The sequence below is a fragment of the Acidobacteriota bacterium genome (genome assembly GCA_028875575.1).
Taxonomy (GTDB): Bacteria; Acidobacteriota; Terriglobia; order Versatilivoradales; family Versatilivoraceae; genus Versatilivorator.
In genome coordinates this window covers 1-57,671 of the sequence record JAPPDF010000013.1, presented here as the reverse complement: position 1 = coordinate 57,671, position 57,671 = coordinate 1, and the positions used below count along the sequence as shown (strand labels likewise).

The following is a 57,671-nucleotide window of genomic DNA, read 5'->3' as shown; positions in this document are numbered from 1 at the left end:
CACCTGTCCGAAGCCGCCCGGCACCATCCCGAAGATGATGGGCAGGCAGATGAGTCCGCCCAGGATCAAGGCAAACCCCTGGATCAGGTCGGTCCAGATGACTGCCTCCAGACCTCCGGCAATGGTATAGGTGGCCACCAGAACCCCGAAGATCACGATCACCCAGGGCAGCGAAAACCCGGTCATGGCCTTGATGGGCAGGCAGACCGCGTAAAGGATCACCCCCAGCCGAAACATCTGGAACAGGATGAAGGCTCCGCCGGCGTAAAGCCGCGCCCAAGTGCCGAAACGCTTCTCCAGGTATTCGTAGGCGGACCGGAACCCGCCCCGCCTGAAGAGCGGCATGAACAGCAAGAGCCCGGGAATGGCGGCCAGCAGGTAGGTGAAGTTGGCCGGCATGTAGCGCCAGTTTTCGGAATAGGTAAACCCCGGCGTGGCTAGAAAGGTCATGGAGCTGACGATGGTGGCCATCATCGACATCCCCACCACCCAGCCGGCCATGTTGCGCCCGGCCAGGAAATAGGCGTCCGAGGACTTGCTCTTGCGGGCGCAATAGACGCCGATCCAGACCATCACCGCCAGATTGAGCCCGATCACCGCCAGGTCCGGTCCTCGCCACATGAAGATCCACCTCCCGTCCGTTTGAGCTGATAGCTCCGGTTATCCGTGTGAGACCCGAAAGGGTAGTCCCGTCCCCGCGGCGAACCCTTCCGCTCAGGGGATCTCGACCACCACGTATTGCTGCCGAACCGATACCGGAAAGGTTTCCGCCCGGTAGGGTCCCAGCCGGTGTCCGGCTTCCTCCCCACACCCGCCGCCTTCGCCTTCCCGGGTCTCCACCCGCACGCGGTAGCTGCGAACCCGGGTCCTGACCGGATCGAACCAGGAGCGCCCCGTCTTGAGATCGAACTCCCAACCGTGCCAGGGACAGCGAACGATCTCGCCGATACGGGTATAGCGATACTCCCCCGGGACGCGGGCCTGCAGCAAGCCGGACTGCTGGCCCAGGCAAAGCGGGCCTCCCTGGTGGGGACACCGATTCAAGAGGGCGAAGAACTCACCATCCAGGTTGAAGACGCCGATGGATCGGCCTTCGACCTCGGCAATTTTGCGGCCGCCGGGCGGTATCTCGCCGAGGGTGGCCACCACGTGTTCAGCCATTGGGCTCTTCCGGTTTCAGGGGGGTGCCCCGGGAGCTCCGGCACCGGCTGCGGCCGGCGGGTCGGGGAGGGAGGTTAGTCCAGCCCATAGAGCCTGCGCGCATTTACCGACATGATTTTCTTCCTCAACTCGCGGGAGAGACCGGCCGGCAGAGCGCTCTCCGGGGAATCGAAGTCCCAGTGCGGATAATCGGTGGCAAACATCATCCGGTCATCGACGTCGATCTGCTTCAGCAACTGCCGGAAGTAGCGCGGCTGGGGAGGCTCTTCCATGGGCTGGGTGGTGAACCAGAAATGCCTTCGAACATAGGTGGAAGGAGGATGTCGGAGCGTAGCGACCTCCTCGGAGAGCTTGCGCCAACAGTGGTCCAACCGCCACATCAGCGGAGCCATCCAGGCGAAGCCCCCTTCAATCAGGGCCACCTTCAACGAGGGGAACCGCTCGAACACGCCTTCGCAAACGAGACTGATGACCTGGGACTGAAAGGCCTGGGGCATGCCCCCATGGTCTTCAATGTAGTGGGAGGGCCAGCCGGCGCCTGTAATGGGTCCTGCTCCGGCGCCGCCGAAATGAATGCCCACCGGCAATTGGTGGCGCAGTGCGGCCTGATAGATCTTTCGATACTTGGGCCGGCCCAGGGGCTCGTTGGTCCGAACCAGCAAGAGAACCTGAACAAACCCGGGATGATCTCCCACCCGATCGATCTCGTCCGCCGCCAGGTCCCCATCCTCGTAGGGAACGATAATGGAAGCGCGCAGCCTGGGTTCCGGTTCCAGCCAATCGGCGATCTGCCAGTCGTTGATGGCCCGGGCCAGCGCGGCTCCGTACTCCAGGTTGAGCTGCCCGCCGGCCCCGTAAAGGCAGTTGAGGATGCCGTACCGGATATCGTAGGCGTCCAGCAACTGTTTCCGCATGAAATCCAGATCCGAGCCCGCCGGCAGTCCCGATGGCGGCCAGGCATCGTGGCGGGCGGCATTCATCAACGCCCGCGGGTAGTATCCCCCCAGATGGCCGCGAAGTCCGAACCTTCGATGGTGTCGGCGCCACCGCTCCGGAAGGTACTTGTAGAGGGTTTCATTGGAAGGGATGATGTTGTGGATGTCGCAGTCGATGACTTCCAGCCGCGACTTTTTGCCGCCCGCCAGGGCCTGCCTTGAAGTTACCGCTGTTGCCATGGCCGTGAGTTTCCTCGAATCGGACTGCAAGCCTCGCCCAATGATACCGGGGCTTTCCGACCGAACGCCATCCTGACTTGTCCAGGCCCCGCCCGGTGTTGTCCCCGGGCGTTCTCATCTTAACACGGGGGCTGGCCGGAAGTCCTAGCCCGCATTTCTCACCAGGCCGCTGGAGGCATTACAAGAAGTAGATTATCTTCAGCACCTTGATCGGCACCATGTCAAGGGCTTGCGCATAACAGACGGCGCTGGGCATGCCCTGGCTTGTCCTTTTCCCTTCAGCGCGCACAGGCTCCCTCGACCGTAGAAACCGCTACGCTCTTCGGTCGCGAGCACGCGCTGACGGGAAAATTCCTGCGCCATGATCATGCCCCCTGGTGAGAAATGCGGGCTAGAGCCGATAAAAGGAGCGGGCGTTCTCGGCCAGCACACGGCGGGCCAGGGAATCGGACAAGCCCGCCGGAAAGGACTCTTCCAGGCGATCGAAGTGCCAGTGGGGATGGTCGGTGGCGAACATCAGCATCTCGTCGGAATCCAGTTGGCCGATGACCTCCAGGAGCTGCCCGGGAGACGGGGGAGCATCCATGGGCTGCAGGGTGAGCCGGATGTGCCGGCGGATGTATTCGGAAGGGGGACGCTTGACCCAGGGGATGTCTCGGCGCAGGCCCCGCCACTCCTTGTCGAGCCGCCACATCAGCGATGGCATCCAGGAACAGCCAGCCTCGATCAGAGCCACTCTCAGGTGGGGAAAGCGATCGAACACGCCTTCCACGATCAGGCTGGTCACCTGGGACTGAAAGACCTGTGCCATGGCCGCGTACTCCTCCAGATAAGTGGAGAGCCAGCCGCTGGGGGTGGGGGGATGACCGGGGGCTCCACCGAACTGAATTCCCACCACCAGATCGTGGCGGGTGGCCGCCTCATAGATGGGGTCGTAAATCCGGTTCCCGTAAGGGATCAGCGACCGGACCGGCATGACCGCCTGGACGAAACGGGGGTCCGCGCCCCAGCGGTCGATTTCCCTTGCCGCCAGCACGGGGTTCTGGGTGGGAGCCACAAGGGAGGCTCGCAGCCTGGGGTCCCGGTCCAACCAGTGCTCGGCCTGCCACCGGTTGATGGCCGAGGCCAGGGCGGCAGCCAGTTCCGGGTCGTGCACCCCCTGAACCCGATAGGCGCAGTCGAGCACGCCAAATTCGACCTGTAGCGGGTCGAGCACCTGCTTCCGCATGAGTGCAAGCTGCCGCTCCTCCTCTCCCTCCCATTCCAGCCCCGGCCGAATGGAGGTCGGGGCTCCCTTGGGATAGTCATCCGCATCCGGCCCCCGGAAGGCCGACTCCTCGATATAGGCGCACCAGTGGTCGGCCAGATAGGGCTTCAGCGCCTCCAGCGAAGGAACTTCGTTGTGCAGGTCGCAGTCAATGACCGGGCGCCCCGACCAGAAGTGTTGCTGCGCCTCTTCCCCGGAAACCCGAACCACTCTTCCCTCCCCAATCGGTCTTGCTTCCGTGAGAGACTATCCAGAGCCAAAGCGCCTTGTCAATGGTGTCGAGGGCGTCCAGATGGGGGTTGCTGGCCGCCGGTCAACCAAGTATGATGGCGCCCAAATAGGTTTCAAGTAACCGGATACGTCCTATGAGAAAACGGAGCAGAAGAGGATTTGTTCAGGACCTGGCGCTGGCCGCCGGAACCCTGGCCCTGGGGCCCATGGCTGCCTGCCAGGCGGCGCCGCGGCCGCGAATGGCTCGAAACCGCAAGGAACTGATTCAATCCCTGCAGGGCGTGCATAACTTCATGGTCACTACCTTTCACCCCGACTTCGAGCTGGATTCGGAGGGGCTCCGCCGCAACGTGGCCGACCACGCCCGCGGTTTCTACCAGAACATGACCATCGTGGTTGCCGGAGGCCTGGGCGAGCTCTACAGCTTGGACATCGAAGAACATCGTGCGCTGGTCACGGCGGCTGTGGCCGGGGCCGACGGCAAGATGCCGGTGGTGGCCGGGGTGGGCGGCGGTTACCGCAACGCTGTGAGCATGGCCCGCAACGCCGAACAGTCGGGTGCCGACGCCGTGCTGGTCTTTCCACCGGGCTCCCGCTGGGGCCTGGAGGAGGGAACCTACCGCTGCTGCCTGGACGTAGCCAAGGCGGTCGACATCGGAGTGCTCATCTATCCCCGGGCCGAGGAATACTGGCCTGGTCTGTTGAAGAGATTGTCCCGGATCGAGAACATCATCGGTTTCAAGGACCCCAGTGGCGACACCCGGGTAGGTCTGGCCCTGGGCGACCTGGTGCCGGAAGACTTCCTGTGGGTGGCCGAAGGCGAGGGCCACGCCGCCAAGACGCTGCCGCTGGGCGGCCGGGCCTACACCACCGCGGTGGCCACCTTCGTTCCCCAGGCCAGCCACGCCTTCTGGAAGCACGGCGTGGCCGGAGAGAAGGAACGGATGAACCGGGTTCTCAAGGACAAGATCGAGCCGGTGGTCAAACTTCGCGGCGTTCAGCCCGGGTATGGCATCAGCGCCATCAAGGTGGCCCTGGAATCGCTGGGCCGGGCCGGCGGGCCGGTCAGGCCGCCCGGGACCCAGGTGGCCGAGAAGGACAAGGCCGTCATCGCCGAAATTGCCCGCTCCCATTCCGAGGTGAGACGGGAAGGTTGAAGGAGGTCATTCATGGACAGCATGAGCCGGCGCGATTGGCTGCTGGCCGCCGGAGGGGCGGGACTGATGGCGGCGGCTTGCAGCAGCAAGGAACCCACCAAGCCGAAGTCGGACGACCACCGCATCGTTGATGCCCACGTTCACATCTGGACTTCCGACCACAAGCGCTTTCCGCTGGCTGACGGCTTCACGCCGGAAGACCTCTGGGTGCCGAGCTTTTCGGCCGAGAGGCTCCTTGAGGAGGCTCATCGGTCCGGCGTGGGCAAAATCAACCTGATCCAGATGACCTGGTATGGCCTGGACCACTCCTACATCCTGGATGTCATTGCCAACGACCCCGAACACTTCGTGGGAACCGGCATCATTCCGGCAGTCACCGACGTTTCCCTGGCCAGTCCGGACCGGACCATGGTGTCCCTTTCCAAGCAGGGAGTCTACGCCTTTCGCGTGCGCGGCGGCAGCACCCGTCCTCCCTTGGGCGGGGGCCCGCAGTGGATGGACCACCCCGGATTCGACAAGATGTTCAAGGCGGGGGCCGATCACAACCTGGCCCTGAGCTTCCTGATGGGCCCCCGGGATCTACCCGAAGTCGACCGCATGTGCGGCCGCTACCCGGAAACTCCCATCATCCTGGACCACTTTGCCGGAGTTTACGAGGGATCCCCTGAGGATGAAATCACCGCCCTGTTGCGCATGGCCGACCACAAGCGGGTCATGTTGAAAGTGGGGGCCTTCTACAGTAGAGGCAGAGTTCCTCCCTACACCAGCCTGCTGCCCTTGATCAAGCGGGTGGTGGCGGCCTTCGGTCCGGAGCGATGCATGTGGGAGAGCGATGCGCCCTTCCCCCCCGACCGACCCGCCAGGCATCCCTTGCCCGACCCTCCGCACGGGATCGAGCCGGCCGTGGCCCTCATTCGGGACCATGCCGACTTTCTCAGCCCGGCGGACAAGGAGCAGATCCTGATCAAGACCGCCGACGATTTCTTTTTCAAGCGCAGCTAGCCCTCGATTATCCTCGAACCGGTGCCTGACGGCGCCTGCTCCCGCGGCTTTCACGCAGAAAGGAGAATGTCCGATGCAAGCCGGGTTCTCTCGTCGAAGGTTCCTGCAATCCCTGGGCACCGCCGGGGCCGCCGGGTCCATCCTGGGGACCCCCACCTCTTCGTCGGCCGCGGCCCCCGATTCCCGCTCCGCTCCCCTGATCTCCTCCTCCATGGCAGCTTCCACGGGCTTTGTCCATCCCCAGAAGGTTCTGCTGTGGGAACGAACCCGCAAGGAAGTTCGGGAAGACCTCCGGAGCGGAAACCTCAAGGCCGCCATCGTGCCCACCGGCTCCACCGAGCAGCACAACGAACACCTGGCGCTGATCACCGATGCCGCCACCGCCACCCTTTTCGCGCAACAGGCCGCCCTCCGGCTCTACCCCCAGGTGACAGTTTCCACTCCCTGCCCGGTCGGCTACGCTCCTTATCACATGGCCCGCAAGGGAACCCTTACCTTGCGTAAGGAAACCTTTCTGGCTTACGTCTTCGACGTGATCGAGAGCCTCACCGCTCACGGGTTCGGCACCATCCTGGTGGTCAATGGCCACGGCGGGAACCATGGCCTGCTGAAAGGGGCGGTCCCCGAGTGGCGCCGGAAACTGGGAGTCACCCTGGACGCCGTCTCCTACGGGGAAGGTTACACGGACGAGGAGCTGGCCACCTTCCTGACCTCCTACCGGCAGAAGCTGGACGGAAAGCTGGACACGCTGGCCCGCCAAACCGCGCACAGCCACGCCTCCGAAAACGAAACCTCGATCCTCATGGCCGCCTATCCGGACCGGGTCCGTTTCGTCACCCTGGAGGAATACGACCAGGCAGGTCTGAACTACGAATCGGACATGCCGCCCAAGGTCTGGGAGTATATGGAGCCCTTCGAAGCCCAGCGGACCACCAACCCGGAAAACCCCAGAGACCGCGCCCGCCAGGAGCAGGCGCTGCTGGCAACCCCGGAAAAGGGGGAAAGACTGATTGCCATGGGTACCCGCTTCATTGTCGACAGGCTGCAGCGGATGATCCGGGCCACCGAGGCCGGACGCCCCTGGCCGTAGCAACCCATCACCCGGCGCTTCCGTTTTGCTTCAAGTCATAGATTTCACCAACTTTGTCCGAGCCACTACCAAGGGCTTGCTGTGGATCGCATTGACCCTTCCGGTGCTCGCCATTCCCAGCGACGGCGGAACCCAGCCGGTGTGCCTGGAGGTCGCTCCGCGATTCGGCAGTTTTCACCACCCGGTCCCCTCCCCGGCCCCCAGCTTGACGGCCACCAGCCTGAACCTGGCTACCGAGACTTCCTTCCGGACAATTCTGCGGCACCTGGAACGGGTCCGGCTCCTCCAGTCCGATCTGTTCTTTTTCCAGGAAGTGGAGCACTATCCCGATCGGGACTCCCTCTTGATCCCCCGACTGGCCAAGCACCTGGGCTACGACTATGTCTTCGCCCCGGCTCAGCGAGTCGGCAGGAACGGCGCTCAAGGGCTGGCGATTCTCAGCCGTTATCCCCTGCGGAACCCCAAGGTCGTCCGTCTGCCCCGGTTCATCCTGAAGGTCAACAACCGCTGCCGCATCGCCTTGACAGCCACCGCGGCCACACCCCTGGGCGCCGTCGGCCTCGTCAACCTCCATCTGGACACCCGCATCAACCTGAGTCAGCGCTACCGGCAGCTTCAGCCGGTGCTCGAGGCCGCCTCAAGACTCCCCCAAGCCTCTCTGATCGCCGGAGACTTCAACACGCAAAACTTTCTCTGGATCGAAAACCTGCTTCCCCTGCCCTTCCTCCATCGCCAGGTCCGCCCGGTCTTGGCCAGGTTGGAGGCTTCCGGATACTCCACACCCTTCACCGGAACCGGGCGCACCCATGCCTGGGCTCCACTCAAACTGGACTGGATTTTTCTGAGGAATTTAAATGCTCGGGCCCGACGCGTGCAAAGGATCGGGTTCTCCGATCACCGCGCCCTCTGGGTGCAGTTGGTACCCGACGGGTAACCCGCATTTCTCACCGGGGGGCGTGATCATGGCGCCGCAATTTTCCCCTCAGCACGTGCTCGTGAGCGAAGAGCGTAGCGGTTTCTACGGTCGAGCGAGCATGTGCGCGCTGAGGGGAAAAGGGCAAGCCAGGGCACGCCCAGCGCCGTCCATTTCCACAAGCCGTCACAATCAGTCCGATAAGGTACTGAATACAAAAGGCCTTTCATAGTGTTGGCAGCGACCCGGTGAGAAGTGCGGGGTCTCGCCCGCATTTCTCACCGAGCCTCGGCCCGCTGTCGAATGGGAATGATCCGACCGGGAAAGGGAGGAAACTCAGGACCCGAGGGGTGGTCCGGATCGGGAACGATCCGCTGGCTGCCGCGGTCGAGCCTTCCGATGGCATCCATGAGTGTGGGAGCGATGTCCAGGGTGAGGAAGGCTCCGCGAAGTCTCCGGCCCCGCTTGAGGCCCAGCTCGTCTCCTCCCCAGACCATGAAGGTGGTCTGCGTCTCCAACGGCAGGAACCCACCGTGGCTCCCGGCCGGCTGCTGGCCCATGGTGTTTACGTTCCAACCGTGCCGCATCCAGACGCGGAAGTCGGGGGTAGCCTGTCGGAAGCGGAACCGGAGTGCTCTTTTCAAGTCCTCTCTCCGTCCGACCCCATCCAGAGTCAACAAGACGCCGGCACGACTCTTGCCGCTCAAGTAGTCCTCAAAGTTGGGCCGGAACAGGTCGGCCAGAATGACCGGAGCCAGGCTCGTTTCCAGCCTGGCCGTCTCCGAGACCCACCGGCGAGGATCGAGCCAGCGCGCCCACAACCGGTCGGGGTATCCAAGAGGATCCCTCGATCCCGCGGCCCCTGCCCCATCGAGCCTTGCCAACTCTCCGCGATTCTTCAGGGGTCCATACCAGAGGGTTCCATCGGTCGCTTCCAGAAGGGCCGCCTGACCGCGATTTTCCGAGGCCATCAGCCACAGCGCCTGCCGGAGCGGCTGGCCCTTCCAGCCGGTCAGGACCTCCGGCGGGATCGGGGCTACAAAGAAGTTGAAGGGGTAGCGGTTCCCAAAGGCATCCGGATTGAGCGCCCGATAGCCGGTTATCAGATCGGGGTAGCTCAGGGTGAGAAAGGGCGCTTCACCCGACTGTGACCAGCGCTCGGAGGCCGGCTTGGCCCAGCCCACGGTGTAGTTGGCGAGTTGCTCCAGGCTGTTTGGGGGGCCGAAATACCCTTTGGGGACCAACCCGTCGATTTCGAAACCCGACCGGATGAAACGGCGCCACTCCTCCTCTTCCGACGGCAGCGCCAACAATCGCCGCAGGATGGCGGCCTGGTTTCGATAGAGTCTCGACTCCGAAGCCAGTCGTGCGCCCGCATCCCTGGCCGACGGCATTCCGGCTGCCAGATGGCGCTCCGACCACGCCTCGAACACCTCCGCGGCTTGTTGCAGAGAGTAGGCATCCGCTTCGAGCCAGGGACGAACCCTTCGGAAGACAGGCTGGAAGATCTCAAACACCCGATCCAGCTTTTCCACGTCATTCTGCAGGCGCAGAGAATCCAGCAGGAGCAGGTGCAGTCGGTTCAGATCGGAATGGCGCAGAAACAGGTCGAATCTCGGATTCCCCATATTGGCGGCAAAGGCCGTGAAGTAACCCTTGGCTCCGAAGGGCACCGTCTCGCCGTAGGGAGAGGTGGGGCTTTCGTACACCCTGGCGAAGTCCACCCCCGGAATCGGTCGCGTCAAGGCATGATCGGAATCCTCCACCTCCGGCGACAACACGGTGTGTCCACCGAACTCCGGCCGGCGCAGCCAGGGGTTGATGGGAAACCCGTAGTTGATATGGACCGGGTAGAGGTTCATCCCGTGGTCGGAGACCATGGCGACCAGGGTCCGGTTCCGGCGAGCCGTCTGCTCCACCGCCCCCATGATCTCGCCAAACCAGTCATCCAGCTTGACCAGCAGGTGCAGCACCGACCGGTAGGAGCTGTCCAGATGAAAACGGTGGTCGAGCGTCACGAACAGCGCGGTGATGAAGTCGAGAGTCTCGGAGGGGTCTCCCTCGGCCCGCCACTTGAGCCACTTGGCCAGGGTCAGGGCCAGACTCTGGTCCAGGCGCTCGACATGGTCGGGATAGGCCACCAGATGGGATAGATGCTGGTGCAGTACCGCTCCCGGACTGAACTCCCGCCGGCCAGCCCGGACCAGGAATTTGCCCATGGCCCCCAGTTGTATGGCCGACCGCTTGCGGCTCAAGGTCTGTAGGGAACTCCAGACCCTCTCGGGTGGAAACGCGTCCGGTAGAATCGGGATCCTCAGCAGATCCAGTTCCCAGAGAGCGTGGGTCCGTCCACTGCCTCTGATCAGCTTGCCCGCCGAATCGAGCAGGCCGTTCAGGAAAACCTTGGAGGCCCCGCTGGCGCGGTTGAAGTAATAGTTCCTCTTGACGATGCTGGGCTGGCCCGAATCGATTTGAGCCCAAACCGGAGCCGAGAGCGGCAGTGTCCCGGTGAAGATGGTTTCGGCACGCACTCCCTGACGGACAAAATACTCCCTTATGTTGGGTAGCAGCTCTTCCCTGCCCACCAGCTTCTGAGTGGCCCGGTAGTCTTCGCGGAAGCGCTCCGGAAAGGGCAGTCGCAGGACGGCGTCCGATTGCGGGGCCAGAGCCGCCTCGATCAGGAGACCCGGCAGCCCGTCGACCTTGAGCAGAATGATCCTGGCCCGCTGCGCCCGGGAGGCAGGCTTGGCCGCGACTTGTTCGGAAACGAAGCAGATGCCCAGAACAATGGCGGCCAGCAGACCGGCAATCCTTTGCGGGGCAAATGTCCTCGGAGTTCCTGATTTTGAAATCGAATGGTTAATCAAGGAGTTGATTTGGCAGGGAAGGCCGAGGACTGGGAGGCGGGTCCTGAGGGGAAAATCCAGCCCGCCACCTGGTTCCGGTATCCCTCCGGCACAGAGCGTGGGTAAAGCCGTTTGAGATTCTGCAGGAAGCGGCGCGACTCGGGTCGGCTGCGCTGCGGATCGGCGGCGGATAGCCGGTCCCAGGCCTGGAACAGGCGGGGCCAGGTTATCCCGTTCAGGTGGGGTTGCCGATTGAACCCGCGGATCACCTCCAGTGCCCGGTCCAGCACCCGCTGTTGCCGGAAGCGGGCGATGTCCTCGGTGGAGATCGACCGCCGGCCCAGGTCAAGCCTCTGCCGAATTCCGTCCTCGTAGACCCTTCGTATGAAGAGACCCAGCCGACCGGATGCGTTTCGGGTGATCGCCTGGTGCCGGGCCCTGGCGTTCTCGACCTGACGAGCGAAGGAATCGGCCAGAGGATTGGAGGTGCGCCGATCCAGCATCCTGAGCAGCAGTCCATTGGTGTCCTTGTCGAAATGCCATCCCATTCGAGCAAAGAGCTTGGCGGACTCGATTCCCGAGGAGGTCGACCGGGTGCTGAAAAAGGTCACATCCTTCCTGTCGAGGCTCCAGCGACCGATGTAGCGCAGTGCTTGCAGGTGAAGCGGCAAACCGTAGACCGATAGCAGATTCTCGGCCGTATTGCGCAGCACGGCCGTGTCCTGCCTGCGGCCGGGATTGCCGGGTTTGAAGAAGTTCAGCACGATCACCGGACGCAACCTGAAATCGCTGATGAGCACGTAGTAGGCCAGCGGGATCTCTTCTTCGGGATTTTTGTCCATGCTCGCCCGGACTCGTGGATGCTCGAAGGGGTCGTAGCCCAGGTCGAAAGGATTGTTCTTGGGCCAGGGCCGAGGTCGTTCAGCCAGATCCGCCTTGCAGATCGACAGGACCGCGGTCCGATAGAGCGGCCAACGACCGTCCAGTCCATAGTGAACTTCCTGGAAACGCAAGCCCTGAAGAGTGGCCCGGCTGTGCAGATAGGCGGCTGCTTTGCCCATCTTTTCCCGCATGCGGGTCTCGAAGTTGTCCACCACCCAGTATTCGGAACGACCACTGACCACGATGCCCAGAGCCTCGCGGTTGATCAGGGCCGTATATTTCAAGTCCATGATGGCCGGCAACCCCAGGTTTCGGTCGGAGGGCTGCAGGGCCGCCGCCTCTTCGTAGAGCAGCAGGAGAGCGTAGAGTTGATGGAATTGTCGTTCGTCCAGATCGTTGCGGTAATCCCGGTAGGTCTCCAACGCAAAACGGCCGGGACTGAAGAAACTGGCGAAGTCCGACACTGTCCTGGCGGCGGCCCAGGCGAAACGGCCCTTGGCGCCGGACTTGCGGCCGCGAGCCGTCAAGACCGGCTTGGGCAGGCTTCGAATCGGCCCGGCGGTTGCACCCGCGGTGCCCCGAGGCGACCACCAGGGGAACGGCAGCGCCGCCTTCACTCGCTGGACGAACCCTGGAGAGCTGCTGCTCAGGTTCCAGACCGCAATCCACTGGCGGCGTGTGGTGTCCTGGGGATCCAGAACGACCGCCAGCAGAGGGATGAACTCCGTCCCATTCGCTCCCAGGACGGAAAGCACAAAGCGGTAGGGACGGTCGGAGTTGTTCTCGACTTCCAGCGGATGGTTGCGGATTTCCAGGGGTTGTGGCTGGTACCGCTGAAAAACAGTTTCCGCCGACAACCACCCGACCGTCAAACAACCCGCCAAACACCCGCTTATGAACCACCGCAACCACATGAAAGAACCCTGCCTCAGCGATCCGAACCCTTTCTTAAGACGCAACATCCCGGGCGCGGGTTTCCGGAAAACCCGGCCGTTTTTTCGCCAGCGAATTTCCGTTCACCAGTCGCCACCGTCAACCGGCGAACCGGTCGCCCCCGGCTCCTGCCTTCAGGTCTGAACCGAGACCACAACCGCTGTCAAGCCGTGCCGTCAAAAAATCGAATGGCGCCGTGCAAGGCCTCGGCCTGGCGCCGGGCCCGCTCCTCATCGAAGTAGTTGGTCTTGAACTGAAACAGCCGCGGCTGCACGCTTTCAGCCACCGGACAGAGGGATCGACGGTAGTCCTGACGCTGGTCGGAGGAGAACTTCCGCCCCAGGAAGGCCGGCTCCAGGTAGGTCACCTGCCAGCACCCGTACATGGGGTCTCCGCCCAGCTCCAGATACTTTTCGCGAAAGGCTTCCCAGCTGAAGGCGCCGCCGTTGTCCAGACGCAGCACGTAGGTCCAGTAGGCGTGCCTGTACCCGGAAGGGACCTTCTGAGGCGTCAGCCACTCGCAACCATCCATGGCCTGCCGGTAGAGCTCGGCGACCCGGACTCGACGATCCACCAGTTCCTCCAGGCGCTCCACCTGGGCCAGGGCCACGGCCGCGCACAACTCCGACATGCGGTAGTTCCAGCCCACCTGCTGATGCCGCAGGTAAGCGGGGTTCTGGATCACCTCCTTGGAGATCACCCCGGCGCCCGGCTTGGCGCCCACGGTGCCGTACCCAAGGTTGCTGAACTGGCGAATCCGCTCCGCCAGCCTCTCGTCGTCGGTGGTGACCATACCCCCCTCGCCGCAGGTCATGTGCTTGGTGCTTTGAAAGCTGAAGCTGCTGGCGTGGGCGATGCCGCCCACCAGCGTTCCATGGATGGATCCCAGGAAACACTGGGCATCGTCTTCCAATACCTGCAGCCCGTGACGCTCGGCGATCCGCATGAGCGCCGGCATATCCGGCGGAAGCCCGTAGAGCGCCACCGGCAGTATGGCCTTGGTCCTGGGGCCGATGCAGGCTTCCACCGACCGGGGATCGATGTTCCAGGTATCGGAATCCACGTCGGCGAAGACCGCGGAAGCCTGGCAGTGCACCACCGCCATGGAGGTGGAGGCCATGGTCAACGGAGGGACGATAACCTCGTCTCCGGGTCCCACCCCCATGGCCGCCAGCGCGCTGTGCATGGTGGCGGTGCCGTTGACGAAGCCGATGGCGAAACGCACGCCGATGGTATCGGCAAAAACCTGCTCCAGGCGCGTGCTGGCCGCGCTGTCCGACTTTCGGAACTGGCCCTGCAGGACCTCCAGAACGTACTGCCGTTCCTTCTCTCCGATGCGCTGCTGCAGACCCATTCAGCCGTCCTCCTTCTCTCCCTTGCCACTGTCTTGTCGGCGCCGGCCCGGCTGTCAGGCCAGGTATTTCCCAAACGTCTCACGGGCCTTGCGCCACATCTTCTCCGACAAGACGTGGCCGGCTCCGGGCTCGATGAACCAGGTGAAGCGGCCGGCGGCCCCGGCCCGGGCGTAGGCCCGGCCGATGCTCTCCATCCCCCGGCGAACCTCCCCGATGGGCGAACTGGCATCCTTCTCGCCAAAGTTCAGATGCAGCGCCCTGGGCGCAATCAGGCCGGCGATGTCGGGCGTATCCCCATATTGGTGAAAACCCGGGATGAAGTTGGGAAAACAGTGGAGCAGCTTGTGGCGGTGAATCGCCCGGTAGGTGGGCAGGCAACAGTTGCCCACCAGGCATTTCAAGCGCGGCTCCCAGGGACCCACCAACCAGGTGTGTGTCGACCCCATTGAGTGGCCGTAACATCCCAGACGCCCGGGGTCCACCTCCGGACGAGCGCTCAGATAGTCGACGGCCCGCTGCATATCCAGAATATTTTTCCAGGCCATGCAGCGTCCCTGGACGACCTGACGCAGAAACTCGTACCGCTCGTAGTCGCCGCCCTTCAACCTGCCCTCCGGGTCCCGGCGCTGTTCAAAGCAAAGAGCGTCGGGACAAAGCACCACGTATCCCAGTCGGACCAGGGCCACTCCGGTATGGTGCATTCGATCGCCGGCCAGACCGGCGGGCTCGGTCTTGCCCAGATGCCACTTTCCCGCATGCTGGTGCCAGAGGGCCACCCCGGCCGCCGGGGTCGCGGGCGTGACACCGTCCGGGATCAGCAGGATGGCCGGCACCCGATCGCCGGGTTCCACGGCGTAATCGACCCACAGCAAACGGTAACCCTTGCGCTGCTCTTCCCGCATGACCCTGGGCTCCAGCTCGCAGGGCTCGGGCCAGTCTCCACCCAGGCACTCCAGCAGCCTGGCTCTCAGCTCGGCCGCGTCGGAAGGCTCGTCAGGGGGTTCCAGGGACATGGCCATCGAACTGGAAGTCACTGCTGAAGCTCCTGCAATCAGGGCCGAGGATTTCAGAAAGGCACGGCGATCGGTCGGCAGTGTCACGACTGGCACCGGTGTTTTCGAAAATTGGCAGGCTGGGCTGCCCGAGCCTCAATCATAAACTCGAAAGATAGCCGGGCGCAATTGAACACCGAACCACGAACGGACACCAATCGCTTATTTGAAACAAAAGAAAAATGAGTGATCCACGAAGGACGACGAAGGGCCACTAAGCGAGACGGATCTGCTTCAACGGCGCGCACTGCCACTAAGATTATCAACATCGATGCACAGGATAGACAGGATACACAGGATATGGTCTTGGGAGTCCGGTGTCCTGTAATCCTGGGCATCCGCAATCCCGGACCGGATCATCACGCGAGCCGGCTTTTGGTGCAGTAAGCTCTCGTCCTGTGAATCCTGTGCATCGATGTTAATTACGAAAAAATCGATTCCCGGCCCGGCGTCATGGGACAAATCTTGTGCAGGCACTAATTGCTGCAGGCATCGCTCGCCGGCGCTACAGGAGGCCCTTGTCGGCCAGGAACTGCCGAAGTTGTTTTTTCGGCTCGGGTCCGTGGGAGGGAGCGGGCGGCCGCCACAGATTGGTGTGGAAGAGTCCCTTGATCTGCAGAATGCTCTTGATGGATTGGCCCCAGCCCAGGCCCCCGGCAACTTTCATGAGCGGGTCTTCGTATTCGAACATGACCCGGCGGGCTTCATCCAGGTCGTTGCGTTCCAGGGCGCGATAGAAACGGAAGGCGATTGCCGGGGCAAAGGGAGCATAGGCACAGAGGTAGCCCTGGGAACCGATCAGGTAACCATAGAGGAAATTGCGCATCTGGCCCCCGCCAACGATCACGAACTTCTTGCCCTCAACCGCCCGGATGAAATCGTGATAGCGGTAGAGCGCATCGTGGCTCTTCAGTCCGCACACCCCGGGGATGGTGGACAGGCGTGCCACCAGGTCTGCGGGATAATTCTCGTCGTACCCCAGGAGGGGCAGCCGCGTGCGGCCGGCAACCTCGGCAAATGCGGCGTAGACCTCCTCCGGCTTGGTGGTAAACAGGTGCAGGTTGACACCGTCCACTCCCGAGTCCTCCAGGCGCCGGATGAAGTCGATGCTCTTGCCGGTCCACCACTTCCCGGTCCCCCCGATCACCAGAGCCCGGCCGCGAGCCTGCTCGGCCGCGGTCCGGCACAGCTTCTCGATCTCAGGCTCACTCATGCTCCTGAACTCACTGCTGCCGTGAGTGAAGAAGATGACCGGCGCCTGGTTCTCGCAGAGGAAGTCCACGTAGTCCCTCAGATTGCCGTAGTCCACCGAGTAGTCCTTGGCCAGGGGGATGTTGATGGGCACCACCGGGCCCCGGAGCTTGCGGTAGATCCGCTCGGCGGCAGTCTCGGATTCGGCCCCCCGGAGAACCGGGGCGGCGGCTACCCGGCTCCGACCTTGAAGCGCCAGAACGGTCGCCGCCACCGACCCGGCCAAGAAACCGCGCCGGCTTACTCTTGTGTTGGGAAATCGTATGGATGCCATCGAATGACTCCTTGAGATGCGTCAACGTTGCAGGATGAGTCCTGCATTGTAGACTTTGGATTGTAGCTTTTTGATTGTGGTCCTATGGGAATAACTCGTTTGGATGCCTGTCGGTCCGAGGCATGACCGGGCTACGCCCTGGGGACGGTCATGTCGGCGAGCATCTCGTCGGTGATGGTGCGCCCCAGCACGAATAACTTTCGATCGGCGTACCAGAGGATGCGCTTCCCCCGATGCTCGGTGAAGCTGGCGTACATGGACAACCACTTCCAGTACTTGGGGAAGACACCGGTGGCGTGAGTATCGAAGATCATCTTGGGCTGGCTGAACCAGACAGGCTGATGGGCCTTGGGACGATATTCGCCGACCACGAAAAACTGGGGGCGACGGGCATTGAGGTCCAAGGGTCCCTTGCCTCCGTAACCCGTGCCGTCGTGGTTCTGCATGAAGAGCAGAAAGCGTCCGTCGGAAAGCCGGAACATGGGGGTGGGCGAGACCGGATTCTCGACCGGTTTTCCGCCGTCGCGGTACCTCAACATCTCGGCCTTCCGCCAGGTCCGGGCCTCGGCATCGTCCGACACCGTGTACCACACCTGCCCGTTGGCGGTTCGCATGGCCGCGAACAGGCGTCCGTCCGGCAGGAGAACGGTCCCGGGCTCCTGACAGAAGGTGTATCCCTCGGATTTTTCAGGCTCGAAGGTGCAGGGAACCCAGATCAAATCTTCGTCTTCGGGAAGATAGGTCAGCTTGAGATCCCTCGGATGGGGCCCCTCGTCGATGTTCTCGTAGCGGATGAATTCACAACGGCATTCCCCCAGGTTCTTGTCCTTGGAAAACGGTTTGACGTAGGCCGCCGTCGACCGGGTCAAGGGCACCACCGGACGGTCCTTGGCATCCCGGATGGGCTTCTGCCAGACGATGCAGCGGCTGAGCACATCCGGACCGGGATGATCGTACTTCCGGTTCCTCTTGTAGGGCATGTCGATCCCGGCGTCCTGCCAGGTGTAGCCGTCATCGTCGGAAAACTTGCAGCGCATGATGGCATTGATGAACCCCTCGCCGATACCCGGGGCGAAGTTGTAGAAGACGTAGATGCGGCCCGACTTGCTGACCACCGGCCAGCCGAAGTTGCAGTAGGTCCCCAGTTTCTCCGGGGCGGCGATGGGCTGGGGCCGGGTCCAGGTTACCCCGTTGTCCTTGCTGCGCGCGTACACTACCGAGTAGTCGTGAGCCCCTTCCTTGGTGGCCAGGGTCCAGATGGCCAGCAGGTCTCCTCCGGGAGTGACCTCGACCAGCACGTGGTCGCTGGCCTCGGAGGCGTAGGGGGGCTCCTCGGGCAGGTAGAGCACCAGGTCAGGCTGGGTCCGCTTCCAGTCGGAGGTGTAACAGACCGGTTCGCCGGAACCGGACCCGGCAGGCGCCGCGGATCCCGCCGGTCCTCCCGACGGGTCCCGACAGGCCGCCACGGTAGCCGTCAACCCCGAGGCAACGGTAAGACTCTGCAGCAGCTGTCTTCGATTCATGGGAAACCTTCGGTTTAGTGGTCAGTGATTAGTGGTTAGTGGATAGCTATTTAATCGACACGTTCAGCAACTGAAACAAACCTGTTTCACTCTCGTAAGAACCGCCCGCCAAGGCGGGGGCTGGGCTAATCACTATCCACTGACAACTATTCCACCCGGTCCCGGGCCACGTCCACGTCGGGATAGAAATAGGCGATCACCATGGGCTCCCGGCTCTCGTTGCGAAAACAGTGGGGCACCAGCGGCGGCACAATGGTGGCGTCATACTTGCCGAGCGCAAAGGTCTTGCCGTCGATCTCGGCGGTTGCCCGACCCTCCAGGATGATGACTGTCTCCTCGCAGGGGTGGGTATGCAGGAAAACCGCCGAGCCCGGAGAGAAGGTGGCGACGCCGGCGGTCATGTGCCTTGCGCCTTTCCCGCTGTTGACCAGCCTCATGGCCTCCAGACCGGGGTCGCTGCGATCGATGGGTTCTTCCCTGGAGTAGACGATTCTCATGCCGGACCCTGCCCGAGCAGTTCCTGCCAGCTCACTTCACTGATGGATTGGGACTTGATCTCGCCCAGCTTTGCCAGATCCTTCAGCAACTGCTCTGCGTTGGAGCGCTCGAAGCAACCGACCTTCCACTTCTCGAGGCCCCCCTGCTGGATTTCCATGCCGATGCGGAAACCATGGTTATCGGCCACCACCTCCGAGCAATATCCCTCTCCCGGACTGGCCGAGGTCAGGATGCGAACGAAGGCCTTGTCTCCCGACCGTTCCAGCAGGCTGCACTCAGCGATGCCCGAATCCTGCTCCAGGTGGTCCAGCACGGCCTGAAGCTCCTGCTCGCTGGGGTTGTCCAGAACCAGGATCTCTTCCGCCGAGGTGGGCCCCAGAATGAATCCGCCCGGGCAAATGAATCTCACGCCGGGAACCGCCCGGGACAATTGGTTCACCAGGCACCCGCGATGCACGACTCCGAACTCTACCTTGAACATGGATGATTCCTCCTGATGGATGACTTCCAAGAGCGATCGGGCCACCCGGTCGCTCGAGACAGGACCACCGGCAGCCTCAAGCCCGGCAATGCACCACCTTCAAGCTGCGCGGCGGGATCTGAAGCGAGAAAGTGCCGTCGGTCACGCTCAGTTGGCTCTTTTGAATCAGGTCCTCGGCCCGGCCCGGCCTCTCGGCCAGAGCCACACCCACCTGGGCCGCCGAGTTTTCCAGGTTGAGGACGAACACCAGGCTGCCGCCGGCCGGCGACTCTCGGGTCAGGGCAATCACCTTGCTCCCCCGGGTCGACAGGGGCCGGCGCACCCCGGCAGCCTCCAGAAAGGGTTCCAGCAAGGCCATAGGGGCAACGCCGTCCAAGGCATGCCCGGCAGGCAGGTCTGTGAGAACGGCTTCGGGAAGCCCCCCGAAGGCGGCTCCGATGGGAACCGTCAGCCAGGTGAAGCCCCCGTCGGCGGTCTGCACCCCCACCACTTCCTTGCCGAAGCGGGCGACGGCACGGGTGCTGCCCTGAGGTTCCAGGCTGGCATAATTGCAAGCCTGCTTGACGGTGAATTCTCCGAAATCGGTGTGGATCCGATCCCGCCCCTCATGCAGGTCCAGGGCGTCGATGCGGGAGTAGTCCAGCACCTGGACCCCCAGCAACTCTGCCAGCCCTTCGGGAGGATTGTAGCTGAACCTTCCGGTGGGCGCATTGGTGCCCAGAATCCCGTCGGCAAACAGGTGAATCTCGGGGTGGTCCCGCCTAACCCGACGGATCTTGTCGATCGTCGACTCCGTCAGCAACATCAGGCTGGGCAGAAACACCAGCTTGTAGCCGGACCAGTCCATCCGGGTGGTCACCAGGTCAACCGGAATGTTGTTCTCCCACAGGCTGCGGTGAATGCCGCGGATGAAGCGCAACTGCTGCCCCTTGGCGTTCTCCATCTCCATGATGATGGCGTTGTCGCTGTCGTAGGCTATGGCCACCTCGGCCCGCGGGATCTTCAGCGGCAGGTGGGACTCGATGGATCGAATGGACCCGATAGCCTTTTCGATCGCCTTGAGCTGCGGCAGGGGCTTGCCGCTCATGGTGACAAGATTGAGACCCGGCGCCTCGTGGGTTCCATATTCGGGGCGGTACTGCCAGAAGATGGCTCCCTTGGCGCCGTAGATCAGGCCCATCCACAGACACATGGCCAGGTCCTCGGGAAGTGTCTGCTTCCGATAGGTCATCCCGCCGTGGTAGAACCCCGAATAGATCTCGGTGTACCACCACTGGTGGTTCTTTCCCACCGCCCGAGACCACTGGCTGGCATAGGCGATATTGCTGTACTGATAGGGGTCCTCGCTGGCAAACAGGTTGGTGCTGTGGGACGCAAAGCCCCAACTGTCGCACTCCTGGGCGCATCTCTCGTCCAGCGGGTTGTTGTAGCGGAAACCGTGGCTGTGAAGCTCGTGCTTGGGATCCAGGCTGCGCACGATCTCCACCTGCCATTTCAGGATCTGGGCCACGTTTTCATAGAGGAACTGCCGGAACAGCAGCATGGCCATGAGCAGGTTCTTGGACTGCGGAGCCGCCACGTCCTCCCAGGTCCGGTACCGCATCCCCAGGCGCTCGCTCAACTGTTCCAGGGTGAAGCGCCGTTTCAGCCACTGCTGGTACTTGGCTCGCGTGTGGACGCAGTAGCAACTCCATCCGGGTCGGTTCACGTCGCTGCCCATCCCCTGAAGTCCGGGACCGTCCCAGACCACCCACATGCCCATGGCCGGGGAATCCTTGTAGCGGTTGACCACCGCCCGCAGCACCTCTTCCGAGTAGACTTTCCACATGGGATGGTCGAAACAGTGTCGATTGCCTCCCTGCACGCCGGCGGAGTTGGCAAAGGGCTCGGCCACTTCCCCGGTGTGGTAGACCACCCGCATGTCCGGGTGCTTGCGCATCATCCAGTCGGGACAGGCCATGTGGGTCGACAGCGTAAAGTCGAAGATGACCTTCAGTCCGTGCTTGGCAGCCAGCTCGAACATGCGGTCGAAGTCGCCGAACTCGATCTTGCCCGGCTCCGGAGCCATCCAGTTCCAGGAGGTAAAGGTTCGCACCGAGTCGAAACCGGCCTTCTTGATGGCGGCAAAGTCTTCGTCCCACATCTCCATGGGCGGCATGGGGGCGCGGTAGTACTCCACGCCCACATGGTAGCTATAGGAGTTGTCCGATGGCACGGGGGCGGCGGTTGGCGGCGAGGCCCAGGCCAGCCCGCCGGAGGCAGTCACGGCTCCGGAGACCTCCAAAAACTCTCGGCGGTTCACTGGGAATCTCCTGGCGATTTGAAGAACAGGCGCCTTGCGAGGGCACTCATCCTATGTTTCCTCTCCGGGAATGTCAATCCTTCGCCGGAGGGGTGTTCCGCCCGATTTATCGACGGATTGGCAATCACGTCACAGCCCTCGGGAGGCGGTCGAGATTCAAGAAACCCGTCGAGGAAAAGAGGTGGAAAGACGACGGTTGCATTGAGCGAATTCCCTTCAGGAAACTGCTGGCCCACTCGATCACGAAAGTGGCGAGCGCCCAATCCAAGGCATCCCTAACGGGAGGCCAATCGTCTCTTCAATGGAACGGCGGGTCTGATCGGTCCTTACCGCCCTTGTCAAACCAGGCGCGATGCTATAGGTTGCCACCTCCCCACCGTCCCGCTTCGGCAAGGCGCAATCGAACCCTCTACGCCGCCTTCTTCGAGCGAAAGGCATCAACCGATGAAACAGTCCATCTCCTTGTTTTTCAAGCTCTGCCTGAGCGGCATGCTGCTGGTTGTGGCGGTGTGGCCGTCCTACCGGGCCCAACTGAAAACACAGACAGGCGAGGCCGACTACATCATCGACACGGTCGCAGGAGGAGGGAATTTGGAGGGTCTAGTCCGGCCCTATGGCGTGGCGGTGGACGCCACCGGCAATATCTACTACGCCGATTTCCGGGACCACCGCGTTCTCAGGATCGATCCTTCGGGAGTCATTCCGACCATCGTTGCGGGAACCGGGCCCGGGGACGGCGCCGGAGGGGCCGGTGGATACGGCGGGGACGATGGTCCGGCAGTGGAGGCGCAGTTGTACGGTCCCCGGGGAGTGGCAGTGGATTCAGCCGGAAACCTCTACATCGCCGATTCCTCCAACCATCGAATTCGCAGGGTCGATCCTGCCGGGACTATTACCACTGTCGCGGGGACGGGATCCGAAGGATTTAGCGGGGATGGAGGTCCGGCGGTGCAGGCCCAGCTAGCCGATCCGTCCGGCGTGGCCGTGGACCCCGCCGGAAACCTCTACATCGCCGACCACGAAAACAACCGCATTCGCAAGGTCGATGCCTCGGGGATCATCACCACCATCGCCGGGAAGGACTTTGGGGTCGAAGTCGGTAATCGTGCCTACTGGGCAGTCGATGCGCAGCTAAACGGACCCTACTTCGTGGCAGCAGACGCAACGGGCAATGTCTACTTCTCCGAGACTGCCGCGGACCCCAACGGTTCAAACCCGGGCGGAGGCAACTACCGCATTCGCAGGGTCGATGATTCCGGAATCATGACCACGGTTGCCGGGAACGGGAAGACAGGATTTAACGGGGACGGAGGCCCCGCGGTCGAGGCAATGCTGAATGGACCCGGCGGCGTAGCGACGGATGCCGCTGGCAACGTCTACTTTTCCGATCGTTTCAACCACCGCATTCGCAGAGTCGATGCATCGGGGATCATTACCACCATAGCGGGAAGCGGAAGCTATGGCAGGCACGTACCGGGCGGATTCAGTGGGGACGGAGGAGCGGCAATTGAGGCACGGCTAAACGTTCCCATGGGTGTGGCTTTGGACAGCGCAGGCAACCTCTACATCGCCGATTCCCGCAACCATCGCATTCGAGCCCTGGCGCAACCGCCTGCAATCCCGACACACCTGACGGCCAGGGCTGTATCCTTTCAAGAAACCAACCTGACCTGGCGGGACAACAGCATCAATGAAACGGGCTTCAGGGTGCAGCGCCGCTGGGAAGGCTCGGCGGATTGGCTTGAAATCGGCACGGTGACCGCCAACACCACCACGTTTTCGGATTCGGGGTTGGAGCCTGCCACTACCTATCTTTACCGTGTGCAGGCATTCAACAGGATTGTAGCTTCCGCCTTCTCACACGAGGCTAGCGCGACGACTCCAAGATTGCTACCGCCGACCGTGACCCGCTTCGCCCCCACCAGGGGGCTGGTCGGCACACGTGTCACGATCACGGGAACCCACTTTCTCGGCGCTACCGCTGTACTATTTGATGGAGTCAGCGTCGTCGAGTTTGACGTCCTCTCGGCAACGAGCATCCAAGCCGTGGTCCCCCCAGGGGCCACCAGCGGTCCGATCAGCGTGGTCACTCCAGGGGGAAGAGGTGTGAGCGCCAATTCCTTCACCGTGGCGACCGAGATCCAAAGCAGCTTGTTCGTACCCGTTGTGTTGAGGGCCAGGGGCCACGCCGGTTCCTTCTTTACCACCGAGTTGACCCTCACCAACCGGGGAAGCCGGGACACGGCCGTCCGCTACACTTACACGTCCGCCACGGGCACCGGTTCCGGGAATGCAGTGGATTTCCTGGGAGCCGGTCGGCAACGGATCATTCCCGATGCCATCGCCTATCTCACCTCCCTGGGAGTGCCCATCGTAAGAGGTTCGGCGCATGGCACCCTGAAGATCGATTTCTCCAGTCTCTCCGCCCCTACGGATGCCTCCGTCACCTTGAGGGTCAGCACCCCGGTAGAAGAGGGACGAGGAAGCGCCGGCTTGTCCTACACAGGATTGAGTCCAGACGGGTTGCTCACCGGCTCCTCGGTAGTCGCCGGATTGCGTCAGAACAGCCAGGACCGCTCCAACCTAGCCGTGCAGCATGCCGGAAACCCGAACGACGGGACAATCACCCTGCGGGTCACGGTCTTCTCCGGAGACTCGGCAGCGCCTGGGAGAAGAATTGTACTGCCGGACCGGACCCTGAGCCCGGGAGGGTTCTATCAGTACAACGGCATCCTCAACGCGGCCGGTTTCAAGAATGGTTACGTGACGGTCGAACGGGTGAGCGGGAGGGCGCCTTTCTACGTCTACGGCGTCATCAACGACAATTTCAATTCGGACGGGTCGTTCGTCTTTCCTGTCAGAGTGGATTCCCTGGTGGGCAAGAGAGGGCAAACCCTGCCCGTCATCATTGAAAGCGGAGCCTTCAACAGCGAATTGACGGTCACCAATTTCTCGAACGTGGAAAAAACCGTGGATTTCCGTTTCGTCGCCGATGCCATTCGGACGGCCGATGACTCGGCCAATTTCAGCCTGAGGCTTGAAGCCGGTGAGCAATTGATCCTTCCCCATTTCGTCGACTGGTTGCGCCGACGGCGGGTTACCGGAGTTGGTCCGGCTGGTTCATCCCATGTCGGAGCCTTGTTCGCCACTGTGGCCGAGGGGGATATGGGCGGGATCGTGATCGGAGCCCGGACGGGGGCTCCGGACAACAGAGGCGGGCAATACAGTCTTTTCTACAACGGGGTGCCCCATGGTTCGACCACGGTCGAGAGCGCCTGGATCTACGGGCTGCAACAGAACGCGGAGAACCGCAGCAACCTGGCCCTGGTGAATACGGGTGAGATCGACGATACCCCCGGCACCTTCGAGATCACGATTTACGACGGCAGCGGGGAGTCCCAACCGAGAACGAAGAGCGTGACGATCGGCCCCCGCGGTTGGCATCAGGAAAACGGAATTCTAGGTAATATCAGCCAGGGTTACGTCCAGGTACGGAAGGTCGCGGGCAACAACCCCTTCGTCACTTACGGCGTGATCAACGACGGCGGCAGACCCGGCGAACGGAGCGGCGACGGCGCTTTCCTGCTCAGCCAGGAATAGCCGTGCCGTCGCGGGGCTTCCGGATCTGGGACTCAGACTCCGAAGGGTGCCTGCCTGCCGCAATCCGCTAACCCGATCTCCATTGGAAGGCAGATCCTCCTGCAGAAGGATCGGAAGGCCATTCGGGGCTCCACGCGTCGGATGAGCATTTTGTGGTTCCTCGCCGTGCAGTTCTAGTAAAATGGATTCCCTCAGAAAAATTCGAACCTGTTCCCTCTTCGCTCACGGAGCACCCATGACCATCTTCCGAATCCCTTGTCTCATCCTTTCCGGCCTCATTCTCACCGTCCTATCCGTACAGGACGCGGGCATCCTCTCCGCTTCCTCCCAAGGCTGGAGGACGCTGGTTGACGGCCAGAGCCTGGAGGGCTGGCAGGCCCAGGACCCCTCCAAGCCCCACGAGTGGCACACGGCCAAGGCGGTTCACCTGGCTGGGAAGGAAAACCGCTTCTTTGCGGCCGAGCCCGGCAAGGGGATTTTCGTCAACGGCAAGACCGGCAGAACCCAGAACCTGGTCACGCTGGAAAAGTACGGCGACGTGGACGTCCACGTCGAGTTCAAGGTGTCCTACAAGTCCAACTCGGGAGTCTTCCTGATGGGGCTCTATGAAGTGCAGGTGCAGGACGACTACGGCAGGCCGGACATCCACTTCTCCATGTCGGGAGGCTTCTACGCGCGAAAAATCAACGACGAGTGGATCGGAGGCACGCCTCCCCGCATGAACGCCTGCAAGCCCCCCGGGGAGTGGCAGGCCTTCGACATCAAATTCCGCGCGCCCCGCTTCGATGCCAACGGGAAGAAGATCGAGAACGCCAGGTTCCTGGAAGTCAGGTACAACGGGCACGTTGTCCACGAAAACGTCGAGATGGAAGGCCCCAACAGCGCCCACATGCCCATCCCGGAGGCCCCCAAGGGCCCCTTGATGCTCCAGGGCGACCATGGACCGGTGGCCTACCGCAACGTGCGCATCCGCCCCCTGCAGTAACCTTCCGCCTGCGGTGGGATCTGCAAACAACTGCCCGCTTTTTCCGCCCCGAGCAGGAGCGACCCGGTTGAGTCCCGGAAGCGGGAGGTCAGGTCGTGCTGGAAATGGAGATACTCCCCGTTAGAATGGGCTGGAAACGGAACACAGAGCGTCGCTCTCTTCCCGTTTCAGCGGTGCGGCCGGCAACCGGCCTGGCCACCCTGCTCCTGATCCTGGCCGGCTTGACGCCGGTCCAAGCAGCCCCCGCGGCAACTTCGGAACAGGTTTCCCCTGCCCCCCCTCCCCGGTTTCAATCCGACCTGCTTCCCATCCTTCGGGCCCACTGCCTGCGCTGCCACAACTCCGAAGCCCGGCTGGCCGGACTGGACCTGAGCACGGAAGCCGCCCTTTTCCAGGGCAGCGCCTCGGGCAGCGTGCTGGTTCCCGGCCGGCCCCAGGAGAGTCCGCTCTACCGGAGGGTCCACGAGGGGCTGATGCCGCCGGACAAACAGACAGAACCCTCGCCATCGGAGCTGGCCACCCTCCAGGCCTGGATTGCCTCGCTGCCTGTTGCCGGTTCGACGGAGCATCCGCATGCCTCCCAAGCCCAGCTTCCAACGGTCAGCCAGCGGGACGTCATCCCCCTGATGCTGCTGCACTGCACCGCCTGTCACGGCCAGCGCATACAGGAAGCAGGCCTAGACCTTCGCACCAAGGCCGCCATGCTGAAGGGTGGCAAGTCGGGTCCGGCCATCGTGCCCGGCAAACCGGAAGAGAGCCTGATCGTTCAACGGATCCGGGCCCGGGAAATGCCTCCCAGCGAACGGGAGGTAGAAGCCAGCCTGCGGCCCATGAGTGCCCGGGGGCTGGAGCAGCTTGTCGGCTGGATCTCCCTGGGCGCCCCGGAAGTGAACGGGACGGATCGGGATGAAGAGAACGGATCCGATCCACTGGTAAGCGAGGAGGACCGTCGCTTCTGGTCCTTCCAGCCGCCGAGAGCGACCGTGCCGCCCCTGCCCGGCTCGACCGAGCCGTCCCGGCTGCGCAATCCGGTAGACGCTTTCATTGCCGCCAGGCTCCGGGAAAAAGGGCTCCGCCTCTCTCCCGAGGCCGACCGCCTGACCCTGATCCGGCGCGCCAGCTTCGACCTGACGGGGCTGCCGCCGGAACCCGAAGAGGTCCGGCGGTTCCTGGCCGACTCCGACCCCGCCGCCTACGAAGCTCTCATCGAGCGGTTGCTGGACTCACCCCGCTACGGCGAGCGCTGGGGTCGGCACTGGCTGGACCTGGTGGGTTATTCCGACCGCCGCCACGCCTGGCGCTACCGTGACTACGTCATTGGCTCGCTCAATGCCGGCAAGCCCTACGATCGCTTCCTGCTGGAACAACTGGCCGGCGACGAGCTTGCCGACCTGTCCGGGCAGCCCGTCCTCACTCGGGAAGCCATGGACAACCTGATCGCCACCGGTTTCCTGAGAATGGTCAACGACGTGACCGGCAACCGCTTGACCAACTTCGTGTCCCACCGCATCCAGGTCATCAGCGAGCAGATCCAGATCTTCAGCTCCAGCCTGATGGGCCTGACCATGGGCTGCGCCCGTTGCCACAACCACAAGTTCGATCCCATCCCGCAGCGGGACTACTACCGGCTGGCCGCTCTCTTCAAAGGGGCCTTCGACGAGCACGACTGGCTGCCCCCGGCCATTACCGACGATCCCAACCGTCCCATGCTGGCCAATGAGACACGGGTGTTGCCCTTCTTCACCCCGATGGCCAATCCCTTCCGGCTCCATGAAGAGAGTACCCGGCGCGAATCCCACAACGGCAAGATCAACGGCGAAATCGAATCCCTGCAAGCCGCGCTCAAGCAGAAGGCCAAGCCGGTGGAGGAGAGACTCATCAACCTGAGGCTGGCCGAGCTGCCCGAGGAGCTTCGACCGGACCTGCGCGAAATGCTGGATACCCCACCGGAGGATCGAACCCCGGCCCAAAAGGAGTTGGCCGGCAAGTATGAACAGGGTCTGAAGATTCGCTTCAGTGACCTGGAAGACATCGATCCGGACTACCGCAAGGCATCGGAAGAAACCGCCGGGAAGGTCAAGCTGCTCAGGGCCAAGCTCAGACCCGAACCCCTGATTCGGGCTCTTTGGGATCGCGGCAGCCCTTCGCCCACCTACATCCTGAGGCGGGGTGATCCCATGAGTCCCGGCCGTTGGGTGGAACCGGGAGTGCCGGCAGTTCTGACCCGGGGACATTCTCCGCTGAAAATCACTCCCCCCTGGGAAGGAGCTCAAAAGACCGGCCGCCGCCTGGCTCTGGCCCGCTGGCTGGTGGCCCCCGACCATCCCCTTACGGCCCGGGTGATGGTCAACCGCATCTGGAAGCACCACTTCGGTCGCGGAATTGTCAGCACGCTGGGAAATTTCGGGCGAACCGGCGCCCGGCCTACCCATCCCGAACTGCTGGATTGGCTGGCTCTGGAGTTCATCCGGCAGGACTGGAGCCTCAAGGCCATGCATCGTCTGATCATGACCTCGGCCACCTACCGGCAGAGCTCGAGAGTGACGCCGCTGCACGAACAACTGGATCCCGAGAATCTCCGGCTCTCCCGGATGCCCTTGCGCCGCATGGACGCCGAGGTCCTGAGGGACACCCTTTTCCTGATCTCGAACCGGTTGGACCAGACGCCGGGAGGACTGCCCGACCTGGTCCTGCAGCGGAAGGACGGCCTGGCCACCGCGGTACCGACCCCCGGGGGATGGCGGCGGAGCATCTATATCGCCCAGCAGACCAGCCACCGCATGGGCACCAGCAACCCCACCATCCTGGACACCTTCGACTTTCCCGAGATGACGCCCAACTGCCTGGAGCGCGTCGAGTCCACGGTGGTCCCCCAGGCTCTGCACCTGCTGAACGACCCGACCGTGCGAAAGCTGGCCGACTCCCTGGCCGAGAGGGTGCAAAGAGAGGCCGGCAGCGACCCGGCCCGGCGGATCGAACAGGCCTACTGGATCGTGCTCAACCGGCCGCCGACACCCGAGGAGCAATCCGTGAGCCGGCCAGCGTTGGAAAAGCTCAAAAAAAGCGTGGAGTACAACGGGGGAAAGGAAGTTGCCGAGCAGGCGCTTGCCAAGTTCTGTCACACTCTTTTAAACTCGGCTGGGTTTCTTTATATCGATTGAACCGGCCGAGCCTCGGAGCTGCGGCCTCCGGCAGCGCCGTCCCCCAACACGGTAGACCCTATGGATCCTCATTCCCGCAGGAAATCGCCCATGGGACACCTGCTCTCCCGCCGCGGTTTCTTCTCCAACATGACCGACGGTATCGCAGGTGCGGCCCTGGCCCATCTGTTCAACCGGGAGCTTTTCGCAGACGCCTCCCCGTCCGACGGCCGGAACACGCCCCCCGCCCCTCGGGTGTTCGACCTCAAGCCCCGCCGCCCCCATTTCGAGCCCAGGGCCAAGGCCGTGATTCACTTCTTCATGAACGGCGGCCCCAGCCAGATGGACCTGTTCGACCCCAAGCCCCTGCTGGACAAGCATCACGGACAGCCCTACCTGGACAAGATGGCCGCCGCCGACGTGCAGGACCTCGAAGACGCCGGGGCCTTGATGCGCAGTCCCTTCAAGTTCGCCCGCCACGGGCAGTCGGGCATCTGGCTGTCGGAACTCCTGCCGCATCTGGCCGGCCAGGTGGACGAGCTGGCCTTTATTCGCTCCATGGTCACCACCACGCCCGATCATGGAGGCGCCTGCTTCATGGCGAACTCGGGTCAGATGTTCCCGGGCCACCCCAGCCTGGGCTCCTGGGTAACCTACGGACTGGGAAGCGAAAGTCAGAACCTTCCCGCCTACGTGGTGCTGCAAGACCCCATGGGGGTGCCGGTGAACGGCTCGCAGGGCTGGCAGGCCGGATTTCTGCCTCCGCTCTATCAGGGAACTCCGGTGCGTTCCGTCGGGTCTCCCCTGCTGAATCTGCGTTCCGAGGTCGAGGAGCCCCGCCCGTTCGTCAAGGCCAGCCAGGATCTGTTGCGCCGGCTGGACCATATCCACAAACGGGGCCGCCCGGGTCAACCTCGGCTGGATGCCCGCATCGCCAGCTACGAGCTGGCGGCCCGCATGCAATTGGCGGCCACCGATGCGCTGGACCTCTCCCAGGAAAGCCGGAAGACGCTGGACATGTACGGCGTGGGGGTGAAGTCCAAGTACCGGGGGCGGACACACCCCATCGGCGGACCCGACTCCTATGCCCGGCGCTGCATCATGGCCCGCCGCCTGGTGGAGCGTGGAGTGCGCTTTGTGCAGATCTATATCAACAACCAGATCTGGGACATGCACAACCACATCGAAAACGACCTTCTCGCGGCCTGCAAGAAGACCGACCAACCCGTCGCCGCCCTGATCCATGACCTGAAGCAGCGTGGCCTGCTGGACAGCACCCTGCTGATCTGGAACGGTGAGTTCGGGCGCCTGCCCATCGCCCAGCATGCCGACGGCAAGGACGCCGGCCGGGATCACAATCCCTACGCCTTCACGGTCTGGATGGCCGGCGGAGGAGTCAAGAGAGGAACGGTCTTCGGCACCACCGACGACTTCGGCTACCGGGCCGTCGAAAACCCCGTCAGCGTGGCCGACTGGCACGCCACCATCCTGCACCTGCTGGGCCTGCACCACGAAGAGCTCTTCTTCGAGCGCAACGGATTGACCGAAAAGCTGACCTCCACCCACGAACCCCGGATCGTTCGGGAAATTTTGGCTTGAAGGGCGGGCCGGCTCTCAGTCCCTCACCAATTCGGCTCCGTTTCGGACAGGTCGTGCGCAACGGAAGAGTCCACCTGAATCGCCGCCTGGGCGGCTATGTTCTTGTAAGAGAATGAATGAAATTCGTTCCCACGGGACTTCTCCTCACAGACATGGTTGGCCAGATTGCTGATGAGTTCAAGTAGTCTGTGAGCATGGCATCCAGGCGTTTGGCAAACTCGGGCAGGGAGCCTCTCGTGGGCCTCAAGCAGTTCAAGGTTCTCCCACAATTTCGCAGACGGGGTGATATTCATCTTGAAGGCAGGCAAAAGACTTCCTTAGACTGGTGGCAACTTGTTTCTTTCCGGCTTCGGCAAGTTTTGGTTGGACAACCGCTTGTTGCTGTTCAAGTCTCTCAACATATTTCATTACTGCCTCCACTTGAAGTGCAGCGCACATTTTGGAAAACTCTTCGAGATTCCCACTTTCCCGCAGCCTCGACGGCGGGGATAATGCACTGAATTCCTCACTCTGAAGTTGGACCCAAATGGGGGGTCACCGCAGTCGATGAAAGTACCATCCTGTTACACGACGCGATACAAGAAGGCTCACCCCGTCGATCCGGAGAGAACATCCAATTACATCGCTCACACGATGATTGGAGACCCTGAAGCCGATGCGGTGATCGAACAGCTTGCCCCCCTCGGACCGGGAAAGACGATGCAATTTCTCAGGGCAGCCATCGAAAAACAGGACGAGAGTGTTCTAAGGGAGGCCCCGCCTGTGGTGAGGGATTTTTTCAAGAGGATGGAATCCCCACCCGATTGGTTGGACTTGTCGGCCTTGACTCAAGCCTGCCGCATGTTTCACAGGAATTCCAGACTGATCCTGGGGGCATTTGTAGGAGGCACTCTCGTTGAAGGATTCTCAACCAATATCAGCAAGTCATTCTTCATCACCGGTCGGGTGCGCGATCAGGGCGTCAGACGTTTGAAACAGAACAACCGTCACATGATCGAGATATTCATGCCGGGCGGCCTGGAAAGGGGTGGGGACGGCTGGAAGCTGTCTGTCCGTGTGCGGATGATCCACGCCCAGGTCAGATACCTGCTGAAGAACTCGGAAGACTGGGATACGGGCTCCTGGGGCGTGCCGCTCAGCGCGGCACACGTGGGCTTTGCAATCACCGCTTTTTCGGCCAGGTTGCTGAAACATATGAAAAACCTGGGTGCTGAATACAACAACGAGGAGCGAAAAAGCTTTATGCAAGTGTGGCGATACTCAGGGTATTTGATGGGTATTCCCGAGACGATTCTGTTTCGCGATGAACAGGATGCCCTGAAGCTGTTCGAGATCGGCCTCATGTGCGAGCCTCCTCCCGAGGTAGAATCAGTCGTGATGGCCAATTCACTGGTCAACTCCGCTCCATTGGTCATAGGAGTTGAAAAACCGGCCGCTCGCCGCAACCTTGCAAAGTACGTGTTCAGTATATCGCGCGCGCTCATTGGGAACGCTCTTGCCGATGGCCTGATGTATCCGGCAGGCTCGACATTTGGAGTCCTGGCATGGTTCCGAATGCAAGAGCGATATCACCGCATCCTGGAAAAGATCCTGCCAGGACGTGTTCAGGACAACAATTTCACCAGATTCACCTCTCTGCTGGAGGCTTCGGCCTTCGACGAGGCAGGCATCAGCTACAGATTACCCGACCACGTATACGCAGAGGAATCCGGCAAGTGGTGAACCCTCTGGCGCCGGGAAAGGCGAGAAATGCGAGGCGCGGCTTCGCTTTGGCGCAGCCGACGTGGGGAATCCGTACCAACCCGCTTCCAATAAGGCTATCCAGGCAAGGCCCCGACCACGGCAGCGAGGCGCGCAACTTCAACCTGGATCCCACCGGCAGGTGGCTGATTGCGCTGAACCATCAAAGCAACAACGTCGTCACCTTTGCCGTCGACCAACAGACCGGAAGACTTACCGCCACGGGACAGGTGCTGGAACTGCGCAGCCCCTCCTGCCTGCGCTGGGTGCCCCTGGATGCAGAGTGACGGTCATCGCCTGCCGGGATTCCTGCCAAATAGTCTGCTGAACCGGGATTCCCGCCGTCGCCGCCCTGACAACCCAAGAAGTCTATCGACTACTCGAGCAGCAGCTTCACGTCGGTTTCGAATTGTCGGTAGTCGGTGAACCGGATGATATTTCGAGTATGGACCCGGGCACTCTGCAGGACGCCGACCGACATGTTGAACTGAGCCCTGACCGGAAGCCAGTGCCGGCTCTCCCCGATCCGGATCCGGTCGTAGGCGATGCTCATCTCCGACGTCTTGATGGGAAAGTCCTGGGGAAGATCCACGATCTCCTTGATGAGTCTGACAACCTGGTAGGAGTTGACATCGATCCAGCACAATCCGCGGTAGGCCACCCGCAAAGCATTGCCCTGGTAGGACAGTTGAAGGGAGGAAGCCTCTCGCGGAATCCGATAGGCCACCCGTACGGTTTGACGCCCCGCGATCTCCTCGGCGCCCTCCAGGCGGAAGGAAGCCCCGCTTTCAGGAGCGAACACATTGCGGAGAGCGGCGGCAAATTCCCCGACTGAATAAGTGCCATCCTGGCTGCCCGATGCCTTTTGCCCCTCCACCGGCTGATAGCTCTCCTCTCCGTTCGTGAACATGAGCTCTTCCTGGAGCCGGTCCTTCTCCTGCCAACCTCGAAACAGCCTTTCGAATCGTTCTGTCCGGCGGCGACACACGAAGTTGGGCAGGTTTTGGGAGGTTCCGTCGATCCTGTGGCGAACGGCATCCAGAAAGTCCGGCCATTCGGCGTCGGTCGGCACCCCATGCGGCTGACCCAAGGCAAGCGTGGGCGGTGCGGAGCCGCTGACGGTAAACTCCTCGGACCCGGCATCCATCATGAACTCGGGGCGACGGTATGCGGAGGGGGTGTCGGCGGGCTGCATTTCCCTGGTCACTGCCTGTTGGGAGTCGAACGGCAATTGGGAGCTCTCGTCGTAGCGGGCTCCGGCAAACCGTGTCTTGCCGATTCTGATGTTGCCGTTAAAGGAAATTAAAATAGAGCGGTTGGCCGCCTTTCCATCGACCAGAGCGGCTTGGGTCATCCTTGCCCCCCGAAGGTCGGCCCGCCTCAGATCGCTGCCGAACAGGACCGCTTCCGACAGGTCGGCCACCTGCAGAGTGGCCCGGTTCAAGTCGGCATCTTTCAGGATGGCGCGCCGCAAATCGGCGCCCAGCAAGTCGGCGCGTTTCAGGCTGGCCTGCGTCAGGCTGGCATCGCTCAGATCGGCTCCTTGCAGTCGCGCGCCGTCCAGCCTGGCTTTGATCAGTTCGGCACCCGTCAGTTTGGCCCCTCGAAGATCGGCCCCTCGCAAGTCGGCCTCCCAGAGCCTGGCTTGGGTCAGGTCGGCTCTTAGCAGAACCGCATCCCGAAGGTCGGCCTTCCGGAGATCCATGCCGCTCAGGTTGGCTCCAAAGAGATTCATCCCCCTCAACCTGTGCGACTGCACTCGGTTCCCGCGCAGATCGCCGCATTCCCCCGGATGATCGGGGTTGTAGCCGAGTTCTCCCCGGTCGTTGGCGCAGGCCAGGATGTCGCCGCGGAACCGGTAGGCCAATGCGGGAGTCGTGCGGCCCGAGGACCGGGGGATCTCCAGGCTGTCCCGGATCTTCTTCAGGTCGAGGCCAACCACCGCTTCCGAAACGGATGTTTCTTCAGCCTGGGTCTGACCGGCAATGACCGGCGACGGCGCCTCCCCGGATGTGGCCGTTTCCGAGCCTTGCGTCACCACGAAATCGGTCTCGGTGATGGCGGTGCGGCCGCTGCCCGACTCTTCGGTCGTAATCTCGATTCGGTATTTACCCGGGCTCAGGGATTGGGTGGACAGCTTGAAGCCCACGGCAACCTGGCCGGGCGCCCGTTCTTCCAGGTGGTTGCGGTCCAGTGCGATCGGCGGAAAGTCGACGGCCTCGCCGGTGTCCTTGACCGCCTGGACGCGAGCCGTGAGATTGCCGTCCTCCAGCTTGGAGGCGTTGTAGAGTTTGTAGAAAAGGGCCAGAGGTTGGGGAGGAACAATTTCGTTGCTGACCGCCGGCTTCACCCGGAACCCTCGGTGAAACAGCCAGCGGGCTTCCGGCACTTGCATTCCGGCCGCCGCCGGGGAAAAGGGCTCCAGGTCCTGACTCAAGACCAGGCCGCTGATCATGAGCGCATCCCGGGGAAGGGCCGGGATCCACAGCGCCTGTTCGGTCGTGGCCAATCTGCCCTGGCGGTCCGCGGCCACCAGCTTGATGCGATACTTGCCCGGCTTCAGCTTGAGAAATCCCTGCACGGCCGAATCCGCCTTTCCGTACACAAGCGGGAGCGTCTGGCTGAATACCGATTCCGCCTGCCCGTCGTCAGAATAGGCAACCCCCATCAGGCGAAGGTCTTTCCCCGGCAACCAGATTTTCGGGGTATTGACCTCCGACCCGTAGGAGACCCTGGCCGTGATGAGGACCAGAGCCCGGTCGGACTCCTGGTAGAAAAAGTTGGCCTTGAAATCCAGACTCAGATCGCGGTGTTGCCTGGATGCATGCAGTCCCCGGAGCACCGTCTTTCCCAGGGTTCCCATGGTGTCCTGGTCCGACGGCAGGGGCACCTCAACGGTTCGACGGAGCGATCCCAGTCCGGCGTTGAGGTTCTCCCGCGCCGCAACCTTGACCTGGTACCGTCCCGCTGGAACCTCCAGCACGACCTTGGAGGTCAGGCCTGATTTGAGAAGAGTCTGATAGCTGCTGTCGCTGAGCTTGAAGTTCCAGGCTTTTTCGTCGCCGCCGACATACTTCTCCTGAGCATCGAAGGCAACCACAGCCAGGTTGATCCGATTGATCCGCTTGCCCTCCTCTACAAGAAAGGGGAGATCCTCAAAGCCCAGGCGGGTCACGAGCTCCAACCGGTAGGTGTCTCCATGCAGGCGCGAGCCGTGGTAGAACATCTGCAGCGGGATTTCCCTGAGATTGGTGGGTGCCCGCATGGCTTCCAGCATTTCCTTCTTCTTCTGTTCTTCCGGGGACAATCGCTCCTTGGGGGCATAGAAGCCCTCGCGGTGGGTGACCCGGACTCCGGGCCGTGAGACTCTCACTCGAAGCCTGTAGTAGCGCCCATCGGGTTTCTTGGGAGGGGTGGCGTAGCTCAGGATATAGTAGGAGAATTGCTGGTCCACCACCTTTCTCAGACCCGCCACCAGGTCGTTGTTGTCTTTGAAGTAGGTGCCTCCCGTTGCCCTGGCCAGGTAATCGAGGGCTATCCCTTTTTGCCTGCGGTCCTCCGCGACCAGCAAGGCCTTTTCCAGCCGGAGAATGCTGTTGACGGTGACGTCTTTGCTGACGTCGTTCATGGGGCTGGTTTCCAGACCGGTGGCCCGGATAGTGTTGAAGATTGTTCCGGTCTTGAGCGCCATGTCGACCAGACGCTCCAGGTCATAGCGGAGCGCCCGGTGCAGGAAGCCTCCGGAAAGCAGAATCAGGGATTTTTGGGCCTCCACCGGTCCAAGAGAACGGATGTGCCCCCGCAGAACATCCAGCAAGCGCCGGGTGCGTCCCTTTTTAAGAGACAGGTGCTGCAACGCCACGGTGCGCACATAGTTTTCAACGACCTGCTGGGGCGAACCGAGGCCGATTGAACCGCCCCCCAGTCCATTCTCCGAGCTGCCTACCCCGCATTCTTCGGCTTCAGCCATGGCCACGTCGAAGGCCCGGCTGCCCGGCGTGGGCGAAACGACATGGATGTCCTCGGCTTGAGCATCGGTCATGCTGACGCATCCCGGTCGGTTCATCGACGGCGTGAAATCCAGCTTCTTGTAGATCCTGTCGATCTCGGCCAGCAGCAGTTCCCTGTCCTGGGTGAAGGGGACGAAGTAGCCGCGGGAGGCCGTCATGATGGATATGTGGTTTTGTGCTCTCAACCCCCTTTCCACGAATCCGCGAACGGCCTGGATGGTGCGTCTAAGCATACCCGTCGGGGGGTAGGTGAGGTCGTCGATGACCAGGCTCAGCAGACGGGGCTTTTCGGGGGACGCCTCGGGCACCGGTTCCTCCGCGCCGACCGCGCTGCCCCAGGTCAGGGAGCTTTGCGGGTTCTGGTAGATTTCCTGGGAAAACGACTGGATGGTCTGCTTCTTGCGGTTTTCGAAGACTTCGAAGTCGTCTGCGGTCAGATCGGTAATGGGCTTCCCGTCCCGGTCGGTGACAATGGCATTGACCACCACCACTTCTACCGGCACCTTGAGGGTGAATCCGGACGAGGACTGGCCGCGGACTTTTTCGGTTTCTTGGGGCTGGGTAGCCGCGGTCGCCGGGATCAGCGCCAAGGCGGCTGCCAACCAACCGGCAACCAGGGTTAGTGCCAGAATTGCACCAGGGAGGAAATCTCTTCCGAGAGACACGGTCCGACCCCTAAAACTTGGCGTAGAGGCTATTACTTCGTTGTCCCGGTAGGACCGGTAGGCTCCATTGTCCGGGGAGAGTTCACCCTGATCAACAGCCTCTCCTTGGCGACGAGTGAGCGTGGCTTCGAGGAATTGGGCCGGGTGTACTGGATGTCGTAGAACGTCCACTCATGTCTGAGGTTACTCGTGGTCAATGTCTTCTTGATGTTTATTAATTCCTGGGAGCCTTTCTTTACAGGGATTACCTCAGGAAGCGGCGTCGGCAACTTCTGGTCCAGTCCCGCCTTGTTCACATCTCCATACACGAGGCGATACTGAAAGGACGTGGATCCGGAGGAGAAACGCATATAGGTCCCCTTCGCTCGCGCCACCACGCTCTCTGAGCCATCCGGCTGCTTCTCGTAGATCACTTTGTTGATCTTGGACTTGATGGAAGTAACTTGCGCCTCGGAATCCAAAGCAGCACCAAACCCAAACACCAGGCATGCAAGCAAGGTAATGAGCTTCATCTCAATACCCTCCGTCGGCGTTGTCCCTTTTCGTCTTCGGGCACCCGCCGTTCTTGTTCCCACATCGGATGCCCTCTCCGTCAGACTCTTGTGCTCTTAGTAAGGATAAGATCTTTATGCCCTCAAGCATAGTAGATGTCAATGGAAACATTTCTTCCGGTGTGACGATTGTAACTCTCTTCAGCCTTCTCTCAACCTGGTGGACTGGTCTTGCGAAAGTCCTCAAATTTGAAGTAGACATCGAGTCCCTTGGTGCTTCCGAATCCCCCCAAATGGTCCACCGCATTTTCGATCAGGGAAATGAATGAAGCGTCCAGACTGCCGGTTCGGGCCAAAATGGTGCCGTTCTCGTTGGCCAGCATATAGGTCGGATAGGTCTCGATGCACAGGAAGCGCTCGAAGTCGCTCTCCAGGCCCGCGTGCCAGTTCGTCCACGGCATGGGTTCATCCTCAAAAAATCTGGTTACGGTCTCGAGTTCCTCGTCTGCGCTGATCGCGACCAGGGCGGAGCGGTCCGCCGGCAGCTCGGCCGCCCAGTCCCGAGAGCTCGACCGGAAGCCGTGCGGCACCGCCGCGATTCCCAACTCCCTGAGCAGTTCCGACATCGCCGTGTCCGCGATCGGCTTTCCTCCCACGCCCGGAAACACCAGCGGATTACCGCGACCGAGCGCCCGCGCCGCCTCGAGAATCTCCAGGGCGCGACCACACAGCGGCACCCGGTGCTGGCGGTTCGCCTTCGTCCGCTTCGGCGAAGGTAGGGATGCCTTGGCTACGGCGTTTCTCGGCAAGGGGGTCTCCACCCTCACGAGCGAGCTTGCGGATGACCAGCGCCTTCTCTCTGGCCTCGGCCAGGGGGACCAAGGCGAGGCTGCCGAAACCGAGCTCCCGGCGACGGCCACGGACGACGAGGCGCTGAATCGAGCTGCGGGTACGGCTGGGCTGGACGAAGAGGTACGATCCGTTTCCATCGGCGTGTCTTCCGGGGGAAGCGGAGCAGAGGAAGGTGGCCGAGAGGGCGTTGCTGGGGTGGCCGCCGGTGGGCTTGGTTTTAGGTCGGTCAGGTGAGAGGTTGCTTACAGTATCCATACCCCCATTGCATGGGTTTGACAGTGGATTGCAAGGGATGTTCGTAGCCGGTCCGGCCACAGCAGATCTCATATAAGACACTCATAAATACCATAGTAATAGCCTCTACTGGACGACGATAAACATCACTGGAAGTTATGTGACCGTTGCGGCGGCGACAGCAAGCTGATTGGAGGGAATAACCTCTCACGCCAGGATTTCGCGAACGACCCTGGGTTCGAAGTTGAAGGTGATCTTTTCCCTGAGCCCGCTGCGTTCGAAAAAGAGCTCTTCGTGGTGCAGGCCCAGCAGGTGCAGGATGGTGGCGTGCAGGTCCTCGATGCTGACGGGGTTTTCCACGGCCCGATAGCCGAATTCATCGGTGGCGCCGTAGACCGTTCCTCCCTTGACTCCTCCACCGGCCATCCAGAGGCTGAAGCCCCGGGGATTGTGGTCCCGGCCGGCCACACCCTGCTTGGGCATGATCTGGGCGATGGGATGGCGGCCGAACTCGCCGGCCCAGATCACCAGGGTGCTGTCCAGCAATCCCCGCTCCTTCAAGTCCGCCAATAGAGCTGCCACCGGTTGATCGGTTCGGTCGCAACAGGACCTCAGGTCAGCCTCCAGGTGGGAATGGGAGTCCCAGATCTGACTGTTCACGCATACCTGGACGTAGCGGACGCCGCGCTCCACCAGCCGCCGGGCCATGATGCAGCGGCGGCCGTAGTTGTCGGGACCCGGGTTGACGTGGGTCTTCCCCACCACCGCAGGCTTTCTTCCGACGCCATACATTTCCAGGGTCCTGGGGCTTTCCCGGGACAGGTCCAGGGCATCGGTGGCTTCCAACTGCAGGCGCGCGGCCAGCTCGTAGCTGGCGATACGGGCATCCAGCTCGGGCAGGCCGGGACGGTCTCTCCTGTGGATGCGATCGAGCTGTTGGCGGAGACGGGTTCCCATCTTCACCAGGGCGGTGGGCTCGGCGACCTCGGGCCGCAGGTTCAGCAGGGGATCGCCTACCGAGCGCAAGCGGGTTCCCTGGTAGATGGGAGGCAGAAACCCCGACTGCCAGTTGGCGATGCCGTTGATGGGCAGGCCCTGGGGATCATCCAGCACCACGAAGGCCGGCAGGTTCCGGTTCTCGGTTCCCAGTCCGTAGACCACCCAGGCCCCCAGGGTCGGGATGCCCGGCAGCATGCGACCGCCTTGAAACTTGTAGAGCGCCGCCGGATGGGCCGGACTGGTGGTGTGCATGGACCGGATGACCGCGATGTCGTCCACCCGCCGGGCGACATGGGGCATGGCCTCGGAGACCCAGGTGCCGGACTGGCCGTGCTGGGCGAACTTGAAGGGACTGCGCAGCAACCCGCCGGCCTGCTGAGGCGAGGGCACGTCCACGGCAACCTGGTCGAAATAGGGCTCTCCGTGGTGCTTGTCCAGCATCGGCTTGGGATCCAGCAGGTCCATGGGGCTGGGGCCGCCGTTCATGAACAGCAGGATGACCGACTTGGCCTTGGCCTCGAAGTGGGGCTTCCTGGGGGCGACATCGTAGATGCCGCCGCGGCCGGGAGCCGGAGACTCGGACCCGCCCGTCAAGCCGGACACGCCGAAGAGATCGCCCGTCAGCAGGTGGGTCAGGGCCACTCCGTAGATGCCGTCGGAGACCCGCCCGAAAAAGTGTCGGCGGGTCATGGACTGAGGCGATCGGTCGGGTGCTTGTTTCACGGTTGGACGGTTCAATCGATATAGACGAAAGCTGCCGAATTATAGAGCGTATGGGCCAGCTTGGCCAACACCTGTTGCCGCTTCCGGTTGCCGTTCCCCAGCTCCTTCCAGGCGCTCCGGAAGGACTGCAGACTCAACCTCTGCTCTTCGGCAGCGGGGGGCCGGCTCAACACGATCCAGTACATGAGTTCCACCTGGGCTGGCAGGCTGTCCCCCGCTTCCTTCTCCACCCGCCGCGCCAGGTCGGCCGCCAGCCGGCGGATGGTGGCGTCGTTGAGCAGGTGAAGAGCCTGCGGGGCTACGGTGGACTGTGCCCGTTCGGTGCAATTGGGATTCATGGTGGGATAGTCGAACAGGTCCAGGGTGGTGGGGCTGTTCATGCGCAGTTGCCGCAGATAGATGCTCCGCCGCCAGCCTCTTTCCCCCTCGTAGGCGGTGGAGAGCCCGTCGGCTCTGACAAAAACCGGATCCGGGGGGCCGTAAGGAGTCTCATCCAGGCGGCCACTGACCCGAAGCAGGCTGTCGCGGAGGGCTTCGCCGTCCATACGCTTCAAGGGCCATCGGGACAGGAACCGGTTTTCGGGGTCGAGCCGCTTCTGCTCGGGACCTACCCTGGAGGATTGGCGATAGGTCCTGGAGGTCATCATCAATCGGTGGATGGCTTTCATGCTCCAGCTACGATTCATGAACTCCACCGCCAGCCAGTCCAGCAGCTCCGGATGGGTGGGGCGGGCGCCCGACTTTCCGAAATTGCCCAGGGTCTCGACGATCCCCCGGCCGAAATGGTGCTTCCAGATGCGGTTGACCATGACCCGCGCCGTCAGGGGATGGTCCCGGTCCACCAACCACTTGGCCAGGGCCAGGCGCCTTCCGGTCTTTTGGGATCCCGGCCATGGAGGCTCCACCCGGAACGGAGTTCTGCCGTCAGTCAGCACCGAGGGCACCCCCGGACCGACCAGCCGGCCCGGACTCAAGTAATCGCCCCGCCGGAGCAGATAGGTGGGAGAGGGGGCTCCCCGGTCCCAGAGCGCCCGAATACGCGGCTCCGCCTCCTGCCGGTGTTGCAGCCAGGCGATCTTGCGCTCCAGCTTCCCAGCCTCCCGTCGGTAGACGGCGTCCCGCTCCTTCAACTCGTTGGCGGTGACGGTCAACAGTTGCATGTACTCCTGGGCCAGGGACTTCTGCCCGCTGTTCCGATCTTCTTCCGGAGTCTTGAGCAATAGCCTCAGATCCTGGGCCAGGGCGGGCGCAATCTGATCCAACCGCTCCTCCAGAACGCGGTCCCTCAAGTCCCTGCCCCTTTCCTCCAACGCCTGCTGCAACTCCTTGACCTGCTCTTCCAGGACCTCGTTCCTGGCTTTGCGCTCTTTTTCCTGCTCCAGCAGTCGCAAGGGATTGGTCATGGGAGGCACATAGGGCAGAATCCGCTGCTCGAACTTCACCACCTCGCTGATCGGCGTTCCCGCCAACCAGTCGAACTCGTCCAGAGCCCCCTTCAGCAGATCGGCAAGCCGGAAGTAGTCCCGCTGGGGAATGGGATCGAACTTGTGGCTGTGGCAGCGGGCGCATTGGAGCGTCATGCCCATGATGCCCGTCCCCAGGATCTCGATTTCATCGGCAATGACGTCGAACCGGTCCTCCACGAAGCTCAGCTCGTAGCCGGTGCTGTCAGGCCCCATGCGCAGGAAACCGGTGGCGATCAGGTTGTCGACCATCTCCCGGGTAATCACCGGAGTCGTTTCGTAATCGACCAGCTCGTCTCCGGCGATCTGCTCCATGAGAAAGCGGTCGTAGGGTTTGTCGGCGTTCAGGGACCGGATCACGTAGTCCCGATACCGCCATGCATGCTTCCTGCCGGGTCCGTTGGCATTCACCTTCCCGCCCTCGTGGTCGGAGTAGCCGGCCACGTCCAGCCAGTAACGTCCCCAGCGCTCCCCGTAGCGGCCTGACTCCAGCAAGCGGTCGATGAGTCTCTCGTAGGCACGCGGCTCCCGGTCTTCCAAGAACCTCCGGACCTCGGGGGGCGTCGGAGGCAGGCCGGTCAGGTCCAGGGAGGCTCGCCGGATCAGTGTCAACCGATCGGCTTCGGCCGACAGAGACAATCCCCGGTCTTCCAGTTTTCTCGATACGAAGGCGTCGATGGGATTGACCGCTCGATTCCCATGTTCGACCACAGGCGGCGCGACCTGCCTGGGCGGCTGGAAGGCCCAGAACTGGCGGTCCCGGTCGCTCACCAGAGGATCGGGCTCGGTGCCGGCAACATCGGGCTTGATGTCCTCTTCCGGAGCGCCCTGCAGGATCCACTGCCGCAGCTTTTCCAGGTCGGAATCCGAAACGGGGGTCACCCCGACTTCAAAGAGCCGTTTCTTGGGAGGCATCTTGCCCGAACGGATCATCTCCACCATCAGGCTCTGGTCCGGTTTTCCCGGAATCAATGCCGGACCTGATTTCCCACCCTGGACCATGGACGCCCGGCTCCTCAGATCGAGGTCATTGCCCTGGCGGCGCAGCCCGTGACAGGTGGTGCAGTGACGCAGCAGAATCGGGATCACGTCGTGCTGATTGAGGGCCTGGCTTGCGGCTGACTCTTCCAACCCGCTCGCCAGGCCGCTCTCGATCCAGGCCTTGATGGTTGCCCTTTGCGCCTCCGGAAGACCTCCGTCCAGGTCGGGAGGCATCGAACCGCTTTCGATCAACCGGTAGAGCTTGCTCTCCGCCGGCCGGCCGGGCACCACCACCGGACCCGACTCGCTGCCATTCAGGATGGTTGAGAGCTTGCTGAGATCCAGCTCCTTGATCATCAGCTGCTCGCCATGACAGCGCAGGCAGTGTTCCTGGAAGACGGGGAGGACCTTCTCCCGGAAGGACTTCTGCTGTTCCGGCAGTTCGCCGCTGCCGTCGGAGTCGGTAGCAGCCCCGGGCAGAGGGATCCAGAAGAAAAGACCCAGGCTCAGAAATAAACCCGCGGCCTTCGTCGGTCGGTTTCTTGTTGGCTGGGGAGAAGAAAGATTCATGGATGAGCCTTCAGGGGGTGAAACTTGGCTTTTGAAGTACCCCTGTTGCAACCGGTTTGAGCCGTCCTGTCGCACGGTCCGGAGCCGAGCCTCGCCCCCCACCGCATCAGCCTTCGCCTTCCGGCTCGGCTTTGTGCAATCCATTCATGGTTTACACAATAAACCGCATACATGGTTTACATCCCGCCCAGGAATCGGGCAAGGAGCCTTGTGCTGGCCTCAAGTATCACTCCCCCCTGGAGGGGGAGTCGGTGAGACAAGGGCCCCGCCCGCAGTCGAACCGGTGGGGGGGACGGAATCGGCAAGATTGCCACTTAGGAGATTTTGCCCACAGTCGAGCCGGTGGGGGTCCAGTCTCCGAGGCTCGTAAGGGGTCCCTGTTTCACTCTCGAATGATCCGCCCGACAGGGCGGGGGCGGTGCTTATTTGAAACAATGATTATTGTAAAGAACTCTACCCACCTCCGCCACAAAACCAAGCCCACCGGCTGCCACCCTAATAACGCCCTCTCGGCTGCCGTCGTCGCTCCTGAAATCCGGCGCCGTTGCGTTCCGAGAGACGGCAACCCTATTTCTGAGCCGGCGCGCTAGTCGGCCGCGTCTTCTCCGCGGGCGTGGGCTCGCTCCCGGGCGCTCGGGTTGAAGGATGGACGGAAAGGGACCTCGCACACCCGGGCGGGGTCCGGCCGTCCCGGCTCACTGGCGTAGTCGTCGGGCAGCCAGACCCGCAGCTCGGTCCCGACCGCCGACCTGCCGAGCGGCACGTAGCCCAGGGCGATGTTGCAGCCGATCTCGGGGGCGTGCCAGGGCGAAGTCAGGTATCCGATCGGGTCGCCGCCTCCGGCGTCCGAGACCAGCCAGAAGTCCGGCGCATAGTCGTCGATCGGCTTGCCGCCCAGCTTCATGCCCACCATGACCATCTTGAACGGCGGCCTGCCGGCCTCGATCTCGGCGCGCATCCGTTCCAGGGCCGCCCGCCCGATGTAGTCGCCCCTCTTCTTGCGCGGCACCTGATAGGCCAGGTTGCACTGGAACGGCACCGTCTCATGGTCCATGTCCTGGCCCCAGGACAGGATGCCGGCCTGGATGCGGCGCTGATGCCCGGGGGCGATGACCATCAATTGGTGGGGTTCCCCCGCCTCAAGCACCGCGCTCCACAGCCTTTCGGCGTGCAGGGTCGCGTCCCGCAGATAGATTTCGTAGCCCTTCTCGCCCGAGAAGCCGGACTGGGAGACGACGACCGAACAGCCCCCGATCTCCGCTTCGAGGAGACCGTAGTAGGGAATATCCCGGACTCCGCCGCCGACCAGATCGACCATCAGGGCGAGCGACTTGGGCCCCTGGATCTGCACCGGGCAAACATCGATCTCGTCGATCCCCACGTCCATGCGCAGCCCCACGTTGACGCCCTGCAGCCAGTACAGCAGGTCGGAGTCGGCCAGCGAGAACCAGAACTCGTGGCGCGAGAGGCGCAGCAGCACCGGGTCGTTCAGGATGCCGCCCTTGTCGTTGCAGAGGATGACGTAGCGGGCGCTCATCGGCTCGATGAGGGTCGCGTCGCGGGTGATGACGTAGTCGACGAACCGCTCGGCGTCGGTGCCGGCGACCCGGATCTGCCGTTCGACGGCGACGTTCCACAGCGTGACGTGCTGCGTCAGGGCCTCGTGCTCGGCCGCGGCGCCGCCTTCCTCGGGCCGGACGTAGCCGCGCGGATGGTACACGCGGTTGTAAACGGTGGCTCGCCAGCAGCCCGCGGCATGGGACAGATGCCAGTAGGGCGACTTCCGCACGCGGGTGGAGATGAGCAGTTGGGTGGGGGTGAGGCCACTCTGGCGCAGGTTGATCGGTACCATGCGGTCGGATTGGTCGACACCGCGCGGCTGACCGCTCATGACTCCTCCCCTTGCGTCCTTGCGAACCAGCCTCCGGCGGACGTTTGCAGGAGCGGGACGGACTGCATTATCATGCACGATTCCGGCTGCGGTCAACCGTTCAGGGCCGCTATCTAGGGACGGCACGCGGCCCGGAAATCGTCGTGCACAATCGGGAGATCGGAATGAAGGGGTTCAACACGAGCAGCACGGTCCGGAGCGCTGCGCCGGAGCGGGCAAGCGTCGCCGTGATCGGCGCCGGCATCGTCGGCAACTGCCTGGTCGCTCATCTGGCGGAGCTCGGTTGGCGCGACCTGCTGCTCATCGACAAGGGGCCGCTGCCCAAGCCCGGGGGCTCGACCGGCCACGCCTCGAACTTCATCTTTCCGACCGACCACAACCGGGAGATCGCCCTGCTGACCCTGGACAGCCAACGCCAGTACGAGGCGCTCGGCGTCAACACCACCTGCGGCGGCATCGAGGTGGCGCGCACCGAGGCCCGCATGGAGGAGTTGCGCCGGCGCATGACCTCGGCGCGGGCCTGGGGCATCCGGACCGAGCTGCTGTCGTCGGCGGAGGTCGTCGCCAAGGCACCGTTCGTGAATGGCGACGTGATCCGGGGCGGCTTTTACACCCCCAGCGCGTCGGTGGTCGACTCGGTCCGGGCGGGTACGATCATGCGCGAGCGGGCGCAGGCGAAGGGCGTGCTCACGGTATTGGACAACACCGAGGTCACCGGGCTCGAGGTGACCCGCCCGCCCGTCGGCCGCCCGCGCATCCGGGCCGTAGTTACCGCGAGCGGGGCCATCGAGGTCGAGCAAGTGGTGATCGCCTGCGGGGTCTGGAGCCCGCGACTGGCCGCCATGGCCGGCGCCACCATTCCCCTGACGCCTGCCGTGCACCAAATGGCCAACTTCGGCTCGATCGACCTTCTGCAGCGGACCGGCAACGAGATCGGCTTCCCTATCGTGCGCGACATGGACACGTTCATGTATGAACGGCAGAGTCAGGAGGTGATGCAGGTCGGCTCCTACGCCCATCGGCCCATTCTGGTGCCTCCCGACGACATTCCGTCGCTGGCCGAGGCCGAGCGTTCGCCCACCGAGTTGCCGTTCACCTCCGGCGACTTCGCACCCCAGCTCGAACACGCCCGCGAGATCATGGGCGCGCTGCTGGCCGGGTCCGAGATGCAATACGCGGTCAACGGCCTGCTGTCCCTGACCCCCGACGCGCAGCAGGTGCTGGGAGAGACGGCCGAGGTGGAGAAGCTCTGGTCGGCCGCGGCCGTCTGGGTCAAGGAAGGCCCGGGCACGGCGCGCCTCGTGGCGGAGTGGATCACCTATGGCTACCCGCGCCTGTGCGATCCGCACGGGTCCGACGTCACCCGATTCTATCCCCACGAGCGGACTTCGCAGCACATTCGCCAGCGCTGCCACGAGCACTTCAACAAGACCTACGGCATCGTGCATCCACGCGAGCAGTGGGAGTCGGGGCGCGGCATGAAACGAGCGCCCTTCCACGACCGGACTGCCGCCCTGGGCGCCGAGTTCCACGAGGCGCGCGGCTGGGAACGCCCCCAGTGGTACGCGAGCAACGCCGATCTGGTTTCGGGCTACGCGGTCCCGGACCGCCCCCACGAGTGGGACCGTCGCTGGTGGTCGCCCATCATCGACGCGGAACACCTCCACCTGCGGGAGAAGGTGGGCATCGTCGATCTGAGCGGGTTTCAGATCTTCGACGCCTCCGGACCCGGTGTGACGCCCTACCTTGAAAGACTGACGGTGAACCGCTGCGATCGTCCCGTGGGCCGCTGCATCTACACGCCGCTGCTCACGCCCGAAGGTGGCATCCGAGCCGATCTCACCATCCAGCGGCTCGCCCAAGATCGGTTCCGCATCGTTACCGGCGCCTTCGACGGCGCGCGCGACGAAGTCTGGTTCCGCCGGCATCTGCCCCCTGACGGCTCCGTGCAGTTCGAGAACCTGTCGTCTGCCATTTGTACTCTGGGCGTGTGGGGTCCGGACGCCGGCGCACTGCTCTCCACCATCACCGACACGCCGCTCTCCCAAGCGGCTTTTCCGTACGGCACGCTGCAGGAGGCGATCGTCGGAGGCGTACCGGTGACGATGCTGCGCATCTCGTACGTGGGCGAGAACGGTTGGGAGATCTATGCCCCCATGCCGCACGGCGCGCACCTGTGGGATGCGGTGCTGGAGGCTGGTCGCGTCTTCGACGCCCGGCCGGTCGGCATGGGAGTGTACGGCGGCACCGGCCGGCTGGAGAAGGGGTACGCGCTCATGGGCGCGGATCTCGACTCGGAGCACTCGCCGGTCGAGGCCGGTCTGGGGAGGGCCCGCGTGAAAGACGCGGATTTCATTGGTAGAAACGCCTATCTGCAGGCGCGTTCGGAGCGACCCGTGGCCAAGCTGTGCACGCTGACCATGGACGCCGACGCGTCGGGGCTGAAGCGCTTTCCCACCGGGGGCAACGAGCCGATCCTCACTGCAGACGGCGCCCGCATCGTCGACGCCCGCGACCGGGAGTCGCGGGCTACCTCCGCCGGCATGGGACCTTCCGTCGGCAAGTTTCTCCTGCTCGCCTATCTGCCGATCGAGCAGGCGACGCCCGGCACCGGGCTGCAGGTGCTGTACATGAACAGAGCCTATCCGGTGACGGTGGCCGCTTCGCCCGTATTCGATCCCGGGAACACCAGGATGAAGGAGTAGCAGCCCCGGGCTAGACTGGAACCGATGGCCGGTCGAGCAGTTCCCGCACGACCTTGGCTCCGGTCACCGGATAGTCGGTTGGGGTCTCGTCCCGGCCGTGGTGGAGATAGCTCAGCTTGCGGTGATCCACTCCCAGCTGGTGCAGCACGGTGGCCTGCAAATCGGGCACGCTCACTCGATCCTTCACGGCCCGATAGCCGAACTCGTCGGTGGCCCCGTGGGCGTATCCGGCCTTGAAGCCCCCACCCGCAAGCCAAAGCGTAAAGGCGTTTCGATTGTGGTCACGCCCCAACCCGTTCTGGGATACCGGCAGCCGTCCGAATTCCCCGCACCACATCACGATGACGCTGTCCAGCAATCCCCGGCTCTGGAGGTCTCTCACCAGGCCTTCGACCGGCAACTCCGTCCTGGCGGCGATGGATTCGATCTCTTCTTGCGTATTCCTGTGGCTGTCCCAGGGCTGGGTGGAGGGCTTGGCCGGCGGGAAGACCTGAATGAAGCGCACTCCGGCCTCCACCAGGCGCCTGGCCATCAGCAGGCGGGTCCCATAGCTGGAGATCGCCGGAATATCCAGTCCGTAGAGCTGCTTGGTGGCCGCCGACTCGCCCGAGTGGTCCAGGACCTCACCGGCCGCCAACTGCATCCGCGCAGCCAGCTCGTAGTTGCGAATGCGCGTCTCCAGATCGGAGTTGTGGGGATAGCCGGTTCGATGCTGCTGGTTGAGCTTCGCCAGAAAGTCCAGCTGGTCCCTTCGCGATTGGCTGGCCACCGGCCGGGCCGGATGCAGATCCAGGACGGCGGAGCCCCTGGAACTGAATTCGGTGCCGCGATAGAGAGACGGCAACCAGCCGTTCTCCCACAACAGGGCGGCGCTGGTGCCGTAGCCCTCGGGGTCGCGCAAGACGATGTAGGAGGGGAGGTTCTGGTTTTCGGTTCCGAGGGCATAGCTGATCCAGGCCCCCAGGGTGGGCCTGCCGGGAAAGATCTTGCAGGTCTGCAGCATGACCAGGGCTTCGGTGTGGTTGTTGTGCTCGGTGTGCATGGAGCGCACAAAGCAGAGGTCGTCCACCATGGAAGCCGTATGGGGAATGGCGTTGGAAAGCTCGATCCCGGACTGCCCGCGCGGAGCAAACTCGAAGGGGCTGCCCAGCAGCATGTTGGCCTCGCTGCCCGGCTGAAAGGTCTCCACCTTCTCGACATGCCGCTTCCCGGACCGCTTCTGCAACTCCGGCTTGGGATCGAACAGATCCATCTGGCTGGGACCGCCGTTCTGCATGAGTTGAATCACGGCGCGGGCCTGCGGCCGGATATGGGGCTGCCTGGGTAGAAGATTGGGACTGCTAGAGGAAGAGGAGCTGGCGACGGCCAGTTCAGCCTGCAGCAGATGAGCCAGGGCCATGCCACCGAATCCCAGCCCGGACCGGTGCAGGAATTCCCGCCGCGACCAGGTGTCTTCCTGCAAACGAGAAGTGTCTGTTTTCTTATCCCACATGGAGAAACTCGTTGCTGTTCAGGATCATCTGGCACAAGCTGGCCAGAGCCTCGAGATCGGCGGCCTCGCGGCCGGCCGCAGTCGCCAGGCGGCGCCGGGCCTCTCGTTCCAGCAGTTCCCGGCTCCAGGAAAGCTCTTTCCGGCTGGGTTTTCTGGCCAGAGCCAACCGAAAAGCCAGTTCGATTCTCTTGCCGGGATCCCGGGCCAATCGGGATACCCGCCCCGCAAAGAACCGGGCCTGCTCCAGGAGGAAGGCGTCGTTCAGCAGGACCAGGGTCTGGAGCACCGCGGCCGATGTATCCCTTCGGATACAGTTCATCGACAACTTGGGCTGGTCGAAGACGCTCAACACGGTCAGGTTGTAGTTCCTGCGACCCACCAGGTAGAGACTTCTCCTCCAGCGGTCGCCCGGATGGGCCAGATCGGGTATCGACACCGTCACCATGCCGTCGGCTTTGCCGTCCAGGCGGATGGCCGGCCCCCCCATGGTACGACTCAGCTTGCCGCTGACGGCCATGATGGAGTCCCGGATGGCCTCCGATTCCAGGCGGCGCAAGGGCATCCTCCACAGCAGTCGGTTGCCGGGATCGACACTCATGGCTACCCGGGCATGCTGCTTGTGGCCTCGAGAGTCTTCGTGGCCGGGCAAGCGTGACTGTTGGCGATAAGCGGTCGAGGTCACCAGCAGGCGCACCAGGGGCTTGACCTGCCAACCGCCGCTCACAAAGCCATCGGCCAGCCATTCCAGAAGCTCCGGATGGGTGGGACGGGATCCGTTGCGACCCAGATTGTCCGAAGTGGCTACAATGCCCTCCCCGAACAGGCGCTGCCAGACTCGATTGACCCGGACCCGAGCCACCAGGGCGGCTGCCCTGGAATCGGACTCCGTCAGACGCCGAGCCAGCGCCAGCCGCCGGCCACTGCTCCGGCCGGCCGCACCGTTTTCCGACTGCAGGGCCTCCCCACCGGGTTCGGTGAGCACTGCCGGCATCCCGGGCTCCACCTCCGGTCCCGGAGTCAGGTAGTTCCCCCGGATCAGAAAATAGGTCGGCGGCGGCGGTCCGGTATCCACCGTGGCCTGCAGGGTGCCATAGGTCCGACGGAGTCTTTCCAGGGCGGCAATCCGGCTCTTGAGATGTGAGGCCCTCGCCAGTTGATCGGGGTTCAAGAGCGCCTGGATCTGTTCTTCAGACGGCACCACCACCGGCTCGAACTTCTCCTTGAGGTAGCGCTCCGGGGGCCGCAACTCGTTTTCGAAGGACTTCAGCGCGATCCTCAAGTCCTCCCGAATCACCTCGGGAACCTGGGCCAGCCGTTCGTCCGTCAGGCGCTGTTTGTAGGGATGATAGAGCGCATTGAGCTTGCGGCGGAAAGGCTTGATCCGAAGGTCCAACCGGCGGTTGGCCCGATCGATCGACTCCTTCTCCAGCGGGGAGGCCTCGGGCAGGGACCGGTCATCGGGTTGCAGCCACTGCTGGGGGTTGTAGGCAGGCGTGAAGACGGCCGTCAACCGGTAGTAGTCCAACTGGGAAATGGGGTCGTACTTGTGGTCGTGGCACTGGGCGCAGCCCACGGTGAGCCCCATCACGTTGCTGGCGAAGGTCTGAACGGTGCGCTGCAGGACCCCGTAACGTATGTCGGGCGTGTTGAGCACGTCCTGGTTGGTGTCGTCGGCGGCTACTCTCAGAAAGCCGGTGGCCTGCAACAAGCGGCTCATGGCGGGGCTGAACTCCGATGCGGCGCGCCAGTCGACCAGCTCGTCTCCAGCCAGCTGCTCGGTGACAAAACGGTCGTAGGGCTTGTCCCGGTTGATGGCATCGATGACGTAGTCGCGATACTTCCACTTTCCGGGAACGCCCAGCGGCTGCTTGCCGGAAACGAAGTCGTTATCGCCACCCAGGGTGTCGGTATAGCCGGCCTCATCCAGCCAATGGCGGCCCCAGCGCTCCCCGAAATGGGGGGAAGCCAGCAGCCGTTCCACCAACTGCTCATAGGCCAGCGGGGAACTATCCGCCAGGAAGGCGTTCACCTCTTCCGGCGACGGGGGCAATCCGATCAGGTCCAGATAGAGGCGCCGCATCAGGAAGAGGCGGCCGGCATCGGCCGAAAACCCGATCCCCTTTCCCTCCAGCTTCTCCAGCAGAAAGGCATCCACCGGGGTGCGCACCCGCTCGGCCTGGTGAACCCGCGGCGGGCCCGGGGCCGCCAGCTTGCGAAAGGCCCAGTATTCCCGGTCGGCACTGGAAAGGGGCGGCGGCTGGATTTTTGCCTGGCGGCGCCGGTCGGCCGCCCGGTCCGGTGCCTGGTAGAACTTGAGGGTGGGCGCTCCGGCTCCGATCCAGCGCCGAATGACTTCGATGTCCTCACCCGAGGGTTTCTTCTGTCCGGCCGGGGGCATGGACCCGTCCACCAGGCGCTTGTAGATCAGGCTGGCGTCGGGAGAATGCTTCACCAACCCGGCTCCGCTGGCCCCGCCCTTCTCGATCAGCAGCGGGTTGGTCAGGTCCAGCCCGCCCATGGGCTCCAGGGACCCGTGGCAGTGGGTACAGTAACGCGAGAGGATCGGCAGGACTTCCGATTCGAACTGAGGAATGGATTGAGCCGGAGCCGCCCCGGGAACCAACAGCAAAGCGACCGCCAGCCACAGCCATGAACGCATGGTGGAATCCGGAAAATCGTTATTTCCTGAAGCCTTATTATCCAAAGGATTCAGCAACCGGTCAAGAGCCCGGAGAGTCCGCCGACGCAATCGGGAAACCCGCGCCTGTCAGCTTCAAGGGCTCGACCGGAGTGCCGGCCAGCTATGTCTATCCCAGCATCTGCGGCGTGATTTCCTTGCCCAGCAGGAAATGTTTGCGGTCGGGATACCACAGGATCTGCTTGCCTCCGGCGTAACTCATGGCTCCGTAAAAGGACAGCCAGGTTCTGCCACCCTCGAGCCCCCCGTTTCCGGGACCCACCGCAACGTTTTCGGCGTCGCAAAATACCTTGGGTTGGCTGAACCAGATGGGCTGATGGGCCTTGGGCTGGAACTCCCCGACGGCATAGAACATGGGAGCCCGCCTGGCTCCCATGTCCCCTGGCCCCTTGGCGCCGTAGCCTGTCCCGTCATGGTTCTGGAAGAAGAGGATGTAACGGCCGTCCAGGAGCCGGTAAAGCGGGGCCGTGTTCTTGGGATGGTGCATGAAGCGGCCGTGGTCGCGGATGCGCAGCGCTTCCGACTTCCTCCAGACCCGGCCGTCGGGATCTTCCGACACGGAATACCAGACGTTGCCGGTGATGGTCCGCATGGCGGCAAACAGCCGCCCGTCGGGCAAAAGCACCACCGCCGGCTCTTCGCCCAGACTGTAGCCGCGGCTCTTGTGGGGCTCGAAGGGACAGGGGACTGAAACGGAATCCCCCTCCGGAAGCCAGGTGAGCTTGAGGTCCCTGGGATGGGGACCGTCGTCGAGGTTGTCGAATCGAACGAACTCCGACCTGGAGTCGGGATACCACCCGGCGGGGCCGTTGGCCATGGGAAAGCGGCTCAAGCTGCTCCAGCGGGTAAATCCGAGCAGCATGCGGTCCTTGGAATCCCGAATCGATTGCTGCCAGAAGATCAGGTTCTTCTGCATCTTGGGATCGGGGTGGTCGTACCTGGGACGCCGCCGGACCTCCAGGTCGGCCCCTTCCTTCCAGGTGTGGCCGTCGTCGTCCGAGTAGATGCAGCGCTGCAGCGAGGTGACGGTGTAGGACATGTCGGTGACGCCGGTGTGCTTGTTGAACAGCAGGTAGATGCGCCCGCTGCGACTCACCAGCGGAACGGCAAAGGCCGCCGTGAATCCCGGGTGGTCGGTGGGGCCGACAATGGTTACCGGAGGCGTCCAGGTCATCCCGCCGTCCCGGCTCCGTGAAGCCACGGTACGGTAGTCGCGAGACATCTCGTAGGCTCCCTGGCTCCAGGTCGCCAGCAGATCTCCCTTGGGCGTCTCCACCACGATGAGATGTTCGTTGTCCCCGTCGTCGCCGAGCGGTTCAGGAGGCAGATAGAGCACATGGTCGGGCTTGGTGCGTTTCCACTCGTCGGTATAGCAGCGTTGCTGGACGGCGACAGTCCCCGAGCCGTCCCCCTTGCTCCAGGATGCCCGCGGACTTGCGGCGCCTCCGGCCATCACCGGCACCGCAGCCAAAGACTTGATGAGCTCTCGTCGATTCATCCTCTTCCTCCCACCGGTTCCAAGAGATTTGTCACTGGTATGAATGCCTCATCCACCGTGTAGGCCAGCCGTTCCAGCCGCCGATCTTCGGGAAGTATAGTCCAATCCCCCAGCTCCCTGCACTGCTTTGATAGCGATTGGAGCCGGCTGCCGGATGGTGAGCGTGATACGCATTCTCCCATCATATTCAAATTCAAGCATGAGTAGATGGTTTATTCACATCGATGCACAGGATGCACAGGATTTTCCCGGATACCCTCCACTTCACCATCCGGAGGGCGCCCCCGGGAGCGCGGGCGTCCCGCCCGCATACTCTCCCGTTGCGTGCCTCTCAGCTTCTTGCGATGGGGCAGACAATCACCCTGCCGGCGGAAACCGCATCGACCCCGCCGAAGCAGAGCCATGGCGCCGATTCCGGTTGATCCAGTTGCCGGTTGAGCCCCGTGAATCGAGACGGTACACTATCGGTCCCCGGACGTTCCCGGGGACTAATGAGGACTCGTCCATAGCTGCTTCCCGCCCCAGAAAGGAATTCGATATGGGATCTCGAATACTGCTGATTCTCTCCGCCTGCCTGCTCCTGGTGGGAGCCTCCGCCTGCCGAAGCCCGCAGCCTCCATCCGAATGGTCCTTCGGCATCATCGGGGACCTGCCCTACGCACCGGTCGAGGAACCGCAGTTTGAAAACCTCATCGATGCCATGAACCGGGAGGACCTGGCCTTTGTGATCCACGTGGGCGACTTCAAGGGCCAGAACGATCCCTGCGGGGACGCCATTTACCGGCACCGCCTGGAGCAGTTCAACCGCTTCAGGCATCCCTTCATCTTCGTGCCAGGCGACAACGAATGGACCGACTGCCACAAACCGGAGACGCCTTCGGATCCCCTGGAGCGGTTGGCCTTCCTCCGCAAAGTCCTCTATCCCACGGAACGGACCCTGGGGCAGACCACCTTCGAGCTGGAACGTCAAAGCAGCTCGCCCGCCTTTGCCAGCTTCAGGGAGAACAGCCGTTGGAGCCGGTCGGGCGTCCTCTTCGCCACCCTGCACGTGGTGGGAAGCAACGACGGATTCGGTCGCTGGCCGGAGGGAGACCGGGAGCATGCCCAGCGCCTGGCGGCCAACCTGGCCTGGATGGAAGCCGCCTTCAGCCTGGCCGCCCAGGACCGCTATCGGGCGCTGGTGCTGGTTATCCATGGAAACCCCCGCTTCGAGCTGCCCCCGGGAGATTCGGGGCGCTCCGGCTTCGAGGATTTTCTCGGCTCCCTGGAGGCTGAAATGCTGGCCATTTCCAAGCCGGTGGTTCTGGTGCATGGGGACACCCACTACTTCAGGATCGACAAACCCCTGCGGAACTCCGAGACCCGGCAACGAATCGTCCACCTCACCCGGGTGGAATCCTTCGGGGTTCCCGATGTCCACTGGGTGCGGGCCACGGTTCAGGAAGCCAACCCCAACGTCTTCGTCTTCGATCCGGTGCTGCTGTCGACCGATCGGGAGGAGCCATGACTCCGGCGGACATCGGTTACGCCAGCCTGACGCAACAGGCGGAGTGGATCCGCACCAAGGCGCTATCGCCGGTTGAGATCCTGGAGGTCCACCTGCAACGGATCCAATCCATCAACCCCTCGATAAAAGCCGTCGTCACCCTGGCGGACGGAAGCCGGGAGCGCGCCCGCCAGGCGGAGGCCGCCTTGATGCGGGGGGAGTCCTGGGGTCCCCTGCACGGAGTCCCCTTCACTGCCAAGGACTGTTTCGACACTGCCGGAGTCCGGACGACGCGGGGATCCAGACTGTTCGAGAACCGCATCCCCTCCCGGGACGCCACGGCGGTTACCCGCCTCAAGAGTGCCGGAGCCATCCTGCTCGGCAAGACCAACCTTCCCGAATTCGCTCTGTGGTCCGAGACCTCCAACGAAGTGTTCGGCCGGACCGTGAATCCGTGGAACGCGGAAAGGACAGCCGGAGGCTCCAGCGGCGGAGAGGCTGCCGCCCTTGCCGCCGGATTGTCGCCGCTCGGCATCGGCACCGACCTGGGAGGCTCCAACCGGCTTCCCTCCCACTACTGCGGCGTCGTGGGCTTCAAGCCCACGCAGGGCCGCATTCCCATCACCGGCCAGTTTCCGGGGGTGATGGCCCGTCATCTGCACGTGGGACCGCTGACCCGCACCGTCCGGGATGCCGCCCTGGCGCTGTCGGTGCTGGTGGGACCCGATGGCCGAGACCCCTACACAGTTCCGGTTCCGCCGCCCGACCGGGCGGCTTGGGATGCGCCGCTGCCGCCGCTGAAGATCGGGTTCTTTCCCGAGGGCCCCTTCGCGCCCGTGGCCAGGACCATTCAAGAGGCCATCGCCAGGGCCGCCGCCAAGCTGGAGGAACTGGGGTGCCGGGTGCAGCCCGTGGCCCTGGAGAGCTGGAAGCGGTCCAAGCCCATCGAAATGGTGATGAAACTGCTGGTGGCCGAGGCGGCTCACTACTTCGAGCCGGTCGTGGCCGGAAGGAAGGACCGATTGGCTCCCTCGGTCCAACGACTGCTGGATACACCCCCGCCCGCAATTGCCGAATACGTGGCGGCCCTGGCCGGTTGCGAACAGCTTCGGATGGACCTGATGCAGCAATTTTCCACCCATGACCTGTTGCTGCTGCCCACGGCTCCGGTCACGGCCCATCCTCACGACGCCATCTGCCTGGATGTGGACGGCCAGACGGTCCCGGCCGTCCACGCGGCCGGGATGACCCCTGCCTTCGGGATGACCGGCTCACCCGCAATCTCGGTACCCTATGGACTGAGCCCCGACGGCCTGCCGATCGGGGTTCAACTGGTGGCCCGTCATTTCGAGGAAGGGACCCTGCTGAGAGCCGCGGCCGCCTTGGAATCGACCGCTTCCCTGAAGACCCGCCGGCCTCCACTCTGACGAGACAACCCCATGAAGCCCATCCTGGTGATCGGAAGTCTGAACATGGACTTCGTGGTTCAAACCGAAAAGCTTCCCCTCCCCGGAGAAACCATTAAGGGAAGCGACTTCAGCACGATCCCCGGCGGCAAGGGGGCCAACCAGGCCGTGGCGGCCGCCAGGCTGGGCGGCCGAGTCCGCATGGCGGGCCGGGTGGGACAAGACGGGTTCGGCCGCACCCTGACCGAGGGTCTCTCCTCCGCCGGGGTCGACGCCGGCCAGGTACATCCCACTTCCGGAGTGGCCACCGGGGTTGCCCTCATTCTGGTGGAGCGGAAGGGACAGAACCAGATTACCATTGCCGCCGGCGCCAACGACAGGCTGGAAGCCGCCGACCTGGAACCAGCCTTCCATGACTTCAGACAGGGAATCGTCCTGCTGCAACTGGAGTCGCCTCTGAAGACGGTGGAGGCCGCTGCCGAGTTGGCCTGCCGGGGCGAGGGGACGACCATTCTGGATCCCGCCCCGGCAGCCGCCCTGCCGCCGACCCTGCTGCGCAACCTGGACTACCTGACTCCCAACGAGACCGAGGCGCTGCTGCTTTTGGGAGAGCAGCCCGCAGAGATTCGACTGGACGAGGCCCCGGCCCTGGGACGCCGCCTGCTGGAGCTGGGACCGGACACGGTGATTCTCAAGCTGGGAGACAAGGGCGCCTGGGTGGAAAACCGCCGCCTGAGCCGCCATTTTCCGGCCTATCCGGTCAAGCCCTCCGACACCACCGCCGCCGGAGATACCTTCAACGGCGCCCTGGCCGTCACCCTGGCAGAGGGAGGTTCGCTGCCCCGGGCCATCGACTTCGCCAATGCCGCCGCCGCCCTTTCGGTGACCCGGGCGGGGGCACAAGCCTCCATTCCCTCCCGCAGCCAGGTCGATCGCTTCCTGGGTGAGCATCGCGACTGAGGGCTGCATCCCCGCCCCCAAAGCTACGCCGGCGTCGCCCCCCTCCGCATCAGCCTTCGCCTGCGGCTCGGCTTCTGCGACTCCCCCTCA

The 57,671-nt window shown here is 63.1% G+C and carries 37 protein-coding genes and 1 pseudogene (1 of these 38 running past the window's edge); 14 read left to right on the top strand and 24 right to left on the bottom strand.

Annotation, left to right across the window (positions count from 1 at the left end; translation table 11 throughout):
• From OXI69_02150 to OXI69_02135, 4 genes are all read right to left on the bottom strand, one after another.
• Positions 1 to 621 carry the 5' portion of a sodium/solute symporter gene (locus OXI69_02150; protein ID MDE2664934.1) on the bottom strand. 918 nt of this gene lie to the left of the window's left edge, so the window shows 621 of its 1,539 coding nt (coding positions 1-621); it begins with the start codon at positions 619 to 621; its stop codon lies off the left edge, out of view.
• Between the two features lie 93 nt (positions 622 to 714).
• Complete coding sequence (locus OXI69_02145) at positions 715 to 1,161, bottom strand: Rieske (2Fe-2S) protein (protein ID MDE2664933.1); 447 nt, start codon at positions 1,159 to 1,161, stop codon at positions 715 to 717.
• 74 nt (positions 1,162 to 1,235) lie between these two features.
• Positions 1,236 to 2,336 carry an amidohydrolase family protein gene (locus tag OXI69_02140; protein ID MDE2664932.1) on the bottom strand — a complete coding sequence of 367 codons (1,101 nt, stop codon included), beginning with the start codon at positions 2,334 to 2,336 and terminating at the stop codon, positions 1,236 to 1,238.
• A 391-nt stretch (positions 2,337 to 2,727) separates the two neighbouring features.
• Entirely contained in the window at positions 2,728 to 3,813 is a 1,086-nt protein-coding gene (locus tag OXI69_02135) for an amidohydrolase family protein (protein ID MDE2664931.1), read from the bottom strand.
• 155 nt (positions 3,814 to 3,968) lie between these two features.
• Between OXI69_02135 and OXI69_02130 the strand changes: the two genes are divergently transcribed.
• The 4 genes from OXI69_02130 to OXI69_02115 all read left to right on the top strand — a co-directional run bounded on the left by OXI69_02130 (position 3,969) and on the right by OXI69_02115 (position 8,017).
• On the top strand, positions 3,969 to 4,991 hold the full coding sequence (locus OXI69_02130; protein MDE2664930.1) for a dihydrodipicolinate synthase family protein: 1,023 nt from the start codon (positions 3,969 to 3,971) through the stop codon (positions 4,989 to 4,991).
• A gap of 12 nt (positions 4,992 to 5,003) precedes the next feature.
• Positions 5,004 to 5,993 carry an amidohydrolase family protein gene (locus tag OXI69_02125; GenBank protein MDE2664929.1) on the top strand — a complete coding sequence of 330 codons (990 nt, stop codon included), beginning with the start codon at positions 5,004 to 5,006 and terminating at the stop codon, positions 5,991 to 5,993.
• A 73-nt stretch (positions 5,994 to 6,066) separates the two neighbouring features.
• The gene (locus OXI69_02120) at positions 6,067 to 7,083 is read left to right on the top strand and encodes a creatininase family protein (GenBank protein ID MDE2664928.1); all 1,017 of its coding nucleotides are present in this window, start codon (positions 6,067 to 6,069) and stop codon (positions 7,081 to 7,083) included.
• A gap of 25 nt (positions 7,084 to 7,108) precedes the next feature.
• Positions 7,109 to 8,017, top strand: coding sequence for an endonuclease/exonuclease/phosphatase family protein (locus OXI69_02115; GenBank protein MDE2664927.1), 909 nt, complete (start codon positions 7,109 to 7,111; stop codon positions 8,015 to 8,017).
• Between the two features lie 257 nt (positions 8,018 to 8,274).
• On the opposite strand, the gene OXI69_02110 is transcribed toward OXI69_02115, so the two are convergent.
• From OXI69_02110 to OXI69_02070, 9 genes are all read right to left on the bottom strand, one after another.
• On the bottom strand, positions 8,275 to 10,863 hold the full coding sequence (locus OXI69_02110; protein ID MDE2664926.1) for an alkaline phosphatase family protein: 2,589 nt from the start codon (positions 10,861 to 10,863) through the stop codon (positions 8,275 to 8,277).
• Positions 10,860 to 12,596, bottom strand: a complete 1,737-nt coding sequence (locus tag OXI69_02105) for a hypothetical protein (protein ID MDE2664925.1) — start codon at positions 12,594 to 12,596, stop codon at positions 10,860 to 10,862. The genes OXI69_02110 and OXI69_02105 overlap by 4 nt, the downstream gene beginning before the upstream one ends.
• Positions 12,597 to 12,820: 224 nt before the next feature.
• Positions 12,821 to 14,011, bottom strand: coding sequence for a DegT/DnrJ/EryC1/StrS family aminotransferase (locus tag OXI69_02100; GenBank protein ID MDE2664924.1), 1,191 nt, complete (start codon positions 14,009 to 14,011; stop codon positions 12,821 to 12,823).
• Positions 14,012 to 14,065: 54 nt separating this feature from the next.
• On the bottom strand, positions 14,066 to 15,046 hold the full coding sequence (locus tag OXI69_02095; GenBank protein ID MDE2664923.1) for a dienelactone hydrolase family protein: 981 nt from the start codon (positions 15,044 to 15,046) through the stop codon (positions 14,066 to 14,068).
• A gap of 523 nt (positions 15,047 to 15,569) precedes the next feature.
• Entirely contained in the window at positions 15,570 to 16,589 is a 1,020-nt protein-coding gene (locus tag OXI69_02090; GenBank protein ID MDE2664922.1) for a dihydrodipicolinate synthase family protein, read from the bottom strand.
• Positions 16,590 to 16,720: 131 nt separating this feature from the next.
• The gene (locus OXI69_02085; GenBank protein MDE2664921.1) at positions 16,721 to 18,112 is read right to left on the bottom strand and encodes an exo-alpha-sialidase; all 1,392 of its coding nucleotides are present in this window, start codon (positions 18,110 to 18,112) and stop codon (positions 16,721 to 16,723) included.
• Between the two features lie 146 nt (positions 18,113 to 18,258).
• Positions 18,259 to 18,609: a cupin domain-containing protein gene (locus OXI69_02080; protein ID MDE2664920.1), complete on the bottom strand. Its 351-nt coding sequence runs from the start codon at positions 18,607 to 18,609 to the stop codon at positions 18,259 to 18,261.
• Positions 18,606 to 19,091: a hypothetical protein gene (locus tag OXI69_02075; protein MDE2664919.1), complete on the bottom strand. Its 486-nt coding sequence runs from the start codon at positions 19,089 to 19,091 to the stop codon at positions 18,606 to 18,608. The genes OXI69_02080 and OXI69_02075 overlap by 4 nt, the downstream gene beginning before the upstream one ends.
• A gap of 76 nt (positions 19,092 to 19,167) precedes the next feature.
• Entirely contained in the window at positions 19,168 to 21,393 is a 2,226-nt protein-coding gene (locus tag OXI69_02070; GenBank protein MDE2664918.1) for a beta-galactosidase, read from the bottom strand.
• Between the two features lie 444 nt (positions 21,394 to 21,837).
• On the opposite strand from OXI69_02070, the gene OXI69_02065 reads away from it, so the two are divergent.
• The 4 genes from OXI69_02065 to OXI69_02050 all read left to right on the top strand — a co-directional run bounded on the left by OXI69_02065 (position 21,838) and on the right by OXI69_02050 (position 30,717).
• Positions 21,838 to 24,993: an IPT/TIG domain-containing protein gene (locus OXI69_02065; GenBank protein ID MDE2664917.1), complete on the top strand. Its 3,156-nt coding sequence runs from the start codon at positions 21,838 to 21,840 to the stop codon at positions 24,991 to 24,993.
• A 235-nt stretch (positions 24,994 to 25,228) separates the two neighbouring features.
• A complete protein-coding gene (locus OXI69_02060) occupies positions 25,229 to 25,978 on the top strand; it encodes a DUF1080 domain-containing protein (protein MDE2664916.1) in 750 nt (249 codons plus the stop codon).
• A 125-nt stretch (positions 25,979 to 26,103) separates the two neighbouring features.
• Entirely contained in the window at positions 26,104 to 29,139 is a 3,036-nt protein-coding gene (locus OXI69_02055; GenBank protein MDE2664915.1) for a PSD1 and planctomycete cytochrome C domain-containing protein, read from the top strand.
• Positions 29,140 to 29,229: 90 nt separating this feature from the next.
• A complete protein-coding gene (locus OXI69_02050) occupies positions 29,230 to 30,717 on the top strand; it encodes a DUF1501 domain-containing protein (protein MDE2664914.1) in 1,488 nt (495 codons plus the stop codon).
• Positions 30,718 to 30,969: 252 nt separating this feature from the next.
• Here the strand turns inward: OXI69_02050 and OXI69_02045 are convergent, their stop codons facing one another.
• Complete coding sequence (locus OXI69_02045; protein MDE2664913.1) at positions 30,970 to 31,125, bottom strand: hypothetical protein; 156 nt, start codon at positions 31,123 to 31,125, stop codon at positions 30,970 to 30,972.
• Between the two features lie 108 nt (positions 31,126 to 31,233).
• Between OXI69_02045 and OXI69_02040 the strand changes: the two genes are divergently transcribed.
• Together OXI69_02040 and OXI69_02035 are read left to right on the top strand one after the other, a co-directional pair.
• Positions 31,234 to 32,439 (top strand): oxygenase MpaB family protein, encoded by a 1,206-nt coding sequence (locus OXI69_02040; protein ID MDE2664912.1) that lies wholly within the window; start codon positions 31,234 to 31,236, stop codon positions 32,437 to 32,439.
• Positions 32,440 to 32,486: 47 nt separating this feature from the next.
• Complete coding sequence (locus OXI69_02035; GenBank protein MDE2664911.1) at positions 32,487 to 32,744, top strand: beta-propeller fold lactonase family protein; 258 nt, start codon at positions 32,487 to 32,489, stop codon at positions 32,742 to 32,744.
• Positions 32,745 to 32,833: 89 nt separating this feature from the next.
• On the opposite strand, the gene OXI69_02030 is transcribed toward OXI69_02035, so the two are convergent.
• The 7 genes and pseudogenes from OXI69_02030 to OXI69_02000 all read right to left on the bottom strand — a co-directional run bounded on the left by OXI69_02030 (position 32,834) and on the right by OXI69_02000 (position 45,336).
• The gene (locus OXI69_02030) at positions 32,834 to 37,132 is read right to left on the bottom strand and encodes a VWA domain-containing protein (GenBank protein MDE2664910.1); all 4,299 of its coding nucleotides are present in this window, start codon (positions 37,130 to 37,132) and stop codon (positions 32,834 to 32,836) included.
• Between the two features lie 32 nt (positions 37,133 to 37,164).
• The gene (locus tag OXI69_02025) at positions 37,165 to 37,644 is read right to left on the bottom strand and encodes a hypothetical protein (GenBank protein ID MDE2664909.1); all 480 of its coding nucleotides are present in this window, start codon (positions 37,642 to 37,644) and stop codon (positions 37,165 to 37,167) included.
• 191 nt (positions 37,645 to 37,835) lie between these two features.
• On the bottom strand, positions 37,836 to 38,432 hold the full coding sequence (locus tag OXI69_02020) for a hypothetical protein (protein MDE2664908.1): 597 nt from the start codon (positions 38,430 to 38,432) through the stop codon (positions 37,836 to 37,838).
• Positions 38,433 to 38,475: 43 nt separating this feature from the next.
• Positions 38,476 to 38,730: pseudogene (locus OXI69_02015) on the bottom strand (Arm DNA-binding domain-containing protein).
• 186 nt (positions 38,731 to 38,916) lie between these two features.
• Positions 38,917 to 40,398 carry a DUF1501 domain-containing protein gene (locus OXI69_02010; protein MDE2664907.1) on the bottom strand — a complete coding sequence of 494 codons (1,482 nt, stop codon included), beginning with the start codon at positions 40,396 to 40,398 and terminating at the stop codon, positions 38,917 to 38,919.
• Between the two features lie 44 nt (positions 40,399 to 40,442).
• Positions 40,443 to 43,445 carry a DUF1553 domain-containing protein gene (locus OXI69_02005; GenBank protein MDE2664906.1) on the bottom strand — a complete coding sequence of 1,001 codons (3,003 nt, stop codon included), beginning with the start codon at positions 43,443 to 43,445 and terminating at the stop codon, positions 40,443 to 40,445.
• 586 nt (positions 43,446 to 44,031) lie between these two features.
• Positions 44,032 to 45,336: an aminomethyl transferase family protein gene (locus OXI69_02000; protein MDE2664905.1), complete on the bottom strand. Its 1,305-nt coding sequence runs from the start codon at positions 45,334 to 45,336 to the stop codon at positions 44,032 to 44,034.
• Positions 45,337 to 45,500: 164 nt separating this feature from the next.
• Between OXI69_02000 and OXI69_01995 the strand changes: the two genes are divergently transcribed.
• The gene (locus OXI69_01995) at positions 45,501 to 48,041 is read left to right on the top strand and encodes an FAD-dependent oxidoreductase (protein MDE2664904.1); all 2,541 of its coding nucleotides are present in this window, start codon (positions 45,501 to 45,503) and stop codon (positions 48,039 to 48,041) included.
• Between the two features lie 10 nt (positions 48,042 to 48,051).
• On the opposite strand, the gene OXI69_01990 is transcribed toward OXI69_01995, so the two are convergent.
• The 3 genes from OXI69_01990 to OXI69_01980 form a co-directional block, all read right to left on the bottom strand.
• Complete coding sequence (locus tag OXI69_01990) at positions 48,052 to 49,533, bottom strand: DUF1501 domain-containing protein (GenBank protein MDE2664903.1); 1,482 nt, start codon at positions 49,531 to 49,533, stop codon at positions 48,052 to 48,054.
• Positions 49,523 to 52,192 (bottom strand): PSD1 and planctomycete cytochrome C domain-containing protein, encoded by a 2,670-nt coding sequence (locus OXI69_01985; GenBank protein ID MDE2664902.1) that lies wholly within the window; start codon positions 52,190 to 52,192, stop codon positions 49,523 to 49,525. Before OXI69_01985 ends, OXI69_01990 begins: the two co-directional genes overlap by 11 nt.
• A gap of 148 nt (positions 52,193 to 52,340) precedes the next feature.
• Positions 52,341 to 53,729, bottom strand: coding sequence for a sialidase family protein (locus OXI69_01980; protein ID MDE2664901.1), 1,389 nt, complete (start codon positions 53,727 to 53,729; stop codon positions 52,341 to 52,343).
• Between the two features lie 538 nt (positions 53,730 to 54,267).
• On the opposite strand from OXI69_01980, the gene OXI69_01975 reads away from it, so the two are divergent.
• The 3 genes from OXI69_01975 to rbsK are packed head-to-tail and all read left to right on the top strand — an operon-like array spanning position 54,268 to position 57,581.
• Positions 54,268 to 55,236, top strand: coding sequence for a hypothetical protein (locus OXI69_01975; protein ID MDE2664900.1), 969 nt, complete (start codon positions 54,268 to 54,270; stop codon positions 55,234 to 55,236).
• Positions 55,233 to 56,642: an amidase gene (locus OXI69_01970; protein ID MDE2664899.1), complete on the top strand. Its 1,410-nt coding sequence runs from the start codon at positions 55,233 to 55,235 to the stop codon at positions 56,640 to 56,642. The genes OXI69_01975 and OXI69_01970 overlap by 4 nt, the downstream gene beginning before the upstream one ends.
• A 12-nt stretch (positions 56,643 to 56,654) precedes the next feature.
• Positions 56,655 to 57,581 (top strand): ribokinase, encoded by a 927-nt coding sequence (gene rbsK / locus OXI69_01965; GenBank protein ID MDE2664898.1) that lies wholly within the window; start codon positions 56,655 to 56,657, stop codon positions 57,579 to 57,581.
• The last annotated feature ends 90 nt before the right edge of the window (positions 57,582 to 57,671 follow it).

Bases quoted from the DNA above. Each gene is read 5' to 3' on its own strand.
- OXI69_02145 (MDE2664933.1), bottom strand. From the start codon at position 1,161: ATGGCTGAACACGTGGTGGCCACCCTCGGCGAGATACCGCCCGGCGGC.
- OXI69_02140 (MDE2664932.1), bottom strand. From the start codon at position 2,336: ATGGCAACAGCGGTAACTTCAAGGCAGGCCCTGGCGGGCGGCAAAAAG.
- OXI69_02130 (MDE2664930.1), top strand. From the start codon at position 3,969: ATGAGAAAACGGAGCAGAAGAGGATTTGTTCAGGACCTGGCGCTGGCC.
- OXI69_02125 (MDE2664929.1), top strand. From the start codon at position 5,004: ATGGACAGCATGAGCCGGCGCGATTGGCTGCTGGCCGCCGGAGGGGCG.
- OXI69_02120 (MDE2664928.1), top strand. From the start codon at position 6,067: ATGCAAGCCGGGTTCTCTCGTCGAAGGTTCCTGCAATCCCTGGGCACC.
- OXI69_02100 (MDE2664924.1), bottom strand. From the start codon at position 14,011: ATGGGTCTGCAGCAGCGCATCGGAGAGAAGGAACGGCAGTACGTTCTG.
- OXI69_02090 (MDE2664922.1), bottom strand. From the start codon at position 16,589: ATGGCATCCATACGATTTCCCAACACAAGAGTAAGCCGGCGCGGTTTC.
- OXI69_02085 (MDE2664921.1), bottom strand. From the start codon at position 18,112: ATGAATCGAAGACAGCTGCTGCAGAGTCTTACCGTTGCCTCGGGGTTG.
- OXI69_02080 (MDE2664920.1), bottom strand. From the start codon at position 18,609: ATGAGAATCGTCTACTCCAGGGAAGAACCCATCGATCGCAGCGACCCC.
- OXI69_02075 (MDE2664919.1), bottom strand. From the start codon at position 19,091: ATGTTCAAGGTAGAGTTCGGAGTCGTGCATCGCGGGTGCCTGGTGAAC.
- OXI69_02065 (MDE2664917.1), top strand. From the start codon at position 21,838: ATGAAACAGTCCATCTCCTTGTTTTTCAAGCTCTGCCTGAGCGGCATG.
- OXI69_02060 (MDE2664916.1), top strand. From the start codon at position 25,229: ATGACCATCTTCCGAATCCCTTGTCTCATCCTTTCCGGCCTCATTCTC.
- OXI69_02055 (MDE2664915.1), top strand. From the start codon at position 26,104: ATGGGCTGGAAACGGAACACAGAGCGTCGCTCTCTTCCCGTTTCAGCG.
- OXI69_02050 (MDE2664914.1), top strand. From the start codon at position 29,230: ATGGGACACCTGCTCTCCCGCCGCGGTTTCTTCTCCAACATGACCGAC.
- OXI69_02045 (MDE2664913.1), bottom strand. From the start codon at position 31,125: ATGAAATATGTTGAGAGACTTGAACAGCAACAAGCGGTTGTCCAACCA.
- OXI69_02025 (MDE2664909.1), bottom strand. From the start codon at position 37,644: ATGAAGCTCATTACCTTGCTTGCATGCCTGGTGTTTGGGTTTGGTGCT.
- OXI69_02010 (MDE2664907.1), bottom strand. From the start codon at position 40,398: ATGACCCGCCGACACTTTTTCGGGCGGGTCTCCGACGGCATCTACGGA.
- OXI69_02005 (MDE2664906.1), bottom strand. From the start codon at position 43,445: ATGAATCTTTCTTCTCCCCAGCCAACAAGAAACCGACCGACGAAGGCC.
- OXI69_02000 (MDE2664905.1), bottom strand. From the start codon at position 45,336: ATGAGCGGTCAGCCGCGCGGTGTCGACCAATCCGACCGCATGGTACCG.
- OXI69_01995 (MDE2664904.1), top strand. From the start codon at position 45,501: ATGAAGGGGTTCAACACGAGCAGCACGGTCCGGAGCGCTGCGCCGGAG.
- OXI69_01990 (MDE2664903.1), bottom strand. From the start codon at position 49,533: ATGTGGGATAAGAAAACAGACACTTCTCGTTTGCAGGAAGACACCTGG.
- OXI69_01985 (MDE2664902.1), bottom strand. From the start codon at position 52,192: ATGCGTTCATGGCTGTGGCTGGCGGTCGCTTTGCTGTTGGTTCCCGGG.
- OXI69_01980 (MDE2664901.1), bottom strand. From the start codon at position 53,729: ATGAATCGACGAGAGCTCATCAAGTCTTTGGCTGCGGTGCCGGTGATG.
- OXI69_01975 (MDE2664900.1), top strand. From the start codon at position 54,268: ATGGGATCTCGAATACTGCTGATTCTCTCCGCCTGCCTGCTCCTGGTG.
- OXI69_01970 (MDE2664899.1), top strand. From the start codon at position 55,233: ATGACTCCGGCGGACATCGGTTACGCCAGCCTGACGCAACAGGCGGAG.
- rbsK (MDE2664898.1), top strand. From the start codon at position 56,655: ATGAAGCCCATCCTGGTGATCGGAAGTCTGAACATGGACTTCGTGGTT.